This is a genomic window from Pseudoalteromonas sp. CR1 (assembly GCF_019392235.1).
Classification (GTDB): domain Bacteria; phylum Pseudomonadota; class Gammaproteobacteria; order Enterobacterales; family Alteromonadaceae; genus Pseudoalteromonas.
In genome coordinates this window covers 115,343-165,560 of the sequence record NZ_JAHXRM010000009.1, presented here as the reverse complement: position 1 = coordinate 165,560, position 50,218 = coordinate 115,343, and the positions used below count along the sequence as shown (strand labels likewise).

41 protein-coding genes and 1 pseudogene (1 of these 42 only partly in view) are annotated in these 50,218 nt (G+C 40.8%); 19 read left to right on the top strand and 23 right to left on the bottom strand.

Features of this window, described 5'->3' with window-relative positions; genetic code table 11:
• Positions 1 to 667: 667 nt before the first annotated feature.
• Both KZZ04_RS10245 and yegQ read right to left on the bottom strand, forming a co-directional pair.
• Entirely contained in the window at positions 668 to 919 is a 252-nt protein-coding gene (locus tag KZZ04_RS10245; protein WP_219422655.1) for a YfhL family 4Fe-4S dicluster ferredoxin, read from the bottom strand.
• A gap of 435 nt (positions 920 to 1,354) precedes the next feature.
• Positions 1,355 to 2,743: a tRNA 5-hydroxyuridine modification protein YegQ gene (gene yegQ, locus KZZ04_RS10240; protein WP_219422654.1), complete on the bottom strand. Its 1,389-nt coding sequence runs from the start codon at positions 2,741 to 2,743 to the stop codon at positions 1,355 to 1,357.
• Between the two features lie 228 nt (positions 2,744 to 2,971).
• On the opposite strand from yegQ, the gene ndk reads away from it, so the two are divergent.
• The 9 genes from ndk (at position 2,972) to der (ending at position 13,596) form a co-directional block, all read left to right on the top strand.
• Complete coding sequence (ndk, locus tag KZZ04_RS10235) at positions 2,972 to 3,403, top strand: nucleoside-diphosphate kinase (protein WP_008111339.1); 432 nt, start codon at positions 2,972 to 2,974, stop codon at positions 3,401 to 3,403.
• Positions 3,404 to 3,586: 183 nt separating this feature from the next.
• On the top strand, positions 3,587 to 4,720 hold the full coding sequence (locus KZZ04_RS10230) for a bifunctional tRNA (adenosine(37)-C2)-methyltransferase TrmG/ribosomal RNA large subunit methyltransferase RlmN (RefSeq protein WP_006793574.1): 1,134 nt from the start codon (positions 3,587 to 3,589) through the stop codon (positions 4,718 to 4,720).
• A 115-nt stretch (positions 4,721 to 4,835) separates the two neighbouring features.
• Positions 4,836 to 6,707, top strand: a complete 1,872-nt coding sequence (pilW, locus tag KZZ04_RS10225; protein ID WP_219422653.1) for a type IV pilus biogenesis/stability protein PilW — start codon at positions 4,836 to 4,838, stop codon at positions 6,705 to 6,707.
• Positions 6,704 to 7,564, top strand: a complete 861-nt coding sequence (locus KZZ04_RS10220; protein WP_219422652.1) for a RodZ domain-containing protein — start codon at positions 6,704 to 6,706, stop codon at positions 7,562 to 7,564. The genes pilW and KZZ04_RS10220 overlap by 4 nt, the downstream gene beginning before the upstream one ends.
• A gap of 5 nt (positions 7,565 to 7,569) precedes the next feature.
• The gene (ispG, locus tag KZZ04_RS10215; protein WP_058551478.1) at positions 7,570 to 8,688 is read left to right on the top strand and encodes a flavodoxin-dependent (E)-4-hydroxy-3-methylbut-2-enyl-diphosphate synthase; all 1,119 of its coding nucleotides are present in this window, start codon (positions 7,570 to 7,572) and stop codon (positions 8,686 to 8,688) included.
• Between the two features lie 257 nt (positions 8,689 to 8,945).
• Positions 8,946 to 10,226: a histidine--tRNA ligase gene (gene hisS / locus KZZ04_RS10210; RefSeq protein ID WP_219422651.1), complete on the top strand. Its 1,281-nt coding sequence runs from the start codon at positions 8,946 to 8,948 to the stop codon at positions 10,224 to 10,226.
• A gap of 19 nt (positions 10,227 to 10,245) precedes the next feature.
• The gene (locus KZZ04_RS10205; protein WP_219422650.1) at positions 10,246 to 10,866 is read left to right on the top strand and encodes a tetratricopeptide repeat protein; all 621 of its coding nucleotides are present in this window, start codon (positions 10,246 to 10,248) and stop codon (positions 10,864 to 10,866) included.
• A gap of 10 nt (positions 10,867 to 10,876) precedes the next feature.
• Positions 10,877 to 12,055, top strand: coding sequence for an outer membrane protein assembly factor BamB (gene bamB, locus KZZ04_RS10200; protein ID WP_219422649.1), 1,179 nt, complete (start codon positions 10,877 to 10,879; stop codon positions 12,053 to 12,055).
• Positions 12,056 to 12,129: 74 nt separating this feature from the next.
• Complete coding sequence (der, locus tag KZZ04_RS10195) at positions 12,130 to 13,596, top strand: ribosome biogenesis GTPase Der (protein WP_058551475.1); 1,467 nt, start codon at positions 12,130 to 12,132, stop codon at positions 13,594 to 13,596.
• 80 nt (positions 13,597 to 13,676) lie between these two features.
• Here the strand turns inward: der and KZZ04_RS10190 are convergent, their stop codons facing one another.
• Positions 13,677 to 14,180 (bottom strand): zf-TFIIB domain-containing protein, encoded by a 504-nt coding sequence (locus KZZ04_RS10190; protein WP_219422648.1) that lies wholly within the window; start codon positions 14,178 to 14,180, stop codon positions 13,677 to 13,679.
• Between the two features lie 27 nt (positions 14,181 to 14,207).
• A complete protein-coding gene (locus KZZ04_RS10185) occupies positions 14,208 to 14,795 on the bottom strand; it encodes a DUF4202 domain-containing protein (protein ID WP_219422647.1) in 588 nt (195 codons plus the stop codon).
• 227 nt (positions 14,796 to 15,022) lie between these two features.
• Between KZZ04_RS10185 and KZZ04_RS10180 the strand changes: the two genes are divergently transcribed.
• Both KZZ04_RS10180 and KZZ04_RS10175 read left to right on the top strand, forming a co-directional pair.
• Positions 15,023 to 16,744 (top strand): DUF885 family protein, encoded by a 1,722-nt coding sequence (locus KZZ04_RS10180; protein ID WP_219422646.1) that lies wholly within the window; start codon positions 15,023 to 15,025, stop codon positions 16,742 to 16,744.
• 161 nt (positions 16,745 to 16,905) lie between these two features.
• Complete coding sequence (locus KZZ04_RS10175; RefSeq protein ID WP_138529396.1) at positions 16,906 to 18,216, top strand: DASH family cryptochrome; 1,311 nt, start codon at positions 16,906 to 16,908, stop codon at positions 18,214 to 18,216.
• A 1-nt stretch (position 18,217) separates the two neighbouring features.
• On the opposite strand, the gene KZZ04_RS10170 is transcribed toward KZZ04_RS10175, so the two are convergent.
• Entirely contained in the window at positions 18,218 to 19,315 is a 1,098-nt protein-coding gene (locus tag KZZ04_RS10170) for a YeiH family protein (RefSeq protein WP_219422645.1), read from the bottom strand.
• A gap of 137 nt (positions 19,316 to 19,452) precedes the next feature.
• Between KZZ04_RS10170 and KZZ04_RS10165 the strand changes: the two genes are divergently transcribed.
• Positions 19,453 to 20,331 carry a LysR family transcriptional regulator gene (locus tag KZZ04_RS10165; protein ID WP_219422644.1) on the top strand — a complete coding sequence of 293 codons (879 nt, stop codon included), beginning with the start codon at positions 19,453 to 19,455 and terminating at the stop codon, positions 20,329 to 20,331.
• Positions 20,332 to 20,452: 121 nt separating this feature from the next.
• Here KZZ04_RS10165 and KZZ04_RS10160 read toward each other — a convergent pair whose 3' ends face one another.
• From KZZ04_RS10160 to KZZ04_RS10150, 3 genes are all read right to left on the bottom strand, one after another.
• Positions 20,453 to 20,815, bottom strand: a complete 363-nt coding sequence (locus KZZ04_RS10160; protein ID WP_219422643.1) for a hypothetical protein — start codon at positions 20,813 to 20,815, stop codon at positions 20,453 to 20,455.
• 56 nt (positions 20,816 to 20,871) lie between these two features.
• Positions 20,872 to 21,609, bottom strand: coding sequence for a hypothetical protein (locus KZZ04_RS10155; protein WP_219422642.1), 738 nt, complete (start codon positions 21,607 to 21,609; stop codon positions 20,872 to 20,874).
• Between the two features lie 161 nt (positions 21,610 to 21,770).
• Positions 21,771 to 22,232, bottom strand: a complete 462-nt coding sequence (locus KZZ04_RS10150; RefSeq protein ID WP_219422641.1) for a thioredoxin family protein — start codon at positions 22,230 to 22,232, stop codon at positions 21,771 to 21,773.
• Between the two features lie 669 nt (positions 22,233 to 22,901).
• Here KZZ04_RS10150 and KZZ04_RS10145 point away from each other — a divergent pair.
• Positions 22,902 to 23,387, top strand: coding sequence for a hypothetical protein (locus KZZ04_RS10145; protein WP_058404565.1), 486 nt, complete (start codon positions 22,902 to 22,904; stop codon positions 23,385 to 23,387).
• Between the two features lie 20 nt (positions 23,388 to 23,407).
• Here the strand turns inward: KZZ04_RS10145 and KZZ04_RS10140 are convergent, their stop codons facing one another.
• Positions 23,408 to 24,613, bottom strand: coding sequence for an anhydro-N-acetylmuramic acid kinase (locus KZZ04_RS10140; RefSeq protein ID WP_219422640.1), 1,206 nt, complete (start codon positions 24,611 to 24,613; stop codon positions 23,408 to 23,410).
• A gap of 147 nt (positions 24,614 to 24,760) precedes the next feature.
• Here KZZ04_RS10140 and KZZ04_RS10135 point away from each other — a divergent pair, with 147 nt between their 5' ends.
• From KZZ04_RS10135 to KZZ04_RS10125, 3 genes are all read left to right on the top strand, one after another.
• Positions 24,761 to 25,249, top strand: coding sequence for a GNAT family N-acetyltransferase (locus KZZ04_RS10135; RefSeq protein WP_219422639.1), 489 nt, complete (start codon positions 24,761 to 24,763; stop codon positions 25,247 to 25,249).
• 176 nt (positions 25,250 to 25,425) lie between these two features.
• Positions 25,426 to 26,454 (top strand): NADP-dependent oxidoreductase, encoded by a 1,029-nt coding sequence (locus KZZ04_RS10130; RefSeq protein ID WP_219422638.1) that lies wholly within the window; start codon positions 25,426 to 25,428, stop codon positions 26,452 to 26,454.
• A gap of 48 nt (positions 26,455 to 26,502) precedes the next feature.
• On the top strand, positions 26,503 to 27,120 hold the full coding sequence (locus KZZ04_RS10125) for a glutathione S-transferase family protein (RefSeq protein WP_219422637.1): 618 nt from the start codon (positions 26,503 to 26,505) through the stop codon (positions 27,118 to 27,120).
• Positions 27,121 to 27,184: 64 nt separating this feature from the next.
• On the opposite strand, the gene KZZ04_RS10120 is transcribed toward KZZ04_RS10125, so the two are convergent.
• The 4 genes from KZZ04_RS10120 to KZZ04_RS10105 all read right to left on the bottom strand — a co-directional run bounded on the left by KZZ04_RS10120 (position 27,185) and on the right by KZZ04_RS10105 (position 31,173).
• Positions 27,185 to 27,493 carry a YkgJ family cysteine cluster protein gene (locus tag KZZ04_RS10120; RefSeq protein ID WP_058551455.1) on the bottom strand — a complete coding sequence of 103 codons (309 nt, stop codon included), beginning with the start codon at positions 27,491 to 27,493 and terminating at the stop codon, positions 27,185 to 27,187.
• Between the two features lie 140 nt (positions 27,494 to 27,633).
• Positions 27,634 to 28,041 (bottom strand): phosphate ABC transporter substrate-binding protein, encoded by a 408-nt coding sequence (locus tag KZZ04_RS10115; protein ID WP_058404559.1) that lies wholly within the window; start codon positions 28,039 to 28,041, stop codon positions 27,634 to 27,636.
• Positions 28,042 to 28,053: 12 nt separating this feature from the next.
• Positions 28,054 to 29,127: a porin gene (locus tag KZZ04_RS10110; protein WP_138529376.1), complete on the bottom strand. Its 1,074-nt coding sequence runs from the start codon at positions 29,125 to 29,127 to the stop codon at positions 28,054 to 28,056.
• Between the two features lie 117 nt (positions 29,128 to 29,244).
• Positions 29,245 to 31,173 carry an ATP-dependent DNA helicase RecQ gene (locus KZZ04_RS10105; RefSeq protein WP_219422636.1) on the bottom strand — a complete coding sequence of 643 codons (1,929 nt, stop codon included), beginning with the start codon at positions 31,171 to 31,173 and terminating at the stop codon, positions 29,245 to 29,247.
• Positions 31,174 to 31,408: 235 nt separating this feature from the next.
• On the opposite strand from KZZ04_RS10105, the gene KZZ04_RS10100 reads away from it, so the two are divergent.
• Entirely contained in the window at positions 31,409 to 32,713 is a 1,305-nt protein-coding gene (locus KZZ04_RS10100; protein WP_219422635.1) for an NAD(P)/FAD-dependent oxidoreductase, read from the top strand.
• A gap of 110 nt (positions 32,714 to 32,823) precedes the next feature.
• Positions 32,824 to 34,323 carry a DUF2235 domain-containing protein gene (locus tag KZZ04_RS10095; RefSeq protein WP_219422634.1) on the top strand — a complete coding sequence of 500 codons (1,500 nt, stop codon included), beginning with the start codon at positions 32,824 to 32,826 and terminating at the stop codon, positions 34,321 to 34,323.
• A gap of 120 nt (positions 34,324 to 34,443) precedes the next feature.
• Here KZZ04_RS10095 and nagP read toward each other — a convergent pair whose 3' ends face one another.
• From nagP to KZZ04_RS10060, 7 genes are all read right to left on the bottom strand, one after another.
• Entirely contained in the window at positions 34,444 to 35,739 is a 1,296-nt protein-coding gene (gene nagP / locus KZZ04_RS10090) for an N-acetylglucosamine MFS transporter NagP (RefSeq protein ID WP_219422633.1), read from the bottom strand.
• Between the two features lie 35 nt (positions 35,740 to 35,774).
• Positions 35,775 to 36,902, bottom strand: a complete 1,128-nt coding sequence (nagA, locus tag KZZ04_RS10085; RefSeq protein WP_138529368.1) for an N-acetylglucosamine-6-phosphate deacetylase — start codon at positions 36,900 to 36,902, stop codon at positions 35,775 to 35,777.
• On the bottom strand, positions 36,903 to 37,901 hold the full coding sequence (gene nagB-II, locus KZZ04_RS10080; protein WP_058404552.1) for a glucosamine-6-phosphate deaminase NagB-II: 999 nt from the start codon (positions 37,899 to 37,901) through the stop codon (positions 36,903 to 36,905).
• Positions 37,901 to 38,809, bottom strand: a complete 909-nt coding sequence (nagK, locus tag KZZ04_RS10075; protein ID WP_058404551.1) for an N-acetylglucosamine kinase — start codon at positions 38,807 to 38,809, stop codon at positions 37,901 to 37,903. Before nagK ends, nagB-II begins: the two co-directional genes overlap by 1 nt.
• 161 nt (positions 38,810 to 38,970) lie before the next feature.
• On the bottom strand, positions 38,971 to 41,640 hold the full coding sequence (locus KZZ04_RS10070) for a family 20 glycosylhydrolase (RefSeq protein WP_138529366.1): 2,670 nt from the start codon (positions 41,638 to 41,640) through the stop codon (positions 38,971 to 38,973).
• 20 nt (positions 41,641 to 41,660) lie between these two features.
• Entirely contained in the window at positions 41,661 to 42,698 is a 1,038-nt protein-coding gene (locus KZZ04_RS10065) for a cupin-like domain-containing protein (protein WP_058404549.1), read from the bottom strand.
• 85 nt (positions 42,699 to 42,783) lie between these two features.
• Positions 42,784 to 45,447 carry a TonB-dependent receptor gene (locus tag KZZ04_RS10060; RefSeq protein WP_138529364.1) on the bottom strand — a complete coding sequence of 888 codons (2,664 nt, stop codon included), beginning with the start codon at positions 45,445 to 45,447 and terminating at the stop codon, positions 42,784 to 42,786.
• Positions 45,448 to 45,898: 451 nt separating this feature from the next.
• Here KZZ04_RS10060 and KZZ04_RS10055 point away from each other — a divergent pair, with 451 nt between their 5' ends.
• A complete protein-coding gene (locus KZZ04_RS10055) occupies positions 45,899 to 46,915 on the top strand; it encodes a LacI family DNA-binding transcriptional regulator (protein WP_138529362.1) in 1,017 nt (338 codons plus the stop codon).
• 160 nt (positions 46,916 to 47,075) lie between these two features.
• Here the strand turns inward: KZZ04_RS10055 and eat are convergent.
• From eat to KZZ04_RS10040, 3 genes and pseudogenes are all read right to left on the bottom strand, one after another.
• Positions 47,076 to 48,488: pseudogene (gene eat / locus KZZ04_RS10050) on the bottom strand (ethanolamine permease).
• A gap of 54 nt (positions 48,489 to 48,542) precedes the next feature.
• Positions 48,543 to 49,406, bottom strand: coding sequence for an ethanolamine ammonia-lyase subunit EutC (gene eutC, locus KZZ04_RS10045; RefSeq protein ID WP_219422632.1), 864 nt, complete (start codon positions 49,404 to 49,406; stop codon positions 48,543 to 48,545).
• A protein-coding gene (locus KZZ04_RS10040) for an ethanolamine ammonia-lyase subunit EutB (RefSeq protein ID WP_138529358.1) crosses the window boundary here: on the bottom strand, positions 49,406 to 50,218 show its 3' portion. Its footprint extends 591 nt past the window's final position; 813 of the gene's 1,404 nt are visible here — the last part of the coding sequence; the start codon falls outside the window, past its right edge; it ends in the stop codon at positions 49,406 to 49,408. The genes eutC and KZZ04_RS10040 overlap by 1 nt, the downstream gene beginning before the upstream one ends.

Genomic DNA, 50,218 nt, shown 5'->3' with positions numbered 1-50,218 from the left:
TAAAAAGTTTTATGTCTTTCGACAGCTCAATGAATTCTGAATTTATTTAATATCTTTCGATATTGAATTGACTGTGCCGAATAATTACCTAAGTAATTATTCTGTTGGTCACTCAGTTTCAATTGAGACTCTAATTTTTTTGCCTCGTTACTTGCTCAATAAAGAACGAAGTAGCTTGGCTGTTAGAACTCAATCTGTACGAGTGCCCACACAGATGATTGCTTTATATTGTTAAAGAACGTTGCGACGTTGTCGCTAGGGATGCGTATAATACATCCTTTATTTTTCGAGTCAATACTTTGTTTTCAAATTTCTTTTTAGAAGCTTTAAAAGTAAAGTTTTACTTAACTCTCTGATTAACTCTTGCCTCGCTATGCGTTGGCGCCTGCCGTCTCAGTGGGGTCGCATTATAGGGATATTCGAGTGGGGGTCAATGCTTAATTCACGCTTTTTTGAATAAAAACACTTTTAGTACGAAAGGTATACAATTAGAGGGCTAAATAATATAAATAGCTGATAAAAAGCCCATCTCATGAGTTTAGCAAAGTCGCATAACTATTTATTTCATTCTTATAAGGTAGCAGTTTTATACATCATTAAATTCTCTACTACTTACTGCTTATATAATTACTTATATATCTAGTTTTAAGAGTTAAATTTTTAGACTCTATGACTTACTAATAATACGTACATATTTATCAGCTAACTTATCTAAAGCTTCTCGCCAGTTGGGATCAGCTTTTATGCAATCTATTGGACATACACTGATGCAGGTTGGCTTTTCATAATGCCCAACACACTCGGTACATTTTTCAGGATCTATCTGATAGATTTTAGCCCCCATGTATATAGCTTCATTCGGGCATTCGGGATGGCACATGTCACAGTTAATGCATTTGCTATTTATAAGTAGAGCCACTATTAACCTCTTTCATTAATATAATTTATAAAACAAGAATCGGTAGGGTTTTGTTTTAAATTCAAGTACCTTTATTAACTGAATGCTTAACTCTGTTTATTTTTTATCACCATTTTTAAAATTATCGTTATGCCGGATAGTTTTAGAATGAAGAGCGCTTGTAATCGTTTCCTTGCAAAACGTTGCCAAATCATTAATGTTGATTTCAGTTTTCAATTTTGGAGTTAAAAACAATGAATTCTTATATATGGGCAATCCCTGCACTCGTACTTACCATAATTTTGCTAAAACTAATAAGTGACTCAAGCAAAAAATAACATAATGAAAATTTAATTTAATAGGCTGCTTCTAAATTAGCTCGAAAATATCTAAGCATTAGTTAATTACTTTAATTGCCCAGTAATACACAGCCTCATTCGTTATTGGGTTTAATTATTAATTAGCCGCGACTTGCTTAAATGGATTTCTGGTATCTTGGTGCTCATCCAAGTTGCGCATCAAAACAGCATGTTGCAAATTTATAGTTTTATCTAAACGAATGAAAACAATATGGCCCGAGCCTTTGGCATCGGTAATGCTTTCGCCTTTTTTATTTTCCATACTTTCAAGGGTAAAACTAATATTGCCTTTCGGCGTCATTAGCTCTAATGAATGACCAACACAAAACTTATTTTTTACATCTATTTCAACCAAACCATTAGCATTTCTTCCTAATACCTCACCTACAAATTGCTGTTTAGTTGATACAGAGTGACCGTATTCGTAATTTTGATAATCTTGATGAGCATGGCGCTTTAAAAAACCTTCGGTGTAACCGCGGTGAGCTAGGTTTTCAAGGGTTTTAAATAAGTCTGCATCAAATGGTTTACCTGCAACGGCATCGTCAATCGCTTTACGGTATACCTGTGCGGTACGGGCTACATAATAAAATGACTTAGTGCGCCCTTCTATTTTAAGACTGTGCACCCCCATTTTTGTTAGCTGTTCTACGTATTGCACGGCGCGTAAGTCTTTTGAGTTCATGATATAAGTACCATGCTCGTCTTCAAATGCAGGCATGTATTCACCGGGGCGTCCTTGCTCTTCGAGCATAAATACTTCGTTGCTTGGTGCGCCGTCACCTAAAGTGGGTATAACTGCTTTAGGGTCAATTTTATGCACCATTTCACCGGTTTCATTCTCAGTACCGGGTTTTACATCGTACTCCCAACGACACGCATTAGTGCATGTGCCTTGGTTTGGATCGCGTTTATTTATGTAGCCAGAAAGCAAACAACGTCCAGAATAAGCCATACATAACGCACCATGTACAAATACTTCTAGCTCGGTTTCCGGGCATAGCGTACGTATTTCACTTATTTCTTCAAGCGATAGCTCACGAGACAAAATCACCCGTTCAATACCCTGTTTTGCCCAGAACAATACACTTGCATAGTTTACTGCATTGGCTTGTACAGAAAGGTGAACTGGCATATCGGGCCACTTTTCACGTACTAACATAATTAACCCAGGATCTGACATGATCAGCGCATCAGGTTTCATAGCAATTACCGGCTCTATATCTCGTAAATACGATTTCACTTTTGCGTTATGGGGTGCAATATTCGACACTACATAAAACTTTTTATTTAGCGCATGTGCTTCGTTAATACCTATTTGTAAAGTATCCAAATCAAATTCATTATTGCGAACTCTTAAACTGTAACGAGGTTGCCCGGCGTAGACCGCATCAGCACCATAGGCAAAGGCATAACGCATATTTTTTAAGCTACCTGCTGGGCATAATAGTTCTGGTATAAATGGGCTAGATGAAACAGATGGCATGTGCGCTCCCTACAACAAAAGGCATTGAGCCAATTGTGTGCGTCATAAATTTAAATGTAAATGCAGAAGCGCGGCAGTATAAAGAGCACTAAAATTAAGCCTTTGATCAAGATCATAAAACTGTAATTGAACTGGTTTTTAATAAAATTAGGATTTTTCAGTTAAAACGCGTATAATTCGCGCCCGTTAATATTCACACTTTTACTTATAAATTATTGGAGCATAAAGATGGCTTTAGAGCGTACTTTCTCAATCGTAAAACCTGATGCAGTAGCTAAAAACCACATCGGCGCTATCTACAACCGTTTCGAAACTGCTGGTCTTAAAATCGTTGCAGCTAAAATGGTTCACCTTTCTCAAGAGAAAGCTGAAGGTTTCTACGCTGAACACAGCGAACGTCCTTTCTTTGGCGCTTTAGTATCTTTCATGACATCTGGTCCAGTAATGGTTACCGTTCTTGAAGGCGAAAACGCTGTTCTTAAAAACCGTGAAATCATGGGTGCTACTAACCCTGCTGAAGCGCTAGCTGGTACTTTACGTGCAGACTACGCTGATAGCATCGACGAAAACGCTGTTCACGGTTCTGATGCTGTTGAATCTGCTGCTCGCGAAATCGCGTACTTCTTCGCTGACGAAGAACTTTGCCCACGTACTCGTTAATTCGAGTTTCACAGCTAACCCTGTGATGCAAAGTATGAAAAGGGCTTTCGAGCCCTTTTTTAGTCATTAATTAAAGTATTACTCTGCTATTTATGATGCTTTACTTAATGATTAAAGTGAACGAATTGTGTACAATTTGTCTCTGTAAATTTTATCACCACCGTTACTGATTAAGGTTGTTTCATGACCACTGCGCAAAAAAAGATTAACTTATTAGATTTAAACCGAGATGCAATGCGTGAGCTATTTGTATCCTTCGGTGAAAAGCCATTTCGTGGCGATCAGGTGATGAAATGGATTTATCATTTTGGCGTAGACAACTTCGACGAAATGAGCAACGTGAATAAAAAGCTTAAAGAAAAGCTTAAAGCTGAGTGCGAAATTGTCGCCCCTGAAATCTCAGTTCGCCAACAAGCGAGCGACGGTACAATCAAATACGCATTAGTACTTGAAGGCGGACAAGAAGTTGAAGCTGTGTGGATCCCTGAAAAAGAGCGCGCAACATTGTGTGTATCTTCACAAGTAGGTTGTGCACTAGAATGTACTTTTTGCTCAACAGCACAACAAGGCTTTAACCGTAACTTAAAAGTATCAGAAATTATTGGCCAAGTTTGGCGTGTAGCCAAAGATATTGGCCTAGATGGCAACAGCGAAAAACGCCCTGTTACTAACGTAGTAATGATGGGTATGGGCGAGCCATTACTTAACGTTAAAAACGTAGTACCAGCAATGGAACTGATGATGGACGATTGGGGCTTTGGTTTATCTAAGCGCCGCGTAACATTAAGTACATCAGGCGTTGTACCTGCACTTGATTTATTAAAAGAGAAGATTGACGTAGCGCTTGCTATTTCACTTCATGCACCAGATAACGCACTGCGTGATATTTTGGTACCAATTAATAAAAAGTACCCTATAGAAGAGTTTTTAGCCGCATGTCGTCGATACATTGATGGCTCTAAAGCTAATAAAGACGTAACAATTGAATACGTAATGCTTAATGGCGTAAACGACAGTACCGACCAAGCACACGAACTTGTTAAAACGTTAAAAGGCACGCCATCTAAGGTAAACCTTATTCCGTTTAACCCGTTCCCAGGTAACGAATACACACGCTCGAGCAATAGCAGAATAGACCGCTTTTCTAAGGTTTTACAAGCTGCTGGCATTACATGTATTGTTCGCCGAACTCGAGGTGATGACATTGACGCAGCCTGTGGACAATTAGCCGGAGATGTCGTTGACCGTACAAAACGTATGGCAAAAAAGAAAATGCGCGACGATAACAAAATCTCAGTTAACATCCAACAAGCCTAATTTAGTTAAACTACCTAAAGCCCTCCTGTTAAATCGTTTATTATTAAATAATTGATGCAACATGAGGGCTTTTAGGTAATATAGGCAATATGGACAAAAATAAAGAGATAAGGTAATGCGATCTATACTTGCTATAACACTATCGGCACTGGCTTTAAGTGGCTGTGTTACCGAAAGTAGTTATAACGGCAGTAATAAGCCCGTTGTCAAAAATAAAATCAATAACGCCGGGGCAGCACGCACGCGAATAGCTTTAGCCTTACAGTACCTAAAAACAGGTAATAATTCACAAGCAAAATACAACCTAGAACGCGCAGCTGAATTCGCTCCCAACTTACCTGAAGTTCATTACTCTATGGCGTATTATTACCAGCAAGTAGGTGAAAACCCATTAGCCGACAGAGCCTATCAAAAAGCACTAGATATAAAACCAGATGACCCTAATACACTTAACAACTACGGTGTATTTTTGTGTGGCATTGATGAATACGACCGCGCCACCGACCAATTTTTAAAAGCCATTGAAATTCCAACATATATCCGTGTTGCCGAAAGCTACGAAAATCTAGCGTTATGCGCTATTGAATTTGACGATTTTGAAAACGCAGAAACTTACTTCAAGCAAGCGCTTAATCACAGCTCTCAGCGAACCTCAACTCTTATAAGTTTAGCTGCTTTGTTTTATGCAAAAAGTGATTTATACAAAGCAAACGACATTCTTAAAAAACATGACGACACAGGTCGAGTATCGTCGCGTGCTTTAATGCTTAGCTATTTAGTAAAAAATCGTATGGGGCGAATAGAAGAAGCCGAAAAAGTAGCAAGCACCCTTTTACAAACCTACTCTACTAGTAACGAAGCGTATGCAATCAGAGAGCAACGAACACGTTTTAACGAATTTGAAATGCTGCGTGAAAAATACCGTAAAGCCAAACTAAATGAGCTAAAAGCTGATGCAGATAGCACATATATAAGTGCAAAACCAAAAATAAAAATAGTCAGAAAAAAAGCACCTACTCAAGATGACACAAAAAGCCTGGTCATTAAACAACCAGCGCAAGCTAGATCTGCAGAGCCTGAGCAAAACACGCAAGACGCGAATCCAGTCATAGCAAGAAATGATTCAAGCATAAGCGCTGAAAACACTGTTGCTGAAGTTTCAGCAACACCAAAAATGGCTTCAAAAAAAGCCACAACTAAAACGGCAGTAGCAGCAATTGCTGAACAGCCAGAACAAGCTGAAATAAAGCAAGTTACACCTACGGGGCCATCAACAGATACATCTGCGGTATTACTTGCTTTAACAACTGAACCCAAAGCACCAAATAGACCTAAGACAGTTATTGAAAAGCCCGCCACTAAACCTAGTACAGCACCTGCAACAGTGGCAGCTAAAGTAGCATCAGCACCACCAAAAGAAGAGGTGAAAATTATTTCTTTTGGGGCGCCTAAAACGGCTAACTTTAATTCACCTCAAACAAATCAGCCAGCAGTCACGGCAAACACTACCGTTGCCAATAACGACTCAAATGTTGTTTTTTACGAAGCCACTAAAAACGAAGATATTTTTGAAAGGAGTGATTACCAAAGCGATAATGATGTTACATTTACAAACTTAGCGTCAAATAAGCAAACAGCATTACCGATGTTAAACCCTAAAGTGGCAGCATTACGTGTGCCTTTTCATATTATTGAGTTTGGTGAAAACCTATTTAGCATTTCGGTGCGATACAATGTTAAACTACAAAAACTCCTGCAATGGAATGGATTAAAAGAGTCGGATCGGGTAATGAATGGCAGCAAAATTTACTTAAACGATCCTAATATTTATTACGAAATTAAATCTGGCGACTCCCTTTACGATATTGCTACCCAGAAGCAAGTATTAATTGATGAATTAATGCGATGGAATAAATTAAGTCCTGATATAGAGCTAAAACCAGGACATAGACTTTTACTAGTGGATCCAGACTCATACTTATTATGAATGAAGAAAAAACGCAGAGCGAACAGCCTACCGTAGGCCAAATTCTAAAAGCACACAGAGAGCAAGCCAAGGTAAGCATTGAAACCATTGCTAAACCGCTAAAGCTCTCTGAATTTCAAATTAAACACCTTGAAAACGATGAGTTTCAAGCGTTAGGACCTATCACCTTTGTAAAAGGGTACATAAAAAACTATTGCCGCGAATTAAAGGTAGATAGCACCCCTATATTAGCCATGTTGCCAGCGCCACCAGAGCCAGCAAAACCAGCTAACATGCAAAGCTTTTCTCGTCGTACAGAAAAAGAAGCCAGCGATAGCCGTTTAATGTTAGTTACCTACATTATATTGGCCATCGTTATTGGCTCGTCTGCATTATGGTTTTGGCAAAACGCTACCCCCATAGAAGAGCAAACCACAAATATAAATATTGGCAACACTATAATGAGTGAGCGCCAAGCAATTCAATCAACAAATATTGAGCAGCAAAAATCGGCAAACGACGCTGAGGAGTTACGTCAAGAGTCTATTGAGCAAAGTACAGACTTAACAAATGACGAAATAACACAAACACTTGACGAACAAACCCTAGAGTCAGATACGGATAAGGCCAACATCAGCACAATAGAAATGCTATTCAATGACGAAAGTTGGGTCGAAATACACGACGGCGAAGGGGAAAAAATAGCCTTTGGCGTTAAAAAAGCAGGTTACAGAATGACTGTTTCTGGCACACCTCCTTTTGCTGTTGTGCTTGGTAAGCACAATGTAGTTAACATTACTTTAAACGGTGAGCCAGTGGATATCTCGGCTTTTCCTAAAAACCGTTTAGCCAAATTTACATTACCATTAGCAGAGTAGTCGCTATGTTTTCAGAATCTCCTATCAAACGCAGAAAATCCACCCGTATTAATGTAGGCAATGTGCCTATTGGCGACGGCGCACCTATTGCAGTGCAATCGATGACCAACACCGACACTATGGATGTGGATGCAACAGTTGCACAAATACAAGCAATTCAAGACGCAGGAGCCGATATAGTTCGTGTATCAGTACCGACTATGGACGCAGCAGAAGCGTTTAAAAGTATAAAAGAGCAAGTCAGTATTCCCCTTGTTGCCGATATTCACTTTGATTACCGCATAGCCTTAAAAGTGGCAAAATATGGCGTAGATTGTTTGCGCATAAACCCAGGTAATATAGGCAGCGAAGAGCGTATTAGAGCCGTTGTTGATTCAGCTCGCGAGAATAACATTCCAATTCGTATTGGTGTAAACGGTGGCTCGTTAGAGCGTGACTTGCAAGAAAAATATGGCGAGCCAACACCAGAGGCATTACTCGAATCAGCAATGCGCCATGTAGATATATTACGCCGTCTTGATTTTGATCAGTTTAAAATTTCGGTAAAAGCGTCAGACGTGTTTTTAGCCGTAGGCGCATATCGTTTGCTTGCTAAGGAAATAGATCAACCTCTGCATTTAGGGATCACCGAAGCTGGCGGCATGCGCTCTGGTTCGGTTAAATCGGCCGTTGGTTTAGGTATGCTACTTGCCGAAGGCATAGGCGATACGCTACGTGTATCACTCGCCGCCGACCCGGTACAAGAGATCAAAGTAGGCTTTGATATTTTAAAATCGCTGCGTATACGCTCACGCGGTATTAACTTTATTGCCTGCCCAAGCTGCTCACGCCAAGAGTTTGATGTAGTGAGCACCATGAACCAATTAGAAGAACGCCTTGAAGATATCATTGAGCCTGTTTCTGTTTCAGTTATTGGTTGTGTAGTAAACGGCCCAGGCGAAGCCCTTGTTAGTGATATTGGCCTTGCCGGTGCAAACCGTCGCTCAGGTTTATACATTAATGGCGAACGCCAAAAAGCACGTATAGATAACAACAACATTGTTGAGCAACTAGAGGGCTACGTTCGCGATTTCATCGATAAAAAGCAAAGCCAAACCCCTATCGATGTAAAAATAGTCGAATAAATAACGTATTAACCGCCAAGCACTCGTGTTTGGCGTTGACCTTTATAATAGATTTACCCAAGCATTCACAAAATACAGAGTTCAGCGCTTCATCGGGCTTTATATCAAAGTATTACTTTTAATAATGGTAATTTCTTTTAATTCCAACGACGCTCGCATCTTGAGGTCGTTTGGGTATATAATATTGGGTCAATTTTTAGCATTCTTGTTGTGTAAGCATTTTTTTATTACACATAAACAGTATTTAGGATTTATCAGTGGCAAAACAAATTCAGGCAGTTCGCGGTATGAACGATTGTCTGCCGGGCGACACGCAAGTTTGGCAGAAAGTAGAAAACATTTTACGCGAGACAGTAGCTTCCTTCGGTTATCAAGAAATTCGTTTTCCTATTGTAGAATCAACCGATCTATTTAAACGCTCTATTGGTGAAGTGACCGATATAGTAGAAAAAGAAATGTACACGTTTGCCGATCGCAATGGTGATTTACTGACTCTTCGCCCAGAAGGCACCGCAGTGTGTGTTCGTGCCGGTAACGAAAACGGCTTATTGTATAACCAAGAGCAACGTCTTTGGTACATGGGCCCTATGTTTCGTCATGAGCGCCCGCAAAAAGGCCGTTACCGTCAATTTCACCAATTTGGTCTAGAAACCTTTGGCATTGCCACAGCCGACATTGATGCAGAAGTTATTTTACTAACAGCACAGCTTTGGGAAGCGTTTGGCATTACCGAGCATGTGCGATTAGAGCTTAACTCATTGGGTTCTAATGAAGCTCGTGCACAATACCGCGATGCGCTTGTTGCCTACCTTGAACAACATACCGACGTGCTTGATGAAGACTCAAAACGCCGCATGTATTCAAATCCATTACGTGTGCTAGATAGCAAAAATCCAGACGTACAGGCAATATTAGTTGATGCACCTAAACTGTCAGAGCATTTAGATGCTGAATCAAAAGAACATTTTGAAAATTTATGTGAACGTTTAGACGCTGCTGGCGTCTCATACACGGTTAATGAAAAATTAGTGCGCGGTTTAGACTATTACAACCGCACAGTATTTGAATGGGTAACCGACAGCCTTGGCGCGCAAGGTACTGTGTGTGCTGGCGGACGCTACGATGGCTTAGTTGAGCAACTTGGTGGAAAGGCAACCCCAGCAGTTGGCTTTGCAATGGGCCTAGAGCGCTTAGTGTTGTTACTCCAAGCACTTGAATGTGTTGGTGACATTCGTCGTAATGCTGATGTATATTTAGCGGCAATGGGCGACAAAGCAAGTATTCAAGCCCCAATTATTGCGTCTGAACTACGCCGTGATGTGGCTGGCCTTCGTGTGATGGTTCACACGGGTGGCGGAAACTTTAAAAAACAATTAAAACGTGCCGATAAAAGCGATGCACTTGTTGCCGTAATTATTGGTGAAGATGAATTAGAACAAGGCGTGGTGACCATAAAGTATTTACGTGAGCGTAAAGAACAAGTCACATTAGAATTAGAACAAGCTAAAGCGCTACTAGCTGAGCTTATAAACGGCTAAGCAGATATTAGAGGTAATCATGGATATACATTCAACAGAAGAAGAACAAGCAGAAGCCATTAAACGCTTTTTCCGTGAAAACGGTCTTTCACTGGCACTCGGTGTAATTGTAGGTTTAGGTGGCTTATACGGTTGGAAAGCCTACAACCAAAACCAAATTACAACCGCTGAGCAAGCGTCAGATTCTTACACTAAATTAGTAGAAAGCGATGATGTTTTATCATCAGCTGATGCTTTTATCAGTGAAAATAAAGACACAAACTATGCAGCACTTGCGGCGTTTGTAGCAGCTAAAGACGCCGTAGAAGCGCAAAAGTTAGATGTCGCTAGCGAAAAGTTAAGCTGGATTGTATCAAACGTTGAAAATGCAGAATTAAAAGCGATTGCTATTACACGTTTAGCACGTATTCAAATTGCACAAACTAATTTTGACGATGCATTAAACACACTAAATGCACCGTTACCTGAAGCGTTTAATGCAAATGTTGCAGAGCTTAAAGGCGATATTTATGCTCAGCAAGGTAATAAAGAGCAAGCGCGCACCGCCTATCAGGCTGCGGTAGATGCAGGTGGGTTAACAGGCAACCCACTTTTACAAGTTAAGTTAGATGACCTAGCAGTAACTAGCCCAGCGGCATAAGGTTTTAGGTATGAAAAAATTGACGACCGCAACCCTTGCCCTATGTATGGCAACGCTAATGGGTTGTTCATCAAGTGATGAAGAAGACGAACTAGTCCTTCCCGAAATCGCCAATCAGTTTGAAACTGATGTGGTTTGGCAAGAGTCTGTAGGTAGCGGCGTAGAGCATTATTTTTCTCGCTTAACTCCTGCTGTATACAAAGACACTGTTTATGTTGCAAACCGCGAAGGTCAAGTAGAAGCATTGTCGCTTACTAACGGCGATGTACAGTGGGAAACCGACGTACGTCAAGGCACCTCATTTTGGCCTTGGAGCGACAACGGTACAGCAAAATTATCAGGCGGTATATTACAAGCTTATGGTAAACTGTATATTGGTTCTGAACACGGCTTTGTAGTGGCACTTGATCGCGAAACTGGCGAAGAAGTATGGCGTAAAAACGTACCCGGTGAGTCACTTTCAAAAGCAGCAGCCGGCGACGGCCTTATATTTGTGAACTTGGGTTCAGGTAAACTATTAGCACTTCACCCTGATACAGGTGAAGAGCGTTGGAGTTTTGAACAAGAAGTGCCAGCGCTTACATTACGTGGGCAAAGTGCACCTACTGTTGCAAACGGTGGTGTTTTAGTTGGCCTTGAAACAGGTAAATTAAGCGTTTTAATTTCAGAAAGTGGTTACTCAGCTTGGAGCGCAGAAATTGCAGCAGCAAAAGGTGCTTCAGAGTTTGAACGTCTGGTTGACGTAGACACACAGCCACTCATTAGCGGCCCGTACGCCTATGCAATTGCATACAACGGTAACCTAGCAGCAGTTGATATTCGCTCAGGTAATGTTGTTTGGAAACGTGAATACAGCAGCTACCGCGAAATTTCGATGGATGCACAAAGTATTTATGTAGTAGACAGCAACGGCGTTGTTTATGCATTAGATAAAAATTCAGGTATTGAACGTTGGAGCCAGCCCGCACTTCGTGGCTGGTACTTAACAGGTCCTGCTGTTACAGGTAACTATTTAGCCTTAGGCGACCAAGATGGTAACCTACACTGGCTAAACAAGGAAACTGGCGAGTTAGTAGCGCGTGAAGACTTTGATAGCTCAGGCTTCTTTGTTGAACCTGTTGTTGCCGACGACAAACTGATATTATACACCCGTGACGGTGAAGTAAGTGCGGTAACAATACCAAACTAACTTACTAATAGTCATATGGTTTTTATAAGGCTTCGCTCTGCGAAGCCTTTTGTTGTTTTTTAAAGAGGTAGTTTATGCTTCCCGTGATCGCTCTAGTTGGGCGACCCAATGTGGGCAAATCCACATTATTTAACCGTTTAACACGTACTCGTGATGCACTCGTAGCCGATTTTCCAGGTTTAACACGAGATAGAAAATATGGCCAAGCTAGTTACGATGGCTATGAATTTATCGTGGTAGACACGGGCGGTATTGATGGCACTGAAGAAGGCATCGAGATCGAAATGGCTGACCAATCGCTACTTGCAATTGAAGAAGCCGACATCGTACTGTTTTTAGTTGATGCCCGCGTAGGCATGACCGTTGCCGACCAAGCTATTGCTAATCATCTTCGCAAGCAAGACAAAAAATGTTTTGTTGTTGCCAATAAAACTGACGGTATTGATGCTGACTCAAATTGTGCTGAATTTTACCAGTTATCACTGGGTGAGATTCATCACATTGCAGCAGCGCATGGCCGCGGTATTACGCTTTTACTTGAGCACACACTTCAGCCTGTTATTGCCGAACTCGCAGCACAAGATGAAGACGTAGCCGATAATGATGAAGAGCTCATTGATCTTTACGAAGAAGGTGAAGGCGACGATACTGACCACCAAGCATTTGCAGATAAACCAGTAAAGCTTGCTATTATTGGTCGACCTAACGTTGGTAAGTCAACACTTACAAACCGTATACTTGGTGAAGAACGTGTGATTGTTTACGATATGCCTGGTACAACACGCGACTCTATTTATATCCCTATGACACGTAACGAAAAAGAGTATGTGTTAATCGATACAGCAGGTGTTCGTAAACGTAAAAAAGTAAGCGACGTAGTAGAAAAGTTCTCAGTGATTAAAACTCTGCAGGCCATTGAAGATTGTAATGTTGTTTTACTGGTTGTAGATGCACGTGATGGAATATCTGATCAAGACTTAAGCCTATTAGGGTTTGCGCTTAATTCAGGCCGCTCGCTTGTTATTGCCGTGAACAAATGGGATGGTCTAGATGATTACGTTAAAGATCGTATTAAAACCGAGCTTGACCGTCGTTTAGGTTTTATTGACTTTGCACGCTTGCACTTTATATCTGCACTGCATGGTACAGGTGTTGGTCATTTATTTGAGTCGGTGGATGAAGCGTACGAGTCGGCTACTAAGCGTATTAGCACCGCAATGCTTCGCCGTATTATGGACATGGCACAAGCCGATCACCAGCCGCCACTTGTTCGTGGTCGTCGTGTTAAGCTTAAGTATGCGCATGCCGGTGGTTATAACCCGCCACGTATTGTAATTCACGGTAACCAAGTTCACGATTTACCAGATAGCTACAAACGCTACCTCATGAACTACTACCGTAAAGCACTTAAAATTATGGGCACCCCAATCAAAATCGAATTTAGAGAAGGTGATAACCCGTTTGCAGGGCGTACTAACAAAGTAACGCTTTCGCAAAAACGTAAAATACGTGCCTTTGCAAAAGAAAACCGTAATAAATAAATTTTTCGTAAAATAGTTTATTACAATAGAAACGGCGTACTTTTTAGTACGCCGTTTTTGTTTTAATACGTTATTAATAGTTACAAGCTAAGTAAAGCTAAGCGCACCAAGTTCTCAACCGCGGTTTCGTGCGCACTTTTATTTTTATTAGTTGGCATAAACCTAGAAGCAGGCGGTTTAATAGTTATAAACCCATGATTGGTGGACATTTCGTGCGCTAACAGTTTTCGCTCTTTGGGTGTTAGGTGGTTTTCATGTATTTTTGCAAGCTCGCCGCTATCAAGCCATATTCCTGCACAACCCGGGCATTCGTCAATCTCAACCACTTTGAGCGGTGAGAAATACCGGCGCATCATCACTATGCTTGGGCATTTAGGGCAATTTACTCGCGATGATATATCGCCCTCACCTTCAATATAATTACTTAAATATTTAAGTAAAACCTGACCATGCTTTAACTCGGGAGAGCTAAATTTAAAAATTTGGCTGTTATCAAAAAATACGCCGCCTTGCGCTGACGTGAAAACAGTAATGCCGCCAACAAGTAAAGGCTCAAGTGGCGTATTACTACGAGGACAATACATTTAAAATTCCTTTTTATTTATGTTCTTTTACTCAAGTGCTTTATGGATAAGCCCAACAAGCGGCGCTGGTAATGTAATATTACCTGCAAGTACAAACTTATGCGCGTCGTCTGACATTTTTTGCCAAGTACGGCGAATAATACCTATCCATTTTTGCTCATCGTAATCAGGCTTACTATTAGCAAACCCCAACATGTAATGCTCAATAAATACAAGGCTTGCTACATCTTCAACTAATTGGCTGTCTGGGTTACGTTTAATATTTTTTTTAGCGACCGCATCGTACACTCGGTTTTGCTCAGCTTCACCGTAACCAGCTTGCTTCATGAGCGCAACCACGCTGCTAGCATGAAATATATAAAGTGCACTGCGCCACTGATGATAGCCCTGTTTGTTCATTTCAAAATCACTACGTGGCGACTTCCAACGCTTAATATGCTGTGCACGCACTGCAATTTGCATGAGTTCATCGGCATCTGGTTTAAAACGAGTTAACATTTCGCTCATGCGCAAGGCGTATAAACTTTCTTTAGGAAAGCTTTGTCCATTGTGCTGCTCAGTATTAGGGTCTTGGTCGTTTGCTTCATCAATTAAGGTAATTACTTTATTAAACATGACGATCATTTTTTATAATAAGTTTTAGTCATTCTAAACGCTGATAAAACAATAAACTAGTACGCCAATCAGTTACGCAGTGAAATTTGTTCAATCAAAAAGTAAAACCAAGAGTTACAGGTTATAAAAGTAAGCGCAATAATTAAGTTAACTTGGTACTATATTGAGCACAAATTAAAATAAAAAAGCGCGATAAATAATAACTAACTCGCCAATAACGGATGACTATGTTTAAAAAAAGTATTCTAGCTATATGCTTAGCGGTTGCATCGCTACCAAGCTTAGCCGACACTAACACTGATTTAAAAACCATTATTGATAACCACTGGCAAAACGCCAAAGCTGAGAAAATATTTTTTCGTACCGACCCAGATGGCTGGAAGCCAAACGGTACATTGCCAAATTGGAGCGAGCAAGCCATTGCAAAGCGCCAAGCTTATAACAACAGCGTGCTAAAAAGCTTAGCCAGCATTGACCCAAAAACGCTCAACAACGAGCAGCTAATGAACTACCGCTTATTTAAATATGAGCGAGAAACCGAGCAGCAAGGCTACCTTTATCAAGATAAGTATTTTCCGGTTAATTTTTTAAGTGGCTGGCATACTTACTTTGCAGAAGCGCCCGCTAACATGGCATTTTTAACACCCGACGATTACAACGCATTTTTAATCAGCCTTGCCGACTACCCTCGCTTTAATCAGCAAAATATTGATTTAATGAAAGAAGGTATAAAAACAGGCTTTACTCATTACTGCAAAACCTTTGAAAATTACAGCCAAAGCATTAGCGCGCATATTGTTAAGCAACCTGAAAAAAGTGCCCTTTACGAGCCCTTTACACGTATACCAAACACGTTTACAGCAGAGCAAAAAGCCACATACCAAAATAAAGCTAAGGCCTTAATCAGCTCAAAAGTAATCCCTGCTTATCAGCATTTTTACGACTTTTTTGAAAACGATTACATGCCTAACTGTAGAACGCAGCCGGGTATTGCAAGCGTTAAAGGCGGGCTTGAGTATTACAAATATGCAGTTAATTACTACACCACAACCAATGCCACACCAAAGCAAATACATGAACTAGGCCTTAAAGAAGTCGCGCGTATTAAAGCGCAAATGCAAAACATTATCGATAAAGTAGGTTTTGATGGCACATACAGCGATTTTTTAGAATTTTTAGCGACCGATGAGCAATTTTACGCAAAAGACGCGCAGGACCTACTTGAAAAAACCGCTTTTATTACGCAAAAAATGTATGGCAAACTCCCCACTTACTTTGGCCATTTACCGCGTAACACCTTTACTATAAAAGGCTCAGCGAGTCGTGGTGCGTTTTATATGCCACCGCCTGATAACCGTTCCCCCGGCACTTATTTTTTAGCCTCAACACCTAAGCTACAGCCTTTGTATAATTTAGAAGCACTAAGCCTACACGAAGCAATACCAGGGCATCATTTACAAAATGCCATTGCTATGGAGCTGGATGTACCTGAATTTAGACGCACACTTAGCCACTCTGCTTTTGGTGAAGGTTGGGCACTATACACAGAGCGCTTAGGTAAAGAAGCTGGCTTTTACCAAAGCCCATACAGTGACTTTGGCCGCTTAGGTTACGAAATGTGGCGTGCTGTGCGTTTAGTGGTTGATACCGGTATTCATGCGTTTGGTTGGAGCCGTCAAAAAGCAATTGACTACTTAGCCAGTCACACGGCTTTACCACAAAGCGCGGTTGAAGATCAGATAGATCGTTATATTTCATGGCCAGGCCAAGCGCTCTCTTACAAAATGGGCGAAATAAAAATACGCGACCTGCGTGCAAAAGCCGAAAAAGAACTCGGCGCTCAATTTGATATACGCAGCTTTCACGACACCGTTATTGGGCAAGGCTCTCTGCCTATGGCAGTACTTGAAGACGTTATAAACGATTGGATAGCAGAGCAAAAAGGATAATTTAACCCTACTTCAATAAAATCAGAGGCGGTAACTTTACCGCCTTTTTCTAACTTAGAGTCTTGCACTCATTTTTAAATTTAGTCGATTAAACACGATTAATTAATCCTCAACTACTTTTGCTTCGTAGATTTGATCATCATAAAAACCAGAGCAAAAGTATGAGCAAACGCATTTTATATTGGCTACAAAACGATTTACGCCTAAACGACAACCCCATTTTTAGTAAACTTGCACAACAACAATGCGCGCTAGACGCCGTGTTTGTAATTAACCCTAACTGGTTTAAAAACACAAATTATCAGCAAAAGCAGTATGGTGAAAACAAGTACACCTTTTTAATGCAAAGCCTTTATGAGTTACAGCAAGCATTAATTGCTCGTGGGCAAACCTTGCATGTGCTAGAAGGTGAACCGGTGAGCGTTTTAAAACAACGTATCAAAGAGCAACACATTGATGAAGTGGTTTACAGTGAGCAATTTGGTGTGTACGAACAACGCGAAATTAATTTATTAAAAGCTCATTGCCCTGAAGTTCAATTTACCAGTACCCTGCAGGATACCTTGTACCAACAAAACGAACTGCCTTTTAATTTAAACGATTTACCTAAAAGTTTTACCCCGTTTAAAAAGAAGGTTGAAGCAGCCAGTGTTCCAATTACACTCTCGCATATTACAACCGAGCTACTGCCTAAACCTATTACGCTGTGCGCTAAAAACCCAATTGAGTTGCCAAAAGCAATAAACACCTCAATGCATGGTGGCCTAACAAGCGCACAAAAACACTGTGAACAATACTTTTCAGGCGAATTACCTAGCACTTACAAAATAACTCGTAACGCGCTTGATGGCTTTGACAACACCACTAAATTTAGCCCATGGCTTGCTTTTGGGTGTATTAGCGCAAAACAAGTATACAATGCTGTTGAACAATACGAACAAACATACACCGCTAACGATTCAACCTACTGGATTAAGTTTGAACTACTATGGCGTGAATACTTTAAATGGCATGCACTAAACGTACAAAGCAGCTTGTTTAGTTTTAAAGGGCAAAAGCAAACTAAGCCGCTCACTACGTTTATGCCAAACCGTTTTGCTGCTTGGTGCCAAGGCACAACCCCATACCCGTTAGTTAATGCCATTATGAAAGAACTCAATGCAACCGGGTTTATAACAAACCGCTCCAGGCAAATTGTGGCAAGCTGCTTAGTTAACGAGCTTGGCCTTGATTGGCGTTACGGCGCAGCTTATTTTGAGCAGCAGCTAATTGATCACGATGTAGCAGCCAACTGGGGAAATTGGCAGTACATAGCGGGAGTTGGCGTTGACCCACGTGGCGGACGCCACTTTAATATACAAAAGCAAACTGCACAGTTTGATCCAAACGGTACCTACACCAACAAATGGCAAGGCAATCAACATTCAGCTGCACAGCTTGATCACTTAAACGAGGTAGATTGGCCTGTATAGGTTAATGATTTAAAACCCCGAAAAGTTGCGCCATGCCTATATTAATGGCATAGCCACCCAAGGTTAAAAATAAAAACAAACAGCCTGCTAACAACAGGGGCTGTATGCCTGCTTGGCGAATAGCCCCCACTTGCGTCCGAAGCCCCAGCGCCACCATGGCAATGGTAAGTAATATATTGTCAAACCATATAATAGCGTTTGTAGTATCTTGCGGAATAACCGATAACGAATGCACGCCACTTGCTACTATAAATAACACTGCAAACCAAGGAATCGTAATTCCCGAAATTTGCTTACCACAATGGCCATTATTGTTAACCTTGACGTGCTTTTTACTTTGCCAAAACGATAAGCCCACTAAAAATGGTGCAAGCATCATTACGCGTAGCATTTTTTCAATCACGGCGGTGTCGGCCGCATTGGCGCTTACGGCTGTGCCCGCTGCAACCACTTGCGCGACTTCGTGAATGGTTGACCCCACAAAAATACCGTACGCATGTTCACTCAGCCCTATAAACTCAAACAGTATTGGGTAGGCAAACATACTTAACGTGCCAAACACCACCACCGTTGCCACCGCTACTGATACCTTATGCGCCTGCGCTTTTATAACTGACTCGGTTGCCATTACCGCTGCGGCGCCACAAATAGAACTACCCGCACCAATTAGTATGGTTGTATGTTCATCAAGCTTAAAAACACGCTTACCTAGCTGCACTGCCAAAATAAATGTACCTAACAGCATAACCACATCGGTTAATAGGCCATGCCAACCAACGCCCGCTACTTGCGAAAAAGTAACTCTAAACCCAAATAAAACAATGCCTGCTTTGAGTAATATACTTTTAGCGTAATCAACACCTACATCGGTACGCGTAGCTATGCGCGAAAACACACTGTTGCCCACAATAATGCCAAGCACAATACCAATAGTGAGTGAGCTAAATTGCGCACTTTGCATTATGGGTAAGTTACTTAATGCAACAGATGCCCCCGCTAAAATAGCCACCAGCAGTATACCTAACCACCAGCGCGTATCACTGTACTGCTTAGTATTAGCACCTAAAGGCTGAACCCCATTTTTAATAGCGCTAAGCATCCTATTTCCTCAATTAAACCATGTTGATGTGTTGACTTAATTGTAAGAAACCTCAAAATATAACTCCAATATATTAAAATCATGATTCAATAACTTAAAGTTATACAATTTAGAGTTATGCAATTTAAGGTTATACAATGAACTTACATGCACTTAGGGTGTTTTATACGGTGGCTAAGCTCGGTAGCTTTTCAGGCGCAGCCGAAGCACTTTTTATAAGCCAGCCCGCTGTTTCTAAAGCGCTAAAAGAGCTAGAGCATCAGTTAAATATTCAACTTATTGAACGTGCATCTAAAGGTAAAAAGCTCACCTTAAGCGAAGGCGGCCAAGCCTTGTATGATCACGCCCGCAGTATTTTTGCTATCGAAAAAGCCGCCCTTGACGATATTAAATCGCGCTCAGGGCTTAAGCGTGGCACGCTCGTTATTGGCACCAGCACCACCATTGCCAGTTATTGGCTACCGCCTTATTTAGCTAAATTTTGCGCCCAATACCCACATATAAAAGTAGAAGTACAAGTGGCTAATACCGCGCAAATTGAACACGCATTGCTAGAGTGCACTATCGATTTAGCACTGGTTGAGGGCACCCCGACCGAATCACATATCATAAGTAAGCACTGGCAAAACGATTTAATGAGTGTTGTTATACCGAGTAACTTTAAGCCCACTAAAAACTTAAAAACATGGTTAAACGAGCAGTTTTGGCTACTGCGCGAACCAGGCTCAGGCACGTTAGAAATGTCGGTTAAGTTATTAGCAGAGCATGGCGTACAAGCAGAGAAAAGTATGCAATTAGGCAGCAACGAAGCCATTGCAAGGGCCGTCGCGCAAGGTATGGGGGTCGCTTTATTGCCAAACGTAGTCACCGAAGATTTAGTAAAGTTAGGTAAATTAACACGCCTGAGTCAAAAAAATAACGAGCAACTCTCTCGGCCGCTATACCAACTGCATTATAAAGACAGACCCTCTTCGCATGCTGCGCAAGCATTCGAGAAAAGCCTGTTTAGTGAATAATGTTTATATGAGTGAATTTAGATCTGAGCTGTAAGTCGCGTATGCTTGAATCAACGGCATTCGTACCGCCGTAAACAATAGACTAGCTAAGCTAGAGCTTAATTGCGTTGCTAAGTACTCTTTAGAATACGTAGCCCAAATCGCCAGCTAACCCTTTATACTCTGCTTGTCCATATGTAGTTGAATATGTTGTATATCCGGCTTCAGTTATTTTTGCATTATCTGAAACTTTTAGCATTTCACGTATTTTATTTTCGCCGTCGATACCTTTTACAACTAGAACTAGCCCCTCGCTTCTTTGATTAATAGCCCAGTCATTTTTTAAATAAGCTCCACACCAATCACTAAGCAGTTGATATGGAGTGGGAAAATATCGGTTATTCATATCTTTTTCTACAGTTGGCCATTTTTGAGGAGTTGAAGAGATAGCAAAAGTTTTTCTTCCGTGTTTTTGAATGAAATCTTTAAGTTGCATTTTTGACATTTTAGCCCCTTTTAAATTGACTTGTACTAAACCCTATGAAGCTTCGGAGTGCCTTATTATGCATTTGTTATCCTACTAATTTCAGATGCTAATTTATCTACAAAGAGCTCTACACCAGCTATAGCTTCTAAAGCAATTTCTTTATCTACTTTTATAAAGGTACCGTCCGTAGTCTTCCCGTCCCTATGCACAATGTCGTGTCTAAGTGTTGTAATTCTGCAAACATCTGATATATCGATAAATATTGGTTGTCCTAAGACTGACTTAAGAATTTCTCTAACTTTAGGAATATTGTGATACATAACTCCTGATAACTCTTTAATAGCGAAACCTCTTGCCCCATCTTGCTGTTTTGCGATATCTCGTAGTGAATACTTAATATCTTTCAAATCTTCAACTTTACAGATAGCATTTTGAAAATACTTATCGTCAGATAAGATCAATGAACGTACTGAATCTGCAAGAAATGACTCCATTAAGGTAACTGCGTGAGCATATGTCATTTTGTAGAATGTCTCTTCATGAGAAATTGCTACCTGCAAATATGTAAGATCGCGAAGATTATGTATTTGAAACTGAAATGACCTATGTAAGTCAGAATATGAATGAGAGGCGTACCACTGTAGAGACTCGTGATCTTCTTGAAGACTTTCCTGCATATATGACCACTCTTGGACTAGTGCATCCCAGCCAGGAGTCTCTTCATCAGCATCTTCATCTCCAAGGTGCTCCTTAATCCATTGTTCCATTTCTTCTTGCTGAAGATCAAACATATATTCTTTAATAATACTCATTTGCGTCCATTCACTACACTACAACTTATCTAGTTGTTTATAACATAACAAAACCTTAGTTAGTATTGTTATCGGGAAACTATTACGTTTATGTTTGTAGGGCTAAATTGAAATTTAAACCTATTAACTAAACCAACAAATTTTAATATAACTAGCTCTACTCACAAACCCTGCGTTAAATCTTGCGCTAACGTACCCGTTGGCTTTTCAATTACGCGAACTAACTCTTTGCCATTTTGTTTAACAATAAACGTAGGTGTGTATTGCAAGTCGAACGCCTCGGCTATTCCTGCATCATCGCGTTTGTTGTAACCCACGGCCACGAAGTCAATACTGGCAAGTTGTACTTTCGATGCATCAAGTAACTTAATAAGCTTTGGCACTTCGCGATGGCTGTCGTGGCACCAAGTACCAAATAATACAATTAGCTCCTTGCCTTCTAGCTTTTGCATTAAGGCAATATCTTGTTCGGTTGGCGTAAATGCGTTGTATTGTTCGTTAAATTTATCGTAGTCGCTTAATAGTGCTTGTGTACTTATCTCACCCGAAAATGGCGCAACATCATCCGCACATGCTGCCAGTGGTAAGCTTAACGCACACAATAAAATTAATTTTTTTAACATAAAGTTACTTTATAAAGAAGAGTTTAAACAACTATACCCAATGTTTAGTATTGAGTGAATAAAGAGTTCATATCGTACAAATTTATTTCCAATAAACTTGGCTAAAATTTAAAGAAAATATTCACTCTGCCTAAACAATAAAAAACATAAATCGATCTTAAACTAGGGTCTGTTGATCTTTGTGGATTAAATTTTGTTCAAACTAGGGGCTATTTAATAGCGGCTCGAGGTTTGTAACCTAGTGTGCTTGATAACGGCTCCTAATTTATTTTACTGGTTTACATGCATGTAATAATAAATAAAAACCGAGTAAACTTCCGCGTCCTGCTCACGCCCCCACCTAAACCCATGAAGGCAAATAAGCGTAAATAGCCCATACGAGACCCATTGAACAGCGCCTGTTTGGCAATAAAGCGACGTTATCGCCAATTTATGGAAAATAAACTAAATTCGCTGTGCCTTACCTAAATACCAAACAGACTGGTGTAAATTCAACCTTGAAAGCTCAACAGACCTTAGTACTTAACTGAAGCTCCGGTTAGTTAAGATCGCTTTTGATCAAACTACTCAATAATTATACGATTTCGTACAATAGTCATAATTCTGTAATGTTGATGGTGGATAATTTCTACTCGATAAACTGATACTGTTGTAAGAAGACGAAGTAAAATGACCACACCTCTAGTGCAATTAACATTTGCACTGCAATCACTTGATGACCCGATGTCTGCGGCAATGAGCCACACCATGGAATACGAAAACCTTTCGGTACAAGCTAATGCGCTTCATGCAATCACGCTGCAATGCGATTTACCCGATGCGGTACATGAAGGCGATGTTATTTCGCTTAGCGCAACACATCCAAGTGCCCGTGGTGCTCAGTACTTTACTGAAAACATTATTACGCAAGCTGATTTAGAGCGTGGTTACGTTAACCTTACTTTAAACAAAATCACCCACAGCCAATGTTTTGTAATGCAGCTAATGTTGCATGGAAAATACGCCACCTTAAAAAATAGCCTTCAGTTTGATATGAATATTAACGCCTTTGAGGGAGGCTATAACGCGCCACTCATCAATATCGAGCAATCAAAACCACAAGGGTTGCGCCGATATTTTGCAGGGGTAGGATCAACCTTTTTATCGTTATTTTAAAACGGTTTGATCGAGAAAGCTTAATCGGGAAAGCTTATTTTCCCCATCGTTACTCCCGCAATACCTTGTGAACAGCCTTTAAAATGTTGTTTTTCACCTGCTAGGCATTCGTTTGCTAAAATGGCAAACAATACGGCTTCTTTTGCATCGGGATCGATTCCCAATACTTGAGTATTTTTAAATGCCTTAACCTCTGGGCAAAGAGTTAAAAGATGTTCCATTAATAACGGGTTATGTATTCCGCCGCCACTGGCATATACCACACAGTTTCCCTTGTTTTTAGCGCACTCTTTTATTGCAGCACTTATTACATTAGCACTAAATGCATTGAGTGTTGCCATTACATCTTGATGAATTAAATCCTGTGTATTGGAGAGTGCTTGAGCCGCTTTTAAATATGCTAAATTAAATACTTCTGGCCCAGTTGTTTTAGGCATACTTAAATTAAAAAAGTCATCCGTGCATAATGCATTTAGCAAAGGTGTATTCACCTTACCTGCTTTTGCTATTTTTGCACCGTCGTCAAAGTGCATCCCCTCAAAATATTTTTGTACGTAGGCATCCATAATGGTGTTACCTGGGCCAATGTCGCTACTAAATACGCTATTTGCATCACCGCTTTTAGGTAAAAACGTTAAATTAGCAATGCCTCCCATGTTTAATAAAATGCGATTTTCATTAGGGTTTGCAAAAAATAAGTAATCGCCATAAACCGCAAGAGGTGCGCCTTCGCCCCCTGCGGCTATGTGCTTTTGCCTAAAATCGCCAATGGTTGTAATACCGGTAGTAACGGCTATTTGGTCGCTATCGCCAATTTGTAATGTGCCATTAGTAAAGCTTTTATGAGTATGTTGTGACTGTGGGCAGTGGTAAATGGTTTGCCCGTGACTGGCTATAACATCAATGCTTGCAGGATTTACCTGCCAAGTATGTAAGCATTCATTAACCATATCACCGTGGAGTTTACCCACCCACGGGTGTAATAAGGTTACAAGTTCTAAATCGCACTCTCGTTTTGCAAATACCTGCTTTATTTTGCTTTTATACTCGTTGTTATAGTCAACGGTAGTGAAATTTAGTATTTCAATATGCGTGTTTAAGCCTGCACCGCTTACCTTACATAAAGCGACATCGAGCCCATCTAACGAGGTACCACTCATTAAACCTATTATTAAACGGCTTGGCTTTTGGGCACTATTATAAAGGGCGGCTATGTGTGGGTGCATAAAAGTATCTTAAACAGGTATCATATTTTGCTTATATTAGAGTACTTTAAAACAAAGTTATAGGCGTAAACGGTTAATCTTTGTGATTGTGCAATCTCTAATTGCTTGCTAACTTGACCCGTATGCAACAGACACTTAATTAAAACAATGATCACCCTAAGAGATTTTAAACCGCACGATGCCCCGCACATTATTAAAACCTTAAACGATGGGCTGGTGACACGCTTTTTATCGTCTAAAATTCCATTTCCTTATACGCAAGCTGATGCGGATTGGTGGATAAGTCAAGGCTCAAAAAAAGGCATAATTAAAGCCATAGTTGTTAATGGGCAATGTGCAGGTTGTATAGGTATCACCCCAGGAGAATTTGAATATAGCCGCAGTGGTGAAATAGGCTATTGGCTCAATAGTCACTTTTGGGGGCAAGGTATAATGACACACGCTATTACAAAAATTTGCGATAACGCGTTTAAAAGCTCAAATTTAAACCGTATTTTTGGTGCTGTATTTGCTGGCAATACTGGTTCTATAAAGGCATTGACTAAATGCGGTTTTGAAGCCGAAGCCGTTCTCAAACACGCCATTTATAAAGACGGCGTTTTTTATAATAGCCATATTTTTAGCAAGCTAAAATAAATTGTTTAGAATAAATACTCTGCAAAGCTTGAATTAGCAGCCCCCCGCCCAAAACTCCTGTTATAAGGTACAAATTTGTACATATTTATACTACTTAGCGCGCATTATTGTTTATGCCAATTAGGTTATTAAACGCATACACATTCGTTAAGTGGGTTAACCCAAAAGGAAATTTTATGTCTACAACTAGTCGTCAACTTACTTTAGCATCACGCCCACATGGCGTCCCGACCGAAGAAAACTTTGAACTTAAAACAGTAGATTTACCAGCGCTTAAAGATGGCGAGGTGCTGCTGCGCACTATTTACCTTTCACTTGATCCATACATGCGTGGCCGCATGAGCGATGCAAAGTCGTATGCTGAGCCGGTAAACGTGGGCGATGTAATGGTTGGCGCTACAGTGTGCCAAGTAGAAGAGTCTAAAAACGATAAATTTAGTGAAGGCGAATGGGTGCTTGCCTACACTGGTTGGCAAGACTACGCCATTACCAATGGCGAAGGCTTAATGCAATTAGGTAAAGAACCTGCAAACCCGTCTTATGCGCTTGGCATTATGGGTATGCCTGGCTTTACGGCTTACATGGGCTTACTTGACATTGGCGCGCCAAAAGAAGGCGAAACCGTTGTAGTCGCCGCAGCAACAGGGCCAGTGGGTGCAACCGTTGGTCAAATAGCTAAAATTAAAGGCTGTAAAGTAGTTGGCGTTGCTGGTGGCAGCGAAAAATGTGCCCATGCAGTTGAAAAGCTAGGCTTTGATGCCTGTATTGATCACAAAGCCGATGATTTTGCAGAGCAACTAGAAAAGGCCTGTGATAACGGCATAGACGTATATTACGAAAATGTGGGCGGTAAAGTATTCGACGCCGTATTACCCCTACTTAATACCGCAGCACGTGTACCACTATGTGGTTTAGTATCGCAGTATAACGCAACAAGCTTACCTAAGGGGCCTGATCGTATGGGTATGCTTATGGGGCAATTGCTTACTAAACGTATTAAAATGCAAGGCTTTATAATTTTTGACGACTACGGCCACCGCTACGACGAATTTGCACAAGACATGCAAAAATGGCTACGCGATGGCAAAGTACAATACCGCGAACACATGGTAGAAGGTATTGATAACACCATAAGCGCATTTAACGACATGCTTAGTGGTAAAAACTTTGGCAAAACCGTGGTTAAAATTAACGAGCCTCTTTAAATTTTACTAAGCGTTACTGCCTATGCAGTAACGCCAACAAGGACTGACATGATAAAACTACACCATTTAAACAAATCACGTTCAAAACGTATTATCTGGCTTTTAGAAGAGCTAGATGTTGATTACGAAATTGTTGCCTACCAGCGCAATACAGAAACTTTTTTAGCGCCTGACGAACTAAAAAAAGTGCACCAATTAGGTAAGTCGCCTGTTATTGAAGACGATGGTTTGATTGTTACTGAATCTGGCGCCATCACCGATTACTTAATTACTAAATACGGTAACGGTAAATTTGCGCCAAAAGCAGGTACTGCTGAATACGTTGATTATCAGCAATGGCTTCACTTTGCAGAAAGCTCTGCAATTTTACCACTACTACTTAAAATGTTTGTACTTAAAGATGGCGCTAAAACACAGTTTTTAGAAGGTTACGCTGATGCCGAAACCGCTAAAGTTATTAGCTACTTTAACTACCGCCTAGAAGGTAAACGTTATTTAGTTGGCGACACTCTAACCGGTGCCGATTTTATGATGTCGTTTATTGTTGAAATTGTTAAAAACGCTGGTCAGCTAGGCCACTTTAAAAATCTCGTAAAATACGACGAGCAATTACAAAGTCACGAAAAGTTTCATACATCACAAGAGCTTGAAGCAAAGTACGATTAATACATTGCAACTACAAAACACAGATAGACTAAAGGGGCAATGAGCCCCTTTTTTATAGTAAAAACTATATTCCCGCTAACTCACGTTCGGTAATACACTCACCCGATGCCATTTCAAACTCGCGGCATACCAAAGGGCGGTTCTCGTAAATAGAGCACATTAGCGTGTTACGATCGAGTGCTTCGCACCAGCCATCATCAGCGCGTTTCATTACTTCACTGCCCCATTTGTCGTATTCAATAAAATTAAAAGGGACACCGGTGTCGGTTACTATACGCACTTCTAATTGACAGCAACACGCTTGGCAATTGGCACATGTAATAGGCTCTGGCGTAGATGCAATTGTTTTACTTGGAATAACGGTATGTGGCATGGTGGCTTAAATAAAAGAAACACACAAGATAGGATACACGAGCACGCTAAACGCGCTAGTTAATTTTAATGATGAACAAATACAGTAAAATAAAGCGTGCTGCTATTTAGCACGCTTTATTGTTTGGTTTTAGTGTTAAATTAAAAGGTTAATACTACTTTAACATCATCAGACACGGTAGATGCCGAAACAAACCCAATCGTATTTGGGTTAGCTGCAACCATTTTGATCACCTCAGCATCATTTTCTAGCTCTTTTGGTGGTGTACCTTTTCCCGTAAAAATAAGCTTTGACCAATAAGCTCTTAACTGTGAAGCGCTTTTATTAAGCAACTTACTATTAAACTGCTCGGTAGTCGGGTTTTTTGAATCTTGTGAAATTGGAATGATCGTATTGCCATTACTAAACGACTTTTCTTTTCCTGTATAGATTCGACTAATAACGGATTCATCAAAGCTACTCTCGTTTGACGGATGTACAATAATAGCAAAATCAGCAAAGGCAACGTTGCTAAACAAAAACAGTACACATAACATTAATTTTTTCATTTTTAATTCCTCTTAAAATACAACATCAACACCAAGCGTGACTGCCTTACTATCACCCGCTACCGCTAAATCGAATGAATCATCTTTGACTCTATCGTACTGCATTTTGAGTGCCGCTGAAGGATGAAAATCCCAACGAACCCCCACCGCAAAGGTATTATGGCTTTCAGTGTCACCTTCACCTTCTTGCTCAAAATCTGAAAACATCACATAAGGTGTAATTGCATCAAACCGGTATCCCGCACTGATCATGTAGGTGTCTAGGTTTCCATCTAGGTCTAAACGGTTAAGTTCGCTTAGTACAAAAAAATCGCCAAAATCAAAATTGGCAGCTAAACCATAAAATTTACCATCACGGCTATCTTTTCCATCCCATAAAACAGGCTCACCAGAACGAAACCGTTTATTAGTGTATTGCATGTGCGTTACTCTCACTTCAAGCCAATCATGGCTTAACGAAAGTACCCCACCTAGCATATCTTCCCAAATTTCTCGGGTAGGCTCTTGAAAGAAAAAGTCTGATAGCAGTTTGTTGTCGTCATCATCTTCTTTACCAGCATATACATTAGCCGATACTCCCCACTCTCCAATCGAGCCAGAATAGAGAAGGTTTACGCCCTCATAGTTAAATACTTGCCATGTATAATTGTCGGCAGGTGCCCGCATCCACACATATGCGTAACCTACGTCAAAAAAGTCTGAGTAATAAAAAAGAGGCAAACGTTTTTTACCCGCTTGAACCGTCCAATTATCGTTAATTTCATACGAAATATATGCCCACTCAAAATTAGCATCAAAATCGTTTACACCTCGTGCAACAATTTGACCTGTGACAGATAAGCCCTCACCAAGGTCCCCCGACACTTGTATGCCAATTAACGACTCAGGCGAGAAAGATAAATCTTCTGTATAGCCACTCACATTAGGGTAGTCAGCCAAAAAAGTTGGCTCAACACCGTATTGCGGCACACCACTTCCACTTAGTACTTTACCAGCGTTAATACTTGCAAAGCCTGAAATGTTAATTTCAGCGTAACTAGTCCCTGAAATAAACACCCCTAACAGCATCAATTTTTGCAGTTTCATCGTTCACCTCATTTTTATATGACCTTCATAGTCATGATGAGTATAGTTAAACGCTGAAAAAACAAACAAAAATTTAACATTTTTTATAATTATGCGAGTTTGGTCATCATTTCAATACTATCTTGCAAGCAGCGTTGCTTTAATTTCGCTATAGCGCTGCTGCTCGCACAGTGCAAAGCCACCTAGTTGACGCACTTTATTTCGTGCAAACAGCGGGACACTCATGCCGGCTAAAAAGCGGCACTGCGTTTCAATACCTACACTGTGAATACCTTTTGTTGCCATATGCGCTAAAAACTCATCCACTTTTTGATAAACAACATCATCGGCAATGTGAGCAGTTTCTATTGAATACTCAAGCTTTACAGCATTACCACGGCATACACTACAATGCCCGCATTGCGCTGGCGCATTTTGGTCGTCAAAATAGCGCGCTAAGTTATAACTCAAGCACGTTTGCAGCTCAAAAAAGCGCACTAACGCAGCAATTCGTTTAATCTCAGCCTGTTCTTTGTCAACAAAGTAATGGTGCAGTTGCGCGGCAAGCTCTGGGTTATTTATAACCTCACCATGCACCTTATATACTTGGGTAATACGTTTGGTTTCAAGAGTAATAAGGTTTTTTTCGGCTAGATAGTCAAGTGCAGCCACTACGCGTTTACGGTCAACCTGCGCGGCTTGTGTAAGGGTGTCAAAATTAAGCGTGCCCCATATTTTTTTAAAATCGGTGTGGCTAAATATTTGCGATAAAAAGGCCTGGCGTTGCTCGTCAAACTGGCTAAGCAATTCGTTTTTATCAACCAAAAACTTGTATTTAAAATCGGCGTAATAGGCGTACTGCGGCGTTATTGCACCTTGCATTTCTAGTTGTACCAGCAAAGTTTTAAGCGCTAGCTGCCTAATATTACTCTCGCTTGAAAGGCTGTACTCTTGCATTTCCCATTGCTGTTGGCTTTGGCGAATATCGTTAATAACGTGCTCAATACCACTAAGCTCGGGGGTGTCGCCGTACACAAAATTCTCTACTGTGTTTAAGCCATCTAAATTAGCCAATGTATAACAATTTGAAGGGTTGCCATCACGCCCTGCGCGGCCAATTTCTTGGCTGTAGTTTTCTATAGATTTAGGTAAATCGTAATGAATAATAAAGCGAATATCTGATTTATCAACGCCCATACCAAAGGCTATTGTTGCCACAACAACGTTAATTTTGCCCGCCATAAAATCGTCTTGAATTTGCCCGCGAAGCGTATCTTCAAGCCCTGCATGATACGCCACCGCTTGCAAACCCTGCGCGCTTAATATATTGGCAACTTGCTCTGCACTTTGCTGTAGGGTGACATACACAATACCGGGGCCAGTTTGCGCACGCACTATGTTAGTAAGTTCGGTGTTTTTATCAGCTGTTTTTACACTTAGCACACTTAAATCGAGGTTTGCGCGGTAAAAGCCGGTTTGTACAATACACTCAGGCGATATATTAAAACGCTCGGCCATATCACGCTTTACTTTTTTAGTGGCTGTGGCGGTTAGCAATAGTACCAGTGGAATATTTAGCTCATCACGGTAGCGCGGTAGTTTTAAGTAATCGGGTCTAAAGTTATGGCCCCATTCAGAGATACAGTGCGCTTCGTCTACCACCAACATAGAAAGCGTAACTTGGCTTATAAACTCTCTAAAGCGCTCGTTTTTAAAGCGCTCAACCGAGACCATTAATACTTTTACTTTACCACTGCGCACGTCGTTCATTACCGTGCTGCTTTGCATTTGATCTTGGCTTGAGTCAAGGCTTGCAGCATAAATGCCTTTACTATTTAAAAAGCTTATTTGATCTTTCATCAATGCAAGTAAAGGCGATACCACTAAGGTTAAATGAGGTAAATGTAAAGCCGTTAGCTGATAACATAACGACTTACCCGACCCTGTGGGAAATATAGCCAACGACGACTGCCCATTTAAAAGTTGCTCTATGGTTTGCTGTTGCCCAGTTCTAAATTGTGAAAAGCCAAAATGCTGCTCAAGTGATTGTAATAACGGCGTATTCATAAAAATGTCCTTTTAGGCGATGTAAACACAGGGCTAAAACAAAAAGTGCAGCCAAGATGAAGTATTTGCAAGTTAGTATACAGTAAATAACATGATTTAATGCTGACATCTCCTTTAATTAGGCGCACAATATAGCCCCATAAACGTGTGCTTTGCCAAAATAATTTTTGATACCCAAGTCATTTTAAAATAATAAAACAGATCGCTTGGGTATATTATTTTTAAGGGCATAGTCATGAATATAACCAAACCTAAAATCGTCGTTATTGGCGGTGGCGCAGGTGGATTAGAGCTTGCAACTCAGTTAGGGCATAAACTAGGGAAGAAAAAACACGCCGAAATACTACTCATTGATAAAAACCGCACCCATATATGGAAGCCGCTATTGCACGAGGTTGCAACTGGCTCTATTGACCCCGATTTAGATGGCGTAGTTTACTCTGCCCATGCCGCAAAACATCATTATAACTTTCAACTTGGTACCTTTTGCAATCTCGACCAAAGTAATAAAACCATTACTCTCGCCCCTCTTTTTGACGAACTTGGACATACTATTTTACCCAAGCGCACTGTACGTTACGATCATCTTGTTATTGCTATTGGCAGTGTAAGTAACGACTTTAATACACCTGGCATAAAAGAGCACTGCTACTTTTTAGACTCAAATCAACAAGCTGAACGTTTTCAGCATTCATTGCTCGATAGCTTTACTCGCCTTCACCAAGACGATAACCAGCAACAGTCTCTTGATATTGCAATTGTTGGCGGAGGAGCTACCGGTGTTGAGCTATCAGCGGAGCTGTATCATGTATCTGAGCTGTTAAAGCTATATGGGCTTACAAATATGTCGTCTAAGCGTTTGCACATTCATTTAATTGAAGCGGGGCCACGTATTTTGCCCGCATTAACAGAGCGAATTGCTGTGAGTGCCAAACGTGAATTATTAAAGTTAGGTGTAAACGTACGCGAGCAAACACAAGTGAAGGAAGCCACTGAACAAGGCTTTATAACCAAAGACGATGAACACATAAACGCCGATATTATGGTGTGGGCTGCAGGCGTAAAAGCGCCAGGCTTTATTAAAGACTTAGGCGTTTTTGAGCTTACCCGTAACAACCAAATTCAAGTTAATGAGTTTTTACAAAGCACCGTCGATGAGAGTATATTTGTACTGGGCGACTGCTGCGCTTTTACTCAAGAAGACGGAAAGCTCGTTCCACCGCGCGCGCAATCGGCGCATCAAATGGCGCTATGTGTTGAAAAAAACCTCATTGCCACTTTAAAACAACAACCTTTGTGTAGCTTTAAATATAGCGATCATGGCTCGTTAGTTAACTTATCGCGCTACAGCACGGTAGGTAATTTAATGGGTAACTTAACCAGCAACACCTTTTTTATAGAAGGGCGCATAGCCCGCTTTATGTATATATCGCTTTATCGCATGCACCAACGCGCCATTCATGGCAGCGCAAAAACCTTTGCGTTATGGATAAGCGAAAAAGTCCTGCGTGTAGTGCGCCCTAAAATGAAATTACATTAATAAAAAACTTAAGGCGGTAATAAACACGTTTAATAAATATTTATTACCGCTGTCTTTGATTTTTCACAATTCCCATATAAATTTATACAAACTACTGAGGGAAATAGGCAATGACGGGCAAAACGCTAATTTTTAATTTTGATGGTACCGGGGGCGAGCCTCGCGACGCAGAGCAATTTAACTCAGACCATTTTAAAGAAGACAGTAGTATTTCTAACATCCTCAAGCTGCATTTATTATTAGGTGGCAAACTTGATGATTTCCCCACCACTCCATTTACAAACCAGCTTAGTTTTTATTATCAGGGCATTGGCACTAAAGGTAGCCGCTTAAAGCGCATTTTAAATCAAACTTTAGCACCGCGCGGTGACGATGTTGCTAGCATTTTGAATCAAGCAATTAACGACTTTAAAGCACATTACCAACTAGGCGACACTGTGCTGCTTACTGGTTTTAGCCGAGGTGCAGCCCTAGCTAGACGCTTTGCAAAATGTTTAGAAAGCCTTATCAGCGAGCATGTTTATTTATGTGTGTTTGATACCGTTGCCTCTATTGGGCTTTCTAAAGTAAGTAAAGCGACACGCGGCGCAGAGCATGTTATTTTTGAAAACCACACCATTGCACATAATATAACCGCGGCGCTGCATTGTGTTGCGCTTGATGAAAAACGCCGTGCGTTTGAGCCCACGCTAATGAACCATCAAAATAACATTACTGAACTGTGGTTTGCAGGCGCCCATTCAGATATAGGGGGTGGTTATTACCGCGACGGATTAGCCGATATTTGCTTACGTTATGCACTTGAGTGGTTAATTGAGCAACCGTTAGCTATTTCATTGTTAACAAGTCACGAGATAAATTACGAAACACTCCTACCAACGAGTAATTTAATTGCACAAGACGATGTTACTGTGATCCCAGATCCACTTGCACTTAGCCACCAGCAAAACTACTTTTGGTTTAATTCGCTCTTTAAACTGGTAGATAGAGAATGTATTGTACTGGTTGATAATGAGGTAAGCACTATAGAGCCCCTTATACACCACAGTGTGGCTACACGAATTAATAAGCTCACCAGCTACCGTCCTGAGTCACTTAAAAAGCTAACATACAAAATTAGCTACAGTGACGACTCTACATTAAGTTTTACCGGCTTAAGTGCGCACATTACGCTTGCCAACCAAAATATGAGCGTATTAAGTATTGGCCAAAGCCAAGATGTGGTGGTATTTGCGAGTGAGTTTTATAACAGTACGGGTTTGATGCTTGAGCAAGGTGCAACCTATCGCTTTACCTCATACCCTGATCAATATTGGTTTGACGACGGCATAAAGTGTACACCCAAAGGGTGGCATCGTGATAACGTGCAACTTGGCGTAAAAGAAATACCTATGGCATTACTAGAGCCTTTTAGGCGCCAACCAAATGCTGATTGGTTTGCTTTAATTGGCGCCATTGATAAAAGTGACAGAGCCTTATTTGAAATAGCGCAAGGAGCAGATATAACTATGACTAAATCGGGCGAGTTTTGCCCTTTCGCTAACGATTTAAGTCGTTTTTATGGGGCAAACGCTGGCAGGATAAAACTAAAAGTAACGCGCTTAAGTTAACGTGTAATAGTTAATTTGAACTGTGGGTAATCAATCTATCCCTCGCCAAAGCTCAGGTTAGTTAATCATCAGTGCACTTTATATTGCAAAGTGCACTGGGGTTAGGGTAGCTGGTGGACGTTATTGCTTTTTCATTTTATGGCCTTTTACGGCATAAAATAAAATAAATATATAACATGGTAACAACACCGAATACCCTGTTTGTAATGAAGTAAACCCGCTCAATAAACCCCATAACACTGGACCAAATGCCCCCCCGGCTATACCCATTACTAACAGTGCAGAGCCTGTGCTTGTTAGTTTTCCAAGCCCCGACAACGCAAGTGGAAATACCGCAGGCCAAACAATGGCGTTTGCTAAGCCTAAAAAAGCTATAAGTAGTAATACATCGGGTAAGTTAGCGCCACCTAATGGTATTAACAATGCGTTGGCAATAATAAACGACTGCGCATCAATTAATAAAATGCACAAGGTAATAGCAATACCTAATACGGCTGATAGTGTGAGGGCTGTTTGTTGAGTTATAAATTTGGGAATAAGCAAAATACCCAAAATATAGCCAAACACCATAAAGATCATGGTGTAGGAAGTCATCACACTATAATTAGCAACGCCAAGAGAAAGCGCAAAAGTGCCAATGGTATCGCCAGCAATAACTTCTACTGCAACATATAAAAAAATGGCAATCGCCCCAAAAACTAAGTTAGGGTGAGATAAAGTTTCGCGTATTTCACTGTTGCTACTTGTTTGCTCAGCATCGTCAGTAATAAGTTCGGGTAATGGTGATTTTTTAACGGCAAACGCTAATAGTCCAATAAATAGTGCCATACCTAAATAAGGAAGAATAAGACCATTTGCCATATCATCAACTTGTTGCTGGCTAAGCTCAGTGCCTACTGTATCTGTAAAATTACTTAAAATTAACGCGGTAAACACTAAAGGAGAAATAACCCCCGCCACTTTATTGAGTATGCCCATAATACTAATGCGAACCGCTGCAGACTCTTCTGGCCCAAGCCTTACAACATAAGGATTAACAGCAGTTTGAAGCAATGTTTGTCCTGCGCCCATCACTAGCTGTGCTAGCAAAAATAAAGGAAAAACTTGCGACATCGCAGCAGGAATAAATAACAAGCCGGCAATCATCATTAACCCCATGCCCATCGCCATACCGTTTTTGTAACCAACTTTTTTAATTAACACTGCCGATGGCAATGCTGTAAAAGTCACCGCTATATAAAACGAAAATAAAATTAACGATCCCTGAAATGGCGTTAACTTTAATATTTGGCTTAAATAAGGCATTAGTGAGCCATTTAGCCACGTTGCAAACCCCAGTATAAAAAATAATACTGCCACAATAGCCATGGGCAGCATGCTACTGCTTTTAGGTGTATCCATAACATTTGTTGTCATGTTATTTTTCCTTTATTTATATTTATTATCGTTTTTTAAAAAAGCTGTTCACCACCAATCCACGTGCTTATAACCTGTTGGTGTGTATCGAGTTGAACAAAATTAGCAGGGCTGCCAACAATTAACCTTCCATGTGTTGTGGGTAAGTTAATATACTGTGCTGGGTATAAAGATGCCATTTTTAGTGCTTCTGATAGTGGCAACTGTAAATGCTCTACGCTATTTTTTACAGCCGTTGCCATATCAAGTACTGAGCCTGCAAGCTCCCCCGTTGTTGAGGTTAACTTGCCTTGGTTAAGTGTTACTGTTCGATCGAAAAAAGCAAATTCAGTTTCGTTTGTACCTACCGGTGGCATTGCATCGGTCACTAAAAACACACGCCCTTTAGGTTTAGCTTTCAGTGCTACTTGGCATGCAGCATAATCAACATGATGACCATCAACTATTAAGCCACAATAGGTATTATCATTTAGCAAAGCACACCCCACAACGCCTGGCTCACGCCCTTGCAAAGGCGACATGGCGTTGTATAAATGTGTAAATCCTGTAGCGCCAGCATCAACGGCTCGTTGTGCCTGCTCAAAACACGCATTTGTATGGCCCAAGCAAACATGTATGCCTAACTCACGCATTTGAGTAATATCACTAGGTAGTACATTTTCAGGGGCTAATGTAACCACCACTTTGCCTATATCTTTGCGCGATAAAACTTGCCACTCATCATCTGAAATCGGACGAATAAATTCTTCGCTATGTGCCCCTTTTTTAGCTATAGATAAATGCGGTCCTTCAAAGTGAATGCCCAAAATGCCAGGTGTGTGTTTAACAATCGCATCGGCTATTACATCAGCCGCTTGGCGCATAACTTCAACTGTATCGGTAATTAAAGTAGGCAGCATGGCTGTTGTGCCATACTTAGCGTGAGCCATAAGCATTCGTTTAACCTCTGATGCACTGCGTGCTCGGTTAAACAATACACCTCCACCACCATTTACCTGTAAATCTATAAACCCAGGGGTAACTACGCCTGATAAGGTTTCATCTACATTATTAGTATTATCATCAATAGCGGTAATAACACCCGCGTCAATTGTAAGCACTTTTTCTTTTAAAAACTGATCACCATCAAACAGCGTAGCAACAAAAATACGTTGAACTGACATTTATAATGTCCTTGTTACTTTTTTAAGCCCTTTGGGCTCGTCGGGGTTAAAGCCTCGCTTAACTGCCACTTTGGCAATATCTAAATAAAAACGCTGCAACACTAAAAACGGCGCTAAACGTGGGTGCACTGCAATTCCATTTTGAGTAAGGTTGATAATGTGAGCGCCGCGCTGGGTTACGTCTGCTATTTGCTGCTGGTGAGAGTATGCGGTTTCATCTTCTACCGCGCAGTTTAAAATCACCAAACCTTGTTCAACTAACGTAACGGGGCCGTGTAAAAATTCTGCACTACTAAATGCCTCTGCATGAATAGCACACACTTCTTTAAGTTTTAATGCCATTTCTTTAGAGACTGAAAACCCTAAACCGCGTGCTAATACAACCATGTTTTTAACAGGCAAAAATGCGTCTGGCTGAAGTTGTATTGGTGAGTCAATGATTGCATCTAATGCTTCAGGTAACTGCTTTAACCCTTGTAATAATTCATTATTTTGAGTCCAATTAGCAACTAAATGCACTAAAGCTGACAGCGTAGATAAATAACTTTTAGTCGCCGCAACCGATATTTCATCTCCCGCTTTAAGCCCAATAAAGTCATCAACAATGTCTTTTAACGGTGACGCCTCGTCATTTACCAGTGCAATACAGTAAGCGCCAGCTTCTTTTGCCATTTTAGCTTGGGCAATAATATCTGGGCTTCGTCCTGATTGAGAAATAACAATCACCAATGCACTATCAAGTTTCAGTGTTTTACCGTACACACTGGCAACCGACGGCGCCGCTGAACTAACAGGGATACCGGCTTCAATTTCTATTAAATATTTACCAAATACTCCAGCATGATCTGACGAACCACGGCCGATGATCATCACCATTTTAGGCGCAATATCACGTAGTTTTTGGCCAATTTTTTCTACTAGAGGCTGATTAGCAAGAATTTGCTGTTTAATGACTTCGGGCGTTTGCGCCGCTTCTTTTTCCATTAATGTGTGATACATCATAACTCCTGACTGCTGTAGTTAACTTGCTGTTGTTTCGCGTAAAGTACTGATCCCATTTCGGGTGATGATAAAGGCGCAGATAAAACACCTTGAATATCTATGTCTAGCCAAGGCGTCATAACCGAAGACAATCCACCTATAAAAGATAATCTTGGTGATTTTTTGGCTAATAATTGACGAGCAATGTCACTCAAATAGGCACCGCTTTCTTTTAAAATACTAATAGCAATATCGTCGTTTGCCGCAGCTGACTGAAATACACACCCGGCTAATTGAGCAAAAAATGCAGCCGGTTTATTTGCAATAATTTCGACTAACTCCATGGCATCATTGACCGATAAATACTTTAAAATACATTCAGTCAGCGTGTTATTAGGCATTAGCTTATCTAAGCTCAACAACACGTTTTGGCATGCTGTAAAACCAATCCATGCACCACTTCCTTTATCGCCATGCGGAAAGCCATGTCCGCCAATCATAAAAGACTGTCCTTTAACATATGAAAAACCACACGAACCCGTACCAGCAATTATCACTGCACCATCATCACCTTGATGTGCACCCATACAAGCAATAAGTAAATCGGTAGTTAAATACATTGTTTTGAAGGGGCTTTTCCAATGCATCATTTGTTTATGTAGGCTTGGTAAGTTAACACCCGCCAACCCCACACCCGCCACTAAGTAAGATAAAGGGGTTTCACTTAAACCTGCATCATTAAGAGCCAATTGAGCTGACTGCTCTATAGAATTAATGGCCTGTGTAAATCCATGTAAAGGGTTTCCTGGCCCAGCAATACCCGTTCCTAAAATTTCATTCGCGCTGTTAACGATAATTGCTTTACATTTAGTGCCGCCCCCATCGATCCCAACAAAGAGTTCATTATTAATTGTATTGGTGATCATTTTTGCCTCTTTACTTGTTCGACCGTGTTGCATAACACTCAAAATAAAACACGCTGCCAGAGCGGATGAATCTTATACTAACACAAATGACAGCGTTGTCATTATTTAATTTATATTCAAATTATGTTTCTACACCCCTTATAATTTAAGGGGTGTGTATGCTACGGCTGTGTTACTTTTAATGTACGACTAACACGACCAGATACTGGCAATTTGGTACGCACCCACACATCTTGAGTTACTTTTACCGGCGCATTATACGTCTGCCATTGTCCTCCGGCTTGCATATATTCTATTAGCAAACCGGGGTAAGCAACGTTAGCGTACAACATGCCGTTTTCAATTTTGGCTCCTGCGTTAGCAATGCGAAAGTGCACATTTGCCCTCTCTAACTTATTAAACTCTTTAAGCCCTAAACTAGCGGCAAACGTTAACCATTGTTGGTCTCGCTGCTGCTTCAGTGAAGACGTAAAACGCTGCGTATTTCGGCTATAAACAAAGCCATCATGATCGTAAGGCACCGCCCATTGCGCTTTGTGCCATGCGCGTTGTGCTAACGATAATAAACGAGGAAAAAGCTTATACTCAGCCATATTATTGGTACGGGTATTTTCGCTCCATAACTGACCTTGAATACCAATAAATTGCTTACCTTTTTCAAGCGGTGCAAACTCAACTTCACCTGCATCATTTTTTATAACCGTGTCGTTTGCGGTGTAAGGCCTATCTTCTCTGTCTAACCAAAATTCGGCGTGTACGGGTAAATTATCAGGCATAAATTGAAATACTTTTTCTGTATTAATATGCCTTGAAGCCCAGTAATAACCGTGCTCTTGAGGATCGGCTTCATAAGGAAAATCAAAATATAAAACATCTGGTGATGACACCACTACCTGCCAATTACGATTAGCAAATTGGTGTGCGCGCTGGTGGCCATTCCACATCAGTAAATCCCAACTATTACCTTGCACAATGTTAGGCATATTATTTGGGTTAGTATGCGATAGGCCATCACTCCATGCAGCTGTTTCAATATTCATGTCAGCTAACATGTTCGACACACGCTCTATAAAGTAGCTACCTAATTGCTCAGCTTTGGTAAACGGCAAATTATTTTGTTTAATAAACTCAGTACACGCTGGAGACGATACCCATGCACCCGCTGTTTCATCTGCACCTATGTGATAACGCGTTAGCGGGTGCTGCGCTTCATTATGAATTATTTTAACTTGCTCCATAACTTCGCGTATAAACGCATACGATGAATCTAAACATACATTGATGGTGTTATCGTTGTAATGCTGTACCGAAGAATACACGGTGGTATCGAGCGGATCATAAAGTAAAAACTGTTCAGCTTTTTGTTTATCACCCTGTTTTATGTACTTATTATAACGAGCTTGCATAGCCTTAATAGCCGCTCGCGAATGACCTGGCATATCTAATGAAGGAATAACTTGAATATGTCGCGCACTCGCAAATTTAAGGATTTCTTGGTAATCATCCACTGAATAAAAACCATTAACCGGGCTAGAAGTATCTATACCAGCACCAAGTTGTGGCATTAAACACTCCTGCTCTGAGAGGTCAAAACAGCGTTTTGAAGCAACATCAGTAAGCTCTTCAAGAGAAGGGATTTCTAAACGCCAACCTTCGTCATCGGCTAAATGTAAGTGTAATTTATTAAGCTTATATGCAGCCATTTGATCAAGTAACTTTAATATAAATTCTTTGTCTTGAAAGTTACGGGCCACGTCCACCAACACGCCTCTAAATTCATAATGAGGAGCATCGTTCACCTGACCTATTGGCAATGTTGTATTGTTTACTTGGTATAAACTCGCCAAGCTCTGCAAGGCATAAAACACACCAGATTCATCAGTGGCGCTTATATTTATTTCACTGGCATTAATTGCTAATGTATAACTACCTTGTGAGCCATCTTTTGTCGGTGTTAAATTAAGATTTACCGCAACACCAGATTCACTTGTCGTTAAACCCAATAATTTAAGTCGCTCAATGGCCGCAGTTACCCCTTTTTCATTTACATCATTGAGGTTAAAGCGTAAGCCTTGGCTAATATCTAGCTCTTGTGTTTGACTAAATGTAGCCTGAGTTGGAGTAGGAATGATGTGCTGTGCTACTTGTTTATTTTCATCTGTTAAATAAGGTGAAAAATCATACTTTGTGTTCCGCTCAAACAAACGTTCTGCTGTCAGCCATTGTGTTTCATCGTTTTTAGTACGCTTAAATTGTCGCTCGTAATCACTATAAGGTACAACATGAGGTAATAGCTCTAAACCTGTCTCAGGGTCAACAGTGGGCTTAGTGCTTGTAATTACCTTGGCGTACTCATTATGGTTAACCAAAATATAATTTGGGATTGCATCACTTTGCGATAACGACCAAAAATTAGCATAAAACGTAATAGTTTTGGTTTCGCCTGCTTTAAACCCCGTAAACGCCTCTTTTAACTCAATTACATGAAGGTCACCATTAACATGAGTAATAGTAAACTCATCACTGAGAGCCTGTTGAATAGGCGTAATTTGACTAAAGTAAATTTTCCACCCATCCACATTAACGGCACCACTTGCCTTAATGTGTAGCTTTGCTTCAAAGCAATTACCGTTTTCAATGGTTTTATCGCAGTATTTTGACGGTCTATTATCGACTTGTTCGTACTGTATTTGTAGCATATTAGCGAGTGACTCTATTGCGCTATTACTCGCTTGAACCAGTTCAACATTATGTTTGTGTGTTTTTGTGTCCTGACACGCTGTTAAGCTCAATGCTATACAGCCTGCTATCAGTAATGATTTGAGTGTCATTGCCTGTATCCTTTAATCTATTAACTGAGCTGCTTGATAAGCCACTGCTTAACTTGCGCTCGTTGTTGACTTGTAAGCGGGTTTAAAATTCCTTTAAGCTGTTCAGGAATATGCTGATTTTGCGCCTCTTCAAAGTCAAAAATATGGTAGTTAAAAAAAGCCTGCCACGCTTTTTTTTGAGCTGTGGGTAAATCTCTAATGGCCATAATTGATAACAATAATGCATCCATTGGCACGGGTTCGCTGCTCTTTGCAATAGACCCGCCCGACCAATAATTCATCATCATATTTATAGGACTTAATGCCTCTACATGATGCCACCACAAGGTAGGAATATATAATGCATCCCCCGGTTGTAGCTGAGCGACAAGTGCCTCATTGAGTGCTTGCTTAAACTTGGGGAATTTTTCAAAATCGGGATTATTTAAATCCACCATTGAAACTGGCGCACCCGCTGGCGTATGCTCAATAGAGCCTACATACAAATTTGTTATTTGATGCGGTGCAAATAAAGTAACCTTGCGCTCACCAGCAATTACGCAGGCAATATTTTCTGCATCATCATAATGAGCCACCACCGTTGACTGATTACCCAGCCAAAATCGCGGCTGTGGTTTATCTGCAAATAATGCCATAGTGTGAGTTGTTGCAAGGTCATTAAAATAATCAACAACTGGGGCACTTTGAATAGCAACAGCACCAGCGTTATTACCCACCTTTATTAACTCTGCATTTTGTAATAACACCTGCATAAATTGCATAAAAGGTGCAACTTTGCGGGTAAAGTTAAATCCATCACGCGCTTTGTTATAAAAAAACTGAGGTGATTCACTTCGCGGTATTTCAGCCATTCGAACACTGCCACCCACATAATGCTCGCTTAACATGTTAAGCCAAGCATGAGGGTTCTCGCCTGTGCAGCTAGTTACTTGCTTTACTAACGGCCAATCACTTATCAATCCTTTTAAAATAGCGGGCTCGGCTAGTGGTGCTATGTCGTTTTTAAACATAGCTGGAGTTACATTATGCCAAGTTGCGACCTGTTTTAAAGCACGCATAATTAAAGACCATAATCTGTATCAAGGTGATTAATAACCAAAAGCCGAGCTAAACTCGGCTTTTGAAATGCTTATTCATATTAACTTAAAAGTTAACACGAATACCTGCCACATAACGGCGTCCATTAGAGTAAATAGACATAATGCGTTCTTCATTCGTGTTGTACTCAACAATTTCTTCATCTGTTAAGTTAACCGCTTCTAAAGTAAGCGTTACGTATTCATTTACATTATAAGAGGCGCTTGCATCCCACTGGCCAAAGGCGTCATTGAAAAGCTCATCACCATTAAAGTGAAGACCTTTATACCAGTCGCTTCGGTAGTTATACATAATGCGCGCTTGGTAATCGTCGTTTTCGTAATATGCCATTAAGTTAAGCATATTTTTCGATGTCCCTTCGACTAAGCCACTTCCAACCTGATTTGTATCGCGCTGCTCATCAGCACTTGCATCTGTGTATGTATAGTTCGCTGATACACCAAAACCACCAAAATCATGTTGTAGTCCCAGCTCAATACCTTGAATTGTGCCACCTAGCCCATTACCCGGCTGTGCAAAATCAACAGGAACAAATACTTCGTTTTCCTGATCATAACGGTCTTCTGTTACGGTAACGGTAGAACGCAATGAGCTTAAGTCTTTAGCAAAGTAAGCAACCGATAGCATTGATGCCTCGTTGTAATACCATTCCCATGACAAATCAAACTGATTTGAAATAGTGGGTGCTAAGTTTGGATTACCACGGCTACCTGTGCCACGACCACCGGTTAATGAACCGAAGGTTTCTGACGATGAAATATCGGCCCAATTTTGACGAGCCATAACACGTGCAGCACCGATACGAAGTATTTGCTCTTCAGTTAGATCAAAAGCAATGTTAAAGCTTGGTAAAAACTCAGCATAGTCATTATCTTGGCTTACCCAGTTTAAAACGCTTGGCGTTAACCAATCACCATTAATTGTATTTAAGCCCCACGAATCACCTGAAAATTCATAACCATAAGAGGTCTGCTCGGTGCTTACATAACGCATACCTACATTACCTCTGAAACCCTCTCCAGAAAAATCACCTTGTACATACAGCGCTAAAATATCTTCTTCTACTTCCCAAATTTCGGCTAAATTATCGTGAATTGCATAACTGGCAGATATTCCATTTAAACCGTTAAAGGCAATTTCTTCCATTAGTTTACGGTTATGTGAAACTTGCTCAGTAATATTACCAGTCACAGCAGCATCAATACTTGTAGCGCCATTGGCATCTAAGCCACACGTTGCAAGCGTTGGGCAGGTGTCAAAAATGTGATCTAGATAATTGTCTGAATTTGCACCACCGTCGGCAAACGGTGCATGCCAACTATAAGCATGACGCCCTTGAGTTCGCTCTGCTTGGCGATATTTAACACCTGTTTTTATTGCTGTGAATGGGCCAAACTCAACATCGTATGTTAAATCGGCCTGAGCAAAGGTTTCTTCATCGGTAGTCGGTTTTGCCCCGCCCCAAATCCATCCAGCTGCAAAGTTATTACCATCGGCGGCGTTAACACCCAAATTTACATTGGGTGTACCCGTTAAGTCGTAATCATAGCCTGAGCCAACAGCAACATATTCCCAAGACGTTTCACGGTAAGTCCCCCCACTCGCTGCGGTTTTACCTAGCTCAAAATTAAGGCTGTAACCGTCGCCTTGGTAGTCAATATCAAGATGTACTTGATCTGTTTCAGTACTTGATACGCGATTAATGTAATTGTAAGCATAATTACCGCCTGCGCTTGATGCTAAAATAGCGCCATTTTTAACTTTAGTCGCATTAGCAATAATTTCAGCGCGGTCGCCAAACGCAAAATTAATTAAGTTAGAATTTTGATTGTCTACATCCATTTGCGAATCTAGATAATTTAACGTCATTAATAAGTTATCGTTCGGTGCGTATTGGAGGGTTGCAAATAAGGTTTCGCGCTCCCGGCTTTGAATAAATTTAGGTGCACCAATGTTACGAGGTACAATATACTCATCATCGTCGCTTTCAACCCAACCTAGCACTTCAAAACCTTGACGCTCTAAATTACGTTCTTGCTTAACAGCCGATACCATAACACCCAATGTTTCATCGTCATTTTTCCACGAATACATTCCCGCTAACTGTGGGTCTGTTTCGCCAGATGTTTCTGAATACTGCCCTTCTAATGACAAACTAACTGAGTTGGCATCCATATCCAACGGGCGGCGTGTTTTAAGTACAATAGTGCCCCCTATAGAGCCCTCATCAATACTTGCCACAGGTGATTTGTTCACCTCAAGTCCTTTTACAATAACTGACGGTAGCATGGTGTAGTTAAAGCTTCGGTTTGCTTCATCTAAAATAAACCAATCAGCAGTACCTACCGTTTGACCATTTAACAATGTTCGGTTGTATTTTGGGCCAGCACCACGAATACTGATTTTTTCACCTTCACCAAATTCACGGCTAACTGCAACACCAGTAATACGAGACAGTGTTTCAGCAACGTTTTTGTCAGGGAACTTGCCAATGTCTTCAGACGTGATCACGTCTGACACATTTGAAGAAAAGCGTTTTGCATTAAGGTTTTCTTTTAGTGAACTGCGGATCCCTTTAACCTCAATAACTTCCATTTCTTCTTGTGCTAATTGCGCATCTTGTGCAATGGCCGCAGCAGATAGGCTACCAGATAAAATAAGTGCAATTGAACTAGCTAGCATTCCCTTTTTAAACAGTGAATTTGACATTGGTTTCCCCTTATTGGTGTTTCATTTTTTTTAGTGTTCTAGTGTCTGAGTGTCAGTATTTTTTATAAATAAACAACGCGCTACGGTGTCATGTCATTGTGTGCCAAACCTCATGACAGCGTTGTCATTACGGAGCGACTTTACACCGTTTTTATTTTCATAGCTACATACGAGCGCAAAAAAGATACAAAATATTTACATAATAAATCATATAAATTACATAATGTGTTGTATTTTATAAATAATAAATTAGTCATTTTTTTTATAAAAAATTTCAGGATTTTCATGATCTGCGATACCCATTCAATAAATTAACTATCAATCTCAACGGATGTCTTTATAATTTGTTCATTAAAAATGATATCCAATGCGCAGTTATCGCTATTTTAACTGTCGATATTAACTAATGAATTAGTGCCAAAAAAAATAATATTAAAGGTCTATTAAGCTTATGAAAGCAACAATAAACGACGTGGCAAAAGATGCAGGGGTATCGATAAAAACGGTATCGCGAGTAATAAACAACGAAGCGTCTGTGCGTGACAATACGCGTGAAAAAGTCATGGCGTCGGTTGAAAAGCTAAACTACCATCCAAACTTAGCAGCAAGAAGCCTTGCAGGAACAAAAGCTTACAGTATTGCTTATATTTACGATAATCCTAATGCCTATTACATCATAGACATGCAAAGAGGTATTTTAGATGCCTGTAAAAAACAAGGCTTTGAGCTACTCATTCACCCATGCGATGCGAAAGAAACACGAATAATAGATGAAATTACCGACATGGTAAAACGCACGCGAATTGCAGGTATTTTACTCACACCGCCCTTTTCAGAAATGCCCAATTTTGTAGAAAAACTCACGCAGTTAAATATTAAAGTTGTGCGCATACTATCGGGCCACAGCGCTCCAGATACGTTAACACCGTGTATTATGATTGACGATAACTGCGCTTCGAAATCTATTACTGAGCATTTAATTAATAATGGACACACCCGTATTGGTTTTTTAGCAGGTGGCTCAGAGCATAACTCAACTAAAGAACGATTAGAGGGCTATAAAGCAGCTTTAACGCAGCATAATATTGAAATAGACTCGCAGTTGATCATTGCCGGAGAGTACTCGTTTGAGTCAGGTGTTGAAGGGGCTAAAGTATTAATAAATCAAACCAACCGGCCAACCGCTATTGTGTCTTGTAACGATGAAATCGCTGCAGGTGCGCTATTTGCAGCGCGCTTAATGGAAATTGACATACCGAGTCAATTATCAATTACAGGCTTTGAAGATAGCCCGTTTTCGCGCCAAACATGGCCTAAGCTTACCACTGCTCACCAGCCTAACAACCAAATAGCGCAAGATGCTGCTAACTTATTAATTGCGCAAATTCGCAATGGCAACGAACGCGACATTATCAAGCAATATACCCCTGAACTGGTAGTTAGAGATTCAACCGCCCATATTGACTAATTCAGAAAAAGCAGGCTAAAACACTGTTTTTAGCCTGCCTTATCGGTTTATACCAATTCGTTTAATTAACTGATCTATTTTGAGGGTGGTAAAACGTGTTGAACGTTTAGCCCCGCAAAATGATTAAGTATTATTGCAGATTGGTATTCCTTAACCTTTATTACCCCTCGTTTACCGCCATTGCTAAATCAGATTCTGCATCAGCTAACATAGCAAATTCTTCATCAGCCGTTTTAGCCATTAAATGCTTAGAGCTGTAGCCAAAATAATATGCCGCACCCAATGCAAATAAAATTACCGTATATAAAAACGCTCGAGGGTCAAAGGCGTATACACCTGTAAGTGCAACAAGCGATAGTACAAGTGCAATACCCGATGTAACCACACCACCAGGCGTTTTATAAGGGCGAACTAATTCAGGTTGCTTAATACGTAGCATAATATGGCTTAATGCCATTAATGCGTAAGATACCGTTGCACCCACAACCGCCATTGCCAACATTAAATCACCTTCACCACTTAGTGAGGCAATAAAACCAAAAATAGCAGGCACTATTAACGCACGAGCCGGTACTTTACGCTTTGTGGTAATTGACAAAGATTGTGGTAAATAACCCGCTCGTGAAAGGGCAAACACTAAACGGCTATAACCATAAATAATAGAAAAAAACGATGCGACCAACCCCGCTAAGCCTAAAATATTGACCACCGTGGCTAAGCTTGTATTACCCGTGGCGTTCAGCGCATCAACTAAAGGTACTGCACTTGCTCCCATGGCGTTGGCACCAGCAGCACCGGGCACTAACACCACGACTAACAATGCAGTGAACAGTAAAAATACCATTGCTCCAATAATGCCTTTTGGCACATCTTTAGCGGGATTTTTTGCTTCTTCTGCAGCAAGTGGTACACCCTCAACGGCTAAAAATAACCACATAGCAAATGGCAGTGCGGCCCATACGCCATACCAACCTAAGGGTAAAAACTCAGTTGCGCCAGCGGCGTCGCTGACCGCCACATCAAATAAATTAGCTGCGTCAAAATTAGTTACAAGCACAACCGCAGTGGCAACAATAGCAAGCACCGCTAACCCACTTATTACCATCATCACTTTTAGTGCCTCACCTACACCCGCTAAGTGAATGCCCACAAATGCCAAGTAAAACAGCGCATAAACCCACGGGCCATTAAACCCAGTTAATGCTTCTACCGCAGAGCCAATAAATATAACAATAGCGGCGGGTGCAAGAGCATATTCAATTAATACGGCAAGGCCTGTTAAATAGCCACCAGCGGGGCCCATTGCTTGGCGAGCAAAACTGTATCCGCCTCCTGCTGCAGGTATAGCTGCTGACATTTCAGCCAGCGAAAGTACCAATGTTAAATACATAATTGCCATTAGCACTGCTGCAATGGCAAAACCACCCCAACCCGCCTCAGCTATGCCAAAATTCCAACCAGCAAAATCGCCCGATATAACATACTACACCCCTAGACCGGCTAGTAATAACCAGCCTGCGGTACCGCTTTTTAATTGCCTTTTGGCAAGGTATTCTGAATTATTATTCGACATTGTTATCTCCGTTGATGCTTCATTTTTATTGTTTTAATTTTTAATTGCTTACTATTAGCCAATTAAAAAGTGGGTATTAGGTTGCTGATGTTCAATTACATTATCTTGTGTTCGATCTTTTAGGTTAACGCCTGTTAACTTGAGCTTTTTGGCCTCGCGTACTAAATACACAGCACGGCGAGCCGCCTCTTCATAAGACAAACCCGCAGGTCGAATATTTGAAATACAATTTCGGCACGCATCGTTTAACCCTTTTTTTGGCGCCCATGTTAAATAAAGCCCCAAACTATCAGGCGAGCTAAGCCCTGGGCGTTCACCTATAAGCACCATGACTATTTGCGCATTTAATAACTCGCCAATATCGTCGCCAATGGCTACACGTCCTTGTTCTACTAAGGTTATTGGCGCTAGTTTAAGTTGCTGACTTTTGCCCAGTTGTGCCAACAGTTCACTAATAAATGGCTGCGCATTTTTTTGTACTGCTAGTGACGAAAGACCATCGACCACGACAAGGGCCAAATCGTAATTTAAAGGTGTGGTTTGCTTTTGCTCTGCCATAAAATCAAGCAAAATATCTTGGCTTTTTTTACTTAACTTACGCCCTAAATCAGGGCGTTGAAGATAACTTACTCGATCAACCGCTTGGCTATGTAAATGCAAAATAGGAGTGCGGGGAGTTAAAACACTAAGGCTATTTTCCATTTGATTAATATCCAGCGGAAAACTCACTGCATCGCGGGCTTGGGCATGAGATAACTGAAACGCCAGCATTTCTGAAGTCGGTAAACTAATCCCGGCTCTACCAAGGCCAATTCGCGCATCAGTAAAGCGGCGTAAATCACTCCACGGATTATGTACCACCTTGCCATTACTTTTATGATTGGTGTTTACATTTAAAGCTTTAGGGTTATTTGCCATTAGTTCCCTCCTGAAATCGCGTTAAGTGGCTTTACAAACGCCGCAGGTAATGAGTCTGACAAAGTCACATTTTCAGTGCTTTGCATTATTTTCATCTTGCTCAGCCATGCCTCAAATTCAGGTGCGGGTTTTGAACCCAGTACACGGCGTACATACAACGCATCGTGAAACGACGTGGTTTGATAATTCAACATAATGTCGTCAGAACCAGGGATCCCCATTACAAACGAACACCCCGCTACACCTAATAACGTAAGTAAGTTATCCATGTCGTTTTGGTCGGCTTCTGCATGATTGGTGTAGCACACGTCACAACCCATAGGAATACCAAGCAACTTGCCACAAAAGTGGTCTTCCAGACCCGCGCGGGTAATTTCTTTGCCATCAAATAAATACTCTGGGCCAATAAACCCCACAACTGTATTAACAAGTAACGGATTAAACTTTCTTGCCACAGCATATGCTCGTGCTTCACATGTTTGTTGATCAAGCCCATGATGCGCATTTGCTGAAAGCGAGCTACCTTGCCCGGTTTCAAAATACATCACATTGTTGCCCACCGTACCGCGCTTTAAGCTAAGCGCGGCATCTTGCGCTTCAGCGAGCGTATTTAAATTAAAACCAAAGCTTGTGTTTGTTGCCTCTGTGCCCCCTACTGACTGAAAAACCAAATCAACTGGTGCGCCTGCTTCAATGCATTCAATCGTATTAGTTACATGAGTCAGCACGCAGCTTTGTGTTGGAATTTCGTATTTTTGTATAACATCATCCATTAGCGTCATTAGCTTAATGGCCTGAGCTACATTATCGGT

What these genes read in the sequence shown, in the direction of transcription:
- yegQ (WP_219422654.1), bottom strand. Translation starts at nt 2,743, where the DNA reads ATGCCATCTGTTTCATCTAGCCCATTTATACCAGAACTATTATGCCCA.
- ndk (WP_008111339.1), top strand. Translation starts at nt 2,972, where the DNA reads ATGGCTTTAGAGCGTACTTTCTCAATCGTAAAACCTGATGCAGTAGCT.
- KZZ04_RS10230 (WP_006793574.1), top strand. Translation starts at nt 3,587, where the DNA reads ATGACCACTGCGCAAAAAAAGATTAACTTATTAGATTTAAACCGAGAT.
- pilW (WP_219422653.1), top strand. Translation starts at nt 4,836, where the DNA reads ATGCGATCTATACTTGCTATAACACTATCGGCACTGGCTTTAAGTGGC.
- KZZ04_RS10220 (WP_219422652.1), top strand. Translation starts at nt 6,704, where the DNA reads ATGAATGAAGAAAAAACGCAGAGCGAACAGCCTACCGTAGGCCAAATT.
- ispG (WP_058551478.1), top strand. Translation starts at nt 7,570, where the DNA reads ATGTTTTCAGAATCTCCTATCAAACGCAGAAAATCCACCCGTATTAAT.
- KZZ04_RS10205 (WP_219422650.1), top strand. Translation starts at nt 10,246, where the DNA reads ATGGATATACATTCAACAGAAGAAGAACAAGCAGAAGCCATTAAACGC.
- bamB (WP_219422649.1), top strand. Translation starts at nt 10,877, where the DNA reads ATGAAAAAATTGACGACCGCAACCCTTGCCCTATGTATGGCAACGCTA.
- der (WP_058551475.1), top strand. Translation starts at nt 12,130, where the DNA reads ATGCTTCCCGTGATCGCTCTAGTTGGGCGACCCAATGTGGGCAAATCC.
- KZZ04_RS10190 (WP_219422648.1), bottom strand. Translation starts at nt 14,180, where the DNA reads ATGTATTGTCCTCGTAGTAATACGCCACTTGAGCCTTTACTTGTTGGC.
- KZZ04_RS10185 (WP_219422647.1), bottom strand. Translation starts at nt 14,795, where the DNA reads ATGTTTAATAAAGTAATTACCTTAATTGATGAAGCAAACGACCAAGAC.
- KZZ04_RS10180 (WP_219422646.1), top strand. Translation starts at nt 15,023, where the DNA reads ATGTTTAAAAAAAGTATTCTAGCTATATGCTTAGCGGTTGCATCGCTA.
- KZZ04_RS10175 (WP_138529396.1), top strand. Translation starts at nt 16,906, where the DNA reads ATGAGCAAACGCATTTTATATTGGCTACAAAACGATTTACGCCTAAAC.
- KZZ04_RS10170 (WP_219422645.1), bottom strand. Translation starts at nt 19,315, where the DNA reads ATGCTTAGCGCTATTAAAAATGGGGTTCAGCCTTTAGGTGCTAATACT.
- KZZ04_RS10165 (WP_219422644.1), top strand. Translation starts at nt 19,453, where the DNA reads ATGAACTTACATGCACTTAGGGTGTTTTATACGGTGGCTAAGCTCGGT.
- KZZ04_RS10160 (WP_219422643.1), bottom strand. Translation starts at nt 20,815, where the DNA reads ATGTCAAAAATGCAACTTAAAGATTTCATTCAAAAACACGGAAGAAAA.
- KZZ04_RS10155 (WP_219422642.1), bottom strand. Translation starts at nt 21,609, where the DNA reads ATGAGTATTATTAAAGAATATATGTTTGATCTTCAGCAAGAAGAAATG.
- KZZ04_RS10150 (WP_219422641.1), bottom strand. Translation starts at nt 22,232, where the DNA reads ATGTTAAAAAAATTAATTTTATTGTGTGCGTTAAGCTTACCACTGGCA.
- KZZ04_RS10145 (WP_058404565.1), top strand. Translation starts at nt 22,902, where the DNA reads ATGACCACACCTCTAGTGCAATTAACATTTGCACTGCAATCACTTGAT.
- KZZ04_RS10140 (WP_219422640.1), bottom strand. Translation starts at nt 24,613, where the DNA reads ATGCACCCACACATAGCCGCCCTTTATAATAGTGCCCAAAAGCCAAGC.
- KZZ04_RS10135 (WP_219422639.1), top strand. Translation starts at nt 24,761, where the DNA reads ATGATCACCCTAAGAGATTTTAAACCGCACGATGCCCCGCACATTATT.
- KZZ04_RS10130 (WP_219422638.1), top strand. Translation starts at nt 25,426, where the DNA reads ATGTCTACAACTAGTCGTCAACTTACTTTAGCATCACGCCCACATGGC.
- KZZ04_RS10125 (WP_219422637.1), top strand. Translation starts at nt 26,503, where the DNA reads ATGATAAAACTACACCATTTAAACAAATCACGTTCAAAACGTATTATC.
- KZZ04_RS10120 (WP_058551455.1), bottom strand. Translation starts at nt 27,493, where the DNA reads ATGCCACATACCGTTATTCCAAGTAAAACAATTGCATCTACGCCAGAG.
- KZZ04_RS10115 (WP_058404559.1), bottom strand. Translation starts at nt 28,041, where the DNA reads ATGAAAAAATTAATGTTATGTGTACTGTTTTTGTTTAGCAACGTTGCC.
- KZZ04_RS10110 (WP_138529376.1), bottom strand. Translation starts at nt 29,127, where the DNA reads ATGAAACTGCAAAAATTGATGCTGTTAGGGGTGTTTATTTCAGGGACT.
- KZZ04_RS10105 (WP_219422636.1), bottom strand. Translation starts at nt 31,173, where the DNA reads ATGAATACGCCGTTATTACAATCACTTGAGCAGCATTTTGGCTTTTCA.
- KZZ04_RS10100 (WP_219422635.1), top strand. Translation starts at nt 31,409, where the DNA reads ATGAATATAACCAAACCTAAAATCGTCGTTATTGGCGGTGGCGCAGGT.
- KZZ04_RS10095 (WP_219422634.1), top strand. Translation starts at nt 32,824, where the DNA reads ATGACGGGCAAAACGCTAATTTTTAATTTTGATGGTACCGGGGGCGAG.
- nagP (WP_219422633.1), bottom strand. Translation starts at nt 35,739, where the DNA reads ATGACAACAAATGTTATGGATACACCTAAAAGCAGTAGCATGCTGCCC.
- nagA (WP_138529368.1), bottom strand. Translation starts at nt 36,902, where the DNA reads ATGTCAGTTCAACGTATTTTTGTTGCTACGCTGTTTGATGGTGATCAG.
- nagB-II (WP_058404552.1), bottom strand. Translation starts at nt 37,901, where the DNA reads ATGTATCACACATTAATGGAAAAAGAAGCGGCGCAAACGCCCGAAGTC.
- nagK (WP_058404551.1), bottom strand. Translation starts at nt 38,809, where the DNA reads ATGATCACCAATACAATTAATAATGAACTCTTTGTTGGGATCGATGGG.
- KZZ04_RS10070 (WP_138529366.1), bottom strand. Translation starts at nt 41,640, where the DNA reads ATGACACTCAAATCATTACTGATAGCAGGCTGTATAGCATTGAGCTTA.
- KZZ04_RS10065 (WP_058404549.1), bottom strand. Translation starts at nt 42,698, where the DNA reads ATGCGTGCTTTAAAACAGGTCGCAACTTGGCATAATGTAACTCCAGCT.
- KZZ04_RS10060 (WP_138529364.1), bottom strand. Translation starts at nt 45,447, where the DNA reads ATGTCAAATTCACTGTTTAAAAAGGGAATGCTAGCTAGTTCAATTGCA.
- KZZ04_RS10055 (WP_138529362.1), top strand. Translation starts at nt 45,899, where the DNA reads ATGAAAGCAACAATAAACGACGTGGCAAAAGATGCAGGGGTATCGATA.
- eutC (WP_219422632.1), bottom strand. Translation starts at nt 49,406, where the DNA reads ATGGCAAATAACCCTAAAGCTTTAAATGTAAACACCAATCATAAAAGT.